General features: G+C 72.4%; 51 protein-coding genes (2 of these 51 only partly in view). 26 read left to right on the forward strand and 25 right to left on the reverse strand.

Translation table 11 applies throughout. The annotated features are described in order from the left end of the window. The 3 genes from ACIBG6_RS22180 to ACIBG6_RS22190 form a co-directional block, all read left to right on the forward strand. Positions 1-79, forward strand: the final stretch of a protein-coding gene (locus ACIBG6_RS22180) for an FG-GAP repeat domain-containing protein (protein WP_399224261.1). It extends 2132 nt beyond the left edge of the window; only the last 79 of its 2211 coding nucleotides appear in the window; its start codon lies beyond the left edge, outside the window; it ends in the stop codon at positions 77-79. Positions 80-143: 64 nt separating this feature from the next. Continuing rightward, positions 144-767, forward strand: a complete 624-nt coding sequence (locus tag ACIBG6_RS22185) for an HAD family hydrolase (protein WP_399224262.1) — start codon at positions 144-146, stop codon at positions 765-767. 799 nt (positions 768-1566) lie between these two features. Next, complete coding sequence (locus ACIBG6_RS22190) at positions 1567-2427, forward strand: FG-GAP repeat domain-containing protein (protein WP_399224263.1); 861 nt, start codon at positions 1567-1569, stop codon at positions 2425-2427. Positions 2428-3113: 686 nt separating this feature from the next. Here the strand turns inward: ACIBG6_RS22190 and ACIBG6_RS22195 are convergent. Together ACIBG6_RS22195 and ACIBG6_RS22200 are read right to left on the reverse strand one after the other, a co-directional pair. Beyond that, positions 3114-3929 (reverse strand): alpha/beta fold hydrolase, encoded by an 816-nt coding sequence (locus ACIBG6_RS22195; protein ID WP_399224264.1) that lies wholly within the window; start codon positions 3927-3929, stop codon positions 3114-3116. Positions 3930-3997: 68 nt separating this feature from the next. Then, positions 3998-4669, reverse strand: coding sequence for a DUF4097 family beta strand repeat-containing protein (locus ACIBG6_RS22200; protein WP_399224265.1), 672 nt, complete (start codon positions 4667-4669; stop codon positions 3998-4000). 267 nt (positions 4670-4936) lie between these two features. On the opposite strand from ACIBG6_RS22200, the gene ACIBG6_RS22205 reads away from it, so the two are divergent. Together ACIBG6_RS22205 and ACIBG6_RS22210 are read left to right on the forward strand one after the other, a co-directional pair. After that, positions 4937-5146 (forward strand): helix-turn-helix domain-containing protein, encoded by a 210-nt coding sequence (locus ACIBG6_RS22205; protein ID WP_317598173.1) that lies wholly within the window; start codon positions 4937-4939, stop codon positions 5144-5146. Further along, positions 5146-5706, forward strand: coding sequence for a Clp protease N-terminal domain-containing protein (locus ACIBG6_RS22210; protein ID WP_399224266.1), 561 nt, complete (start codon positions 5146-5148; stop codon positions 5704-5706). Before ACIBG6_RS22205 ends, ACIBG6_RS22210 begins: the two co-directional genes overlap by 1 nt. Positions 5707-5736: 30 nt before the next feature. Here ACIBG6_RS22210 and ACIBG6_RS22215 read toward each other — a convergent pair whose 3' ends face one another. After that, a complete protein-coding gene (locus tag ACIBG6_RS22215) occupies positions 5737-6075 on the reverse strand; it encodes a thioredoxin family protein (protein ID WP_399224267.1) in 339 nt (112 codons plus the stop codon). A gap of 160 nt (positions 6076-6235) precedes the next feature. On the opposite strand from ACIBG6_RS22215, the gene ACIBG6_RS22220 reads away from it, so the two are divergent. From ACIBG6_RS22220 to ACIBG6_RS22235, 4 genes are all read left to right on the forward strand, one after another. Further along, on the forward strand, positions 6236-7594 hold the full coding sequence (locus ACIBG6_RS22220; RefSeq protein ID WP_399224268.1) for an alpha/beta fold hydrolase: 1359 nt from the start codon (positions 6236-6238) through the stop codon (positions 7592-7594). After that, on the forward strand, positions 7584-8147 hold the full coding sequence (locus ACIBG6_RS22225; RefSeq protein ID WP_399224269.1) for an RNA polymerase sigma factor: 564 nt from the start codon (positions 7584-7586) through the stop codon (positions 8145-8147). The genes ACIBG6_RS22220 and ACIBG6_RS22225 overlap by 11 nt, the downstream gene beginning before the upstream one ends. 26 nt (positions 8148-8173) lie before the next feature. Continuing rightward, positions 8174-8794, forward strand: coding sequence for a hypothetical protein (locus ACIBG6_RS22230; protein WP_399224270.1), 621 nt, complete (start codon positions 8174-8176; stop codon positions 8792-8794). Positions 8795-8938: 144 nt separating this feature from the next. Continuing rightward, positions 8939-10924: a protein kinase gene (locus tag ACIBG6_RS22235; protein WP_399224271.1), complete on the forward strand. Its 1986-nt coding sequence runs from the start codon at positions 8939-8941 to the stop codon at positions 10922-10924. Positions 10925-10932: 8 nt separating this feature from the next. Here ACIBG6_RS22235 and ACIBG6_RS22240 read toward each other — a convergent pair whose 3' ends face one another. Further along, the gene (locus ACIBG6_RS22240) at positions 10933-11331 is read right to left on the reverse strand and encodes a Zn-ribbon domain-containing OB-fold protein (RefSeq protein ID WP_399224272.1); all 399 of its coding nucleotides are present in this window, start codon (positions 11329-11331) and stop codon (positions 10933-10935) included. After that, positions 11331-11780, reverse strand: coding sequence for a DoxX family membrane protein (locus ACIBG6_RS22245; RefSeq protein WP_399224273.1), 450 nt, complete (start codon positions 11778-11780; stop codon positions 11331-11333). Before ACIBG6_RS22245 ends, ACIBG6_RS22240 begins: the two co-directional genes overlap by 1 nt. A gap of 172 nt (positions 11781-11952) precedes the next feature. On the opposite strand from ACIBG6_RS22245, the gene ACIBG6_RS22250 reads away from it, so the two are divergent. The 5 genes from ACIBG6_RS22250 to ACIBG6_RS22270 all read left to right on the forward strand — a co-directional run bounded on the left by ACIBG6_RS22250 (position 11953) and on the right by ACIBG6_RS22270 (position 20716). Then, positions 11953-13116 carry a flavin-containing monooxygenase gene (locus ACIBG6_RS22250; RefSeq protein ID WP_399224274.1) on the forward strand — a complete coding sequence of 388 codons (1164 nt, stop codon included), beginning with the start codon at positions 11953-11955 and terminating at the stop codon, positions 13114-13116. A gap of 191 nt (positions 13117-13307) precedes the next feature. Further along, positions 13308-15530: an acetate--CoA ligase family protein gene (locus tag ACIBG6_RS22255; RefSeq protein ID WP_399224275.1), complete on the forward strand. Its 2223-nt coding sequence runs from the start codon at positions 13308-13310 to the stop codon at positions 15528-15530. Positions 15531-15539: 9 nt separating this feature from the next. After that, positions 15540-16328: an enoyl-CoA hydratase/isomerase family protein gene (locus ACIBG6_RS22260; RefSeq protein WP_399224276.1), complete on the forward strand. Its 789-nt coding sequence runs from the start codon at positions 15540-15542 to the stop codon at positions 16326-16328. A 443-nt stretch (positions 16329-16771) separates the two neighbouring features. Beyond that, entirely contained in the window at positions 16772-20017 is a 3246-nt protein-coding gene (locus ACIBG6_RS22265; protein WP_399224277.1) for a hypothetical protein, read from the forward strand. Between the two features lie 90 nt (positions 20018-20107). After that, positions 20108-20716: a flavin reductase family protein gene (locus ACIBG6_RS22270; RefSeq protein WP_399224278.1), complete on the forward strand. Its 609-nt coding sequence runs from the start codon at positions 20108-20110 to the stop codon at positions 20714-20716. Between the two features lie 7 nt (positions 20717-20723). Here ACIBG6_RS22270 and ACIBG6_RS22275 read toward each other — a convergent pair whose 3' ends face one another. From ACIBG6_RS22275 to ACIBG6_RS22285, 3 genes are all read right to left on the reverse strand, one after another. After that, on the reverse strand, positions 20724-21224 hold the full coding sequence (locus ACIBG6_RS22275; RefSeq protein WP_399224279.1) for a hypothetical protein: 501 nt from the start codon (positions 21222-21224) through the stop codon (positions 20724-20726). Between the two features lie 23 nt (positions 21225-21247). Further along, positions 21248-22567 (reverse strand): MFS transporter, encoded by a 1320-nt coding sequence (locus ACIBG6_RS22280; RefSeq protein ID WP_399224280.1) that lies wholly within the window; start codon positions 22565-22567, stop codon positions 21248-21250. A 92-nt stretch (positions 22568-22659) separates the two neighbouring features. After that, complete coding sequence (locus tag ACIBG6_RS22285; protein ID WP_399224281.1) at positions 22660-23913, reverse strand: MFS transporter; 1254 nt, start codon at positions 23911-23913, stop codon at positions 22660-22662. Between the two features lie 61 nt (positions 23914-23974). On the opposite strand from ACIBG6_RS22285, the gene ACIBG6_RS22290 reads away from it, so the two are divergent. Further along, entirely contained in the window at positions 23975-24967 is a 993-nt protein-coding gene (locus ACIBG6_RS22290; RefSeq protein ID WP_399224523.1) for a GlxA family transcriptional regulator, read from the forward strand. Here the strand turns inward: ACIBG6_RS22290 and ACIBG6_RS22295 are convergent. The 3 genes from ACIBG6_RS22295 to ACIBG6_RS22305 all read right to left on the reverse strand — a co-directional run bounded on the left by ACIBG6_RS22295 (position 24916) and on the right by ACIBG6_RS22305 (position 28234). Next, entirely contained in the window at positions 24916-26139 is a 1224-nt protein-coding gene (locus ACIBG6_RS22295; RefSeq protein ID WP_399224282.1) for an MFS transporter, read from the reverse strand. The two genes, ACIBG6_RS22290 and ACIBG6_RS22295, sit on opposite strands and share 52 nt — an antisense overlap. Positions 26140-26213: 74 nt before the next feature. Next, positions 26214-27269: a Zn-dependent alcohol dehydrogenase gene (locus ACIBG6_RS22300; protein ID WP_399224283.1), complete on the reverse strand. Its 1056-nt coding sequence runs from the start codon at positions 27267-27269 to the stop codon at positions 26214-26216. A 50-nt stretch (positions 27270-27319) separates the two neighbouring features. After that, positions 27320-28234: an SDR family oxidoreductase gene (locus tag ACIBG6_RS22305; protein ID WP_399224284.1), complete on the reverse strand. Its 915-nt coding sequence runs from the start codon at positions 28232-28234 to the stop codon at positions 27320-27322. A gap of 100 nt (positions 28235-28334) precedes the next feature. On the opposite strand from ACIBG6_RS22305, the gene ACIBG6_RS22310 reads away from it, so the two are divergent. Next, positions 28335-29261 carry a cyclase family protein gene (locus ACIBG6_RS22310; RefSeq protein WP_399224285.1) on the forward strand — a complete coding sequence of 309 codons (927 nt, stop codon included), beginning with the start codon at positions 28335-28337 and terminating at the stop codon, positions 29259-29261. Between the two features lie 166 nt (positions 29262-29427). Here ACIBG6_RS22310 and ACIBG6_RS22315 read toward each other — a convergent pair whose 3' ends face one another. The 4 genes from ACIBG6_RS22315 to ACIBG6_RS22330 all read right to left on the reverse strand — a co-directional run bounded on the left by ACIBG6_RS22315 (position 29428) and on the right by ACIBG6_RS22330 (position 33434). Further along, positions 29428-29871 (reverse strand): ATP-binding protein, encoded by a 444-nt coding sequence (locus ACIBG6_RS22315; RefSeq protein WP_399224286.1) that lies wholly within the window; start codon positions 29869-29871, stop codon positions 29428-29430. Between the two features lie 352 nt (positions 29872-30223). Further along, positions 30224-31084: an acyl-CoA dehydrogenase family protein gene (locus ACIBG6_RS22320; protein ID WP_399224287.1), complete on the reverse strand. Its 861-nt coding sequence runs from the start codon at positions 31082-31084 to the stop codon at positions 30224-30226. 8 nt (positions 31085-31092) lie between these two features. Then, positions 31093-32232, reverse strand: coding sequence for an acyl-CoA dehydrogenase family protein (locus ACIBG6_RS22325; RefSeq protein ID WP_399224288.1), 1140 nt, complete (start codon positions 32230-32232; stop codon positions 31093-31095). Next, entirely contained in the window at positions 32232-33434 is a 1203-nt protein-coding gene (locus ACIBG6_RS22330) for an amidohydrolase family protein (RefSeq protein WP_399224289.1), read from the reverse strand. Before ACIBG6_RS22330 ends, ACIBG6_RS22325 begins: the two co-directional genes overlap by 1 nt. 133 nt (positions 33435-33567) lie before the next feature. Between ACIBG6_RS22330 and ACIBG6_RS22335 the strand changes: the two genes are divergently transcribed. Then, positions 33568-35130 (forward strand): class I adenylate-forming enzyme family protein, encoded by a 1563-nt coding sequence (locus ACIBG6_RS22335; protein WP_399224290.1) that lies wholly within the window; start codon positions 33568-33570, stop codon positions 35128-35130. Here ACIBG6_RS22335 and ACIBG6_RS22340 read toward each other — a convergent pair. Continuing rightward, positions 35102-35491 carry an STAS domain-containing protein gene (locus tag ACIBG6_RS22340; RefSeq protein WP_399224291.1) on the reverse strand — a complete coding sequence of 130 codons (390 nt, stop codon included), beginning with the start codon at positions 35489-35491 and terminating at the stop codon, positions 35102-35104. The genes ACIBG6_RS22335 and ACIBG6_RS22340 overlap by 29 nt on opposite strands. 176 nt (positions 35492-35667) lie before the next feature. Between ACIBG6_RS22340 and ACIBG6_RS22345 the strand changes: the two genes are divergently transcribed. After that, the gene (locus ACIBG6_RS22345) at positions 35668-36252 is read left to right on the forward strand and encodes a sigma-70 family RNA polymerase sigma factor (RefSeq protein ID WP_329621859.1); all 585 of its coding nucleotides are present in this window, start codon (positions 35668-35670) and stop codon (positions 36250-36252) included. Continuing rightward, positions 36249-37556: a maleylpyruvate isomerase N-terminal domain-containing protein gene (locus tag ACIBG6_RS22350; RefSeq protein ID WP_399224292.1), complete on the forward strand. Its 1308-nt coding sequence runs from the start codon at positions 36249-36251 to the stop codon at positions 37554-37556. The genes ACIBG6_RS22345 and ACIBG6_RS22350 overlap by 4 nt, the downstream gene beginning before the upstream one ends. Positions 37557-37571: 15 nt before the next feature. Here ACIBG6_RS22350 and purU read toward each other — a convergent pair whose 3' ends face one another. Together purU and ACIBG6_RS22360 are read right to left on the reverse strand one after the other, a co-directional pair. After that, positions 37572-38423: a formyltetrahydrofolate deformylase gene (gene purU, locus ACIBG6_RS22355; RefSeq protein WP_399224293.1), complete on the reverse strand. Its 852-nt coding sequence runs from the start codon at positions 38421-38423 to the stop codon at positions 37572-37574. A gap of 60 nt (positions 38424-38483) precedes the next feature. After that, positions 38484-38927, reverse strand: a complete 444-nt coding sequence (locus ACIBG6_RS22360) for a hypothetical protein (RefSeq protein ID WP_399224525.1) — start codon at positions 38925-38927, stop codon at positions 38484-38486. A gap of 203 nt (positions 38928-39130) precedes the next feature. Here ACIBG6_RS22360 and ACIBG6_RS22365 point away from each other — a divergent pair, with 203 nt between their 5' ends. Beyond that, on the forward strand, positions 39131-40408 hold the full coding sequence (locus ACIBG6_RS22365) for an ABC transporter substrate-binding protein (RefSeq protein ID WP_399224294.1): 1278 nt from the start codon (positions 39131-39133) through the stop codon (positions 40406-40408). A gap of 3 nt (positions 40409-40411) precedes the next feature. Here ACIBG6_RS22365 and ACIBG6_RS22370 read toward each other — a convergent pair whose 3' ends face one another. Together ACIBG6_RS22370 and ACIBG6_RS22375 are read right to left on the reverse strand one after the other, a co-directional pair. Further along, positions 40412-41914, reverse strand: a complete 1503-nt coding sequence (locus tag ACIBG6_RS22370; RefSeq protein WP_399224295.1) for a hypothetical protein — start codon at positions 41912-41914, stop codon at positions 40412-40414. A 135-nt stretch (positions 41915-42049) separates the two neighbouring features. Continuing rightward, positions 42050-43432 (reverse strand): transcriptional regulator, encoded by a 1383-nt coding sequence (locus tag ACIBG6_RS22375; protein WP_399224296.1) that lies wholly within the window; start codon positions 43430-43432, stop codon positions 42050-42052. A gap of 301 nt (positions 43433-43733) precedes the next feature. On the opposite strand from ACIBG6_RS22375, the gene ACIBG6_RS22380 reads away from it, so the two are divergent. From ACIBG6_RS22380 to ACIBG6_RS22390, 3 genes are all read left to right on the forward strand, one after another. Beyond that, on the forward strand, positions 43734-44417 hold the full coding sequence (locus ACIBG6_RS22380; protein WP_399224297.1) for a bifunctional DNA primase/polymerase: 684 nt from the start codon (positions 43734-43736) through the stop codon (positions 44415-44417). A gap of 74 nt (positions 44418-44491) precedes the next feature. Beyond that, the gene (locus ACIBG6_RS22385; RefSeq protein ID WP_317598112.1) at positions 44492-45349 is read left to right on the forward strand and encodes an ABC transporter ATP-binding protein; all 858 of its coding nucleotides are present in this window, start codon (positions 44492-44494) and stop codon (positions 45347-45349) included. Then, the gene (locus ACIBG6_RS22390) at positions 45346-46992 is read left to right on the forward strand and encodes a transporter (protein WP_399224298.1); all 1647 of its coding nucleotides are present in this window, start codon (positions 45346-45348) and stop codon (positions 46990-46992) included. Before ACIBG6_RS22385 ends, ACIBG6_RS22390 begins: the two co-directional genes overlap by 4 nt. A gap of 82 nt (positions 46993-47074) precedes the next feature. On the opposite strand, the gene ACIBG6_RS22395 is transcribed toward ACIBG6_RS22390, so the two are convergent. After that, entirely contained in the window at positions 47075-48298 is a 1224-nt protein-coding gene (locus ACIBG6_RS22395) for an FG-GAP-like repeat-containing protein (protein ID WP_399224299.1), read from the reverse strand. Positions 48299-48403: 105 nt separating this feature from the next. Beyond that, positions 48404-49366, reverse strand: a complete 963-nt coding sequence (locus ACIBG6_RS22400) for an alpha/beta fold hydrolase (protein ID WP_399224300.1) — start codon at positions 49364-49366, stop codon at positions 48404-48406. A 510-nt stretch (positions 49367-49876) separates the two neighbouring features. Between ACIBG6_RS22400 and ACIBG6_RS22405 the strand changes: the two genes are divergently transcribed. Further along, complete coding sequence (locus tag ACIBG6_RS22405) at positions 49877-50647, forward strand: hypothetical protein (RefSeq protein ID WP_399224301.1); 771 nt, start codon at positions 49877-49879, stop codon at positions 50645-50647. A gap of 79 nt (positions 50648-50726) precedes the next feature. Here the strand turns inward: ACIBG6_RS22405 and ACIBG6_RS22410 are convergent, their stop codons facing one another. Further along, positions 50727-51416 carry a metal-dependent transcriptional regulator gene (locus ACIBG6_RS22410; RefSeq protein WP_317598091.1) on the reverse strand — a complete coding sequence of 230 codons (690 nt, stop codon included), beginning with the start codon at positions 51414-51416 and terminating at the stop codon, positions 50727-50729. Positions 51417-51566: 150 nt separating this feature from the next. Here ACIBG6_RS22410 and ACIBG6_RS22415 point away from each other — a divergent pair, with 150 nt between their 5' ends. After that, complete coding sequence (locus ACIBG6_RS22415) at positions 51567-52322, forward strand: SIS domain-containing protein (protein ID WP_399224302.1); 756 nt, start codon at positions 51567-51569, stop codon at positions 52320-52322. 46 nt (positions 52323-52368) lie between these two features. Here ACIBG6_RS22415 and ACIBG6_RS22420 read toward each other — a convergent pair whose 3' ends face one another. Continuing rightward, the gene (locus tag ACIBG6_RS22420; RefSeq protein ID WP_399224303.1) at positions 52369-53694 is read right to left on the reverse strand and encodes a PAS domain-containing protein; all 1326 of its coding nucleotides are present in this window, start codon (positions 53692-53694) and stop codon (positions 52369-52371) included. A gap of 342 nt (positions 53695-54036) precedes the next feature. Further along, on the reverse strand, positions 54037-54702 hold the full coding sequence (gene pdxH / locus ACIBG6_RS22425; protein ID WP_399224526.1) for a pyridoxamine 5'-phosphate oxidase: 666 nt from the start codon (positions 54700-54702) through the stop codon (positions 54037-54039). A gap of 263 nt (positions 54703-54965) precedes the next feature. Here pdxH and ACIBG6_RS22430 point away from each other — a divergent pair, with 263 nt between their 5' ends. Then, on the forward strand, positions 54966-55530 hold the 5' portion of the coding sequence (locus ACIBG6_RS22430) for a citrate synthase 2 (RefSeq protein ID WP_399224304.1). Its footprint extends 536 nt past the window's final position; 565 of the gene's 1101 nt are visible here — the first part of the coding sequence; its start codon is at positions 54966-54968; its stop codon lies beyond the right edge, outside the window.

Here is a 55530-nt window from a genome sequence, read left to right on the forward strand (position 1 = left end):
GTCGTGGTCGGCGCCGTTCACGAAGACGACGACCTCGCTGTACGCGGGCGAGGGAACCAAGTTCACGTCGGTGTCGTGACGGTCGCTCCTTAGGGCCGTACCAGCCGGTCGCGCCTCGGACCGCTCCTCGTAGCATCCGGGGCGTGACCTCCCGAAACTTCGTTCTCTTCGACGTCGACGGCACCCTCATGGACGCCGTCGCCAACCAGCGCCGCATGTGGCACCAGTGGGCCGCGCGGTACGGGCTCGACGGGGACGAGGTGTACGCCGTGGCCCTGCGGACGCGGCCCGTCGAGACCTTCGCGGCCGTCGCTCCGGAGCACGATCCGGACGAGTGCCTCGCCCTGCTGCACGAGCTGGAGGACGAGGACGTCCGTACGGGCACGTACACGGCCTTCGACGGCGCGGCCGAGCTGCTCGCCGGCCTTCCGGCGGACCGGTGGGCGCTGGTCACGTCGAACTACGAGCACCGGGTGCGCGGACGCTTCGAGCGGACCGGGCTGCCGCTGCCCGGGCTGATCGTGGACGCGGCCTCGGTGGCGGAGGGGAAGCCGTCCCCCGTCCCGTATCTGCTCGCAGCCGAGAAGCTGGGCGCAGACCCGGCAGAGTGCCTGGTCATCGAGGACGCCCCGTCGGGCGTACGTTCCGGGCTCGCAGCCGGGATGACGGTCTGGTCGGTCAACGGACCGGAGCCGGTGAAGGGCGCCCACCGCCACTTCGACACGCTCACGGAGGCGGGCCCGCACATCCTGGCCGCTCTGAGCTAGCAGGGGTGGGCCTGCTTCGTGGGCTTCTGGTGGGACCGCCCTCTTTCCGACAGTCGCAGCTTCCGCCACCGCGTCAAGGGCGCCTTCGGCGTCGCTGCGCGATGGGCTGCGCCCACCCTTGACCCGGCGACGGAAGCTGCGCAAAAACTCTCGGAGGGCGGTCCGGGGGCCGGGGTCGCCGGGGGCCGGGCAGTGTCGGGGGTCGGAGAGCGCCTGTCAGGTCGGTGGGTGGGGGCTGGGTTCGTAGCGGGGGCGGGTGGGCACCTGGCGGGCCGGTTCGGGGTGCGCGGTTGTTGAATGGGGCAGTTGGGCGGCGCTTAGCGGGTCACGGCCGGCGGGCGGTGGGGCTTCAAGCCCCGCTGGTCGCTGCCGGTGGGCGGTGAGCATCCCGACCGCTGGGCGAACTCCACACCGAAACCGCCCAGTTGATCGTCATGCCCTCTTGCGACTTCGCTGCCCCCTGATACCTGGATCAGCTGCGCGCTTGGCATGCCCGACCGTCCCAGGAAAGTGGTGGGGCGAGACATTGGTGCGGATCGATCTCCGAGGGAGGGGTGAATGTCCGCCTTGAGGCTTTCTCGCTACTTGTTACCCGGAGTAGCTGCGGGTTGGACGTCGCTTCTTATGGCGTGATCATTCGTTGAGCCGTGCATGACGGATCTCATCGAGCGGCCCGGCCGGATCGTGCTGACGATCTGACGGTCGGGAAGAGAAAAAAGGCGCGTGGTTTCGGACAACCCTGGGGGGCTTTCGCCGGTCGGAAGGGTGAGAACGAAACCGACGCAGGGGGAACCCGATCATGTTCGAACGACGCAGGCCCGGGCTGAGGACGGCGCTCGTCGCCACCGCCGTCGCGGTGGCGACCGCCACCGGCGCGGGCTCCGCCATCGCCGCGCCGGCCGCCGACCCGGTGGCGGTGCCCGCCTTCAACCTGTTCGCCATCCACAAGCAGACCCACGAGATGTGGCAGTGGTACCGCCAGGGCCCGCTCCTCGCCACGGGCGGGCCCGACGGGGTCGACCACTCGGACCTCGCCGACCGCATCCCCGTCTTCAACGACAACGGAGAAGGGTACGGCCACGGCGCGTGGACCCTCTACAAGGACGGCCGGCTGGACTTCGGTGGCTGGGTCGACGGCGAGTACCAATGGCCGAAGAACGTCGGCCGGGGCTGGGACATCTACCGCACGGTCCTCTCGCCCGGAAACCTCGGCGGGGCCAAGGAGGCCGACCTGATCGGCGTCGACAGGGCCGGTGTGCTGTGGAGCTACCTGGGCTACTCGGACGGCCGCCTCACCACCCGCGTGCGGGTCGGCGGCGGCTGGGGCCAGTACACCGAGCTGGCCGGCCAGGGCGATCTGACCGGTGACGGCAGGGCCGACATCACCGCCCGCGACAAGGCCGGCGTCCTCTGGCTCTACAAGGGCACGGGCGACTACAAGGCGCCGTTCGCGGGCCGTACGAAGATCGGCGGCGGGTGGAACGTCTACGACCGGCTGCTGTCCCTCGGCGACAGCGACGCCGACGGCAAGGCGGACCTGCTGGCCCGGAAGACGACGGGCGAGCTGCTCCGGTACTCGGGCACGGGTGACGCGGCGCGGCCGTTCACGGCGCCGGTGCAGATCGCGGGGACCCACATGAAGCAGTTCAACCTCCTCTAGACGTACGGCACTTCGTGCGAGGCGGCCCCGTTCCCGGCATTTCGGGTCCGGGGTCGCCCCCCTTCGGCTTCGCTGCCCGCTGATACCTGGAGTAGCTGCGTGTTTGGCATGCCCGACCGTCGCAGGAGGGTGGTGGGGCGAGTCGGCGAGTCATTGGTGCGGATCGATCTCCGAGTGCAGGGGGAATGTCCGCCTTGAGGCTTTCTCGTTGCCCGTTACCCGGAGTAGCTGCGGGTTAGTCAGCTCTCCACCCGCCGGGAGTGACCAGCGGGGCCTGAATCCCCGCCGAGGGACGGGCGTTCGCCGCTTAGCCGAGCCCGGCTGCCCCATTCCATGGCCGCGCACCCCGAACCGGCCGGGAGGGGTCGACCCACCCCCGCTACGAACCCAGCCCCCACCCACCGGCCGGTCACCCGCTTACGCGGCCTGAGCGATGCCCGGGGCTCTGGCGTGACCCCGGCCCCCGGACCGCCCTCCGAGAGTTGTTGCGCAGCTTCCGCCGCCGGGTCAAGGGTGGCCGTAGGCCATCGGCGGAGCCGACTTGCCCTTGACGCGGTGGTGGAAGCTGCGACTCTCGGAAAGAGGGCGGTCCCACCAGAAGCCCGCCGGACACGTTCACCTCTGGGGGCCCAAGAGACCTGCGCCGTTCCCTGATGCCATTCCTGATGTCGTCTGCCGCGCCACGCTCAGGCGGCCTGGCGGTCGGTGCCGGTGGCGATTTCGCGGGTGGCGTCGGCGATGGCGCGGTAGTCCTTGCGGAGGATCTTGGAGTGGTTGCTGGGGACCTTCGCGCTGATCCGGATGTTCGGATTGCGGGTCGTGACCGGGGTGAGGTCGGCGCGGATCTTTTCCATCAGGACGGGGTCGCCGCCGAGGTTGCCGCCGGTGGCCAGGACGTAGCGGGTGGGGACGGTGATGCGGTCGAAGACCGGATCGAGCGCGGCGGGTGCGCAGAGTTCGTTGACCTCGATGTTGATCTCGGCGTGCTGTTCGGCGCTCATCCGGGCCGCCATGCCAAGCCGGCGGGCGATCGGGAAGAGCGGGCTGAGGCGGCGGAAGAGTTTGCGGACCTGGGTCTTGGTGGCGTCGTCGAGCCAGGAGTGGGGCATGGCGCCGTCCACGGACACGACCCCGTGGACGCGGTCGGGGTTCTGCGCGGCCCAGTGGACCGCGAGCATCGCGCCGTAGGACCAGCCGACAAGGATGGGGCGGTCGATGCCTCGGGCGGTGAGGACGGCGTCGAGGTCGCGAAGGCAGGCGGTGAAGGTGTAGTCGGCGGAGAGCCCGGACTTGCCTCGGGCCCGCTCGTCGTAGGTGATGTGGCGGTAGTCGCCGCCGAGTTCGCCGATCACGTGCCGCCAGTGCTTCTGGTCGGCGTAGGAGCCGTTGAGGTAGACGACGGGGCGGCCGGGGCCACCGGTGTCGGTCACGGCGAGGCGGGTGTCGTCGACCGAGACCGTACCGGTCCAGGCGGCGGGGTGGGTGAGGGCGGTGACGGTCATGACGAGCCTTCTTTCCGGATGAGTGGGTGGTGGGTGGTGGGTGGTGGGTGGTGGGTGGTGGGTGGTGGTCAGAGGCTGCGGGCGGTGATGTCGCCGTGGGCGGTGGTCGCGTGGATGTTCAGCCCGGCCGTCGAACCCTCGCTGTTCTGCAGGGTGTTGGTGATGCGGCCATAGGTCGTGCCGGCGTCGAGGGTCGCGGAGACGCCGCGGGCGGCGCCGATCTCCAGGTCGCCGGACTCGGTGCGGACGGTGACCGTGCCGGTCTTCGCCTCGGTGATACGGATGTCGCCCTTCAGGGTGCGGAGTTCCGCCGGGCCGCCCAGGCGGCCGACGGTGATGTCCCCGGCCTGCAGGGTCAGGCGGGCGGAGGCCGTCTCGTCGAGCTTGACCGTGCCCTGCGCGCTGTCGTAGGTGACGTCACCCAGGCGCCCCACACCCCGCAGCTCCGCGGTCGCGGTGGTCGCCTCGACGCGGGAGCCGGCCGGGAGCTGGACGGTGACCTCGACCGCACCCGAGTTGCCCAGGATCCGGCTCTTCGGCTCCGCGGCCTCGATCCGCAGCACACCGTCGCCGTAGGCGACGGCGACCCGCTCGGCAGCCTTGATGTCGTTGCTCTTGGCGGGGTTCGCGGGGAGGACCTCGACCGTGGTGTCCGTCCGGTCGGCGGCGATGAACCGGATCCGGCCCGCCGGGACGGCCAGGACGGTGACGATCGCGGCGGGAGTGGCGAACTTCTGCATGATGCGCTCCTCGTGTTCTCGCGGCCGGCCCGGACTCCTTGCCCGCGCCGTTTCCGACAAGAGAAACGCTACGTTGCGTTCTACAGTTCGGCAACGCCCCCGTTGCGCTGGATGCGCATCATTGCAGGTCATTGGCGGGAATTCATTGCAACGGCCATGCCGTCTAACGCAACAATCCTTCCTCCTGCGTTGCAATGAAATGAACGTGAACGCGCCGCTTGTCAATCAAGGTTGACGCGAGAGGCCCTGTCAACGTAGGTTGACGCCATGACCGATGCGACCGATCTCGCCACGCGAGCGGGCGACCGTGACCCCCGGGTCGGGCTGCGGGCCGTCTCCGCCCTGCGGCGATTGCTGGAACAACTGGAAGCCGTCCAAGTGCGCAGTGCGCGCCATCAGGGCTGGTCGTGGCAGGAGATCGCGACCGAACTGGGAGTCAGTCGGCAGGCCGTCCACAAGAAGTACGGGAGGCAGTGATGTTCGAACGGTTCACGAAAGCGGCGCGTGCCGTGGTGAAGGGGGCGGTCGACCACGCGGACCGGGACGGCGCGACCGTCGTCACCAAGGAGCATCTGCTGCTGGCCCTGCTCGACCGGGAGGACACCCGGGCCTCGGCCGCGTTGCGCAGCCTGTGCCCGCCGGAGCGCCGGCCGTCCCTGACCGCCGCGCTGGCCGACGCCCGGCGTCGGGCGGGGCTGTCCCGGGCCGACGAGAAGGCTCTGGCGGACCTCGGCATCGATGTCGGCGCGATCGTGGCACGGGTGGAGGAGACCCACGGAGCGGGCGCGCTGGCCGGCGACCGCAAGGACTCCGGATGGTGGTCCGGCCGTCAGTCCTTCTCCCGGGAGGCAAAGACCGTGCTGGAGAAGTCCCTCCGGGTGGCCCTGGCGCGCAAGGACCGGGAGATCGGCGACGAGCACATCCTCCTGGCGCTCACCATGACCGGCGGTGTCGTCGCGGAGGCGCTGGCCGACCACGGCGTCACGTACGCCTCCGTCGACGCCGCCGTCGCCGTCGCCGGCCCGACGGCCCCCTGACCCACCCACCTACCCACCTACCCACCTACCTCAGAGGTGGCCTTCCAGGGACTCCCGGACCTCGGCGGTGGTCATGAGCCCCGTGCCGTGCGCCACCGCCTCGCCCTCCTTCAGCAGGACGTAGGACGGGGCTCCGGTGATCCCGTACCGCTCGGTCGCGGCCGGACAGCGCGTGATGTCGGTGCGTACGGCCGTCAGGCGGCCCGCGTACTCATCGGCGACGCCGCCCACGACGAGGTCCATGGCCCGGCAGGGCTCGATCGCCTTGGGCCATGTCCCGATGAAGTACGCGAGGACCGGGACCCCGCTCATCTTGAGGATGAAATCGAACTCCGCGTCCTCACGGGGTTGGTGGATCCGCTTCGCCATGGAAGCTCCTGACCTCGTGTTCCGTCTTTCTCCCCATCATCCCCCGCGCGCGGCGTGCGCCTGCGCGGGGCCGTAATGTGACGCGGCCCACAGGGAACGTCCTCCCTGACTGCCTCCTCCTCAGGGTGTCGGTTGTTCACCAACACTCCGGGGGAATCTCGTGGTCGACATCAGCACACGACAGCGGGCAGGCCAGGCGGTCGCCGGTCTGCTCGCCCTGGACGGGCTCGCGCACGTCTACTGGGCCACCGGCCTGACCTGGCCCGCGCCCGACCAGCGGGCGCTGTCGCTCGCCGTCATCGGCGGGGTCGTGTCCTTCGCGCCGCGCGTGGTGGTGCCGCTGGCGCTGGTGCTCTTCGGCACCGCGGCGGCCGTCCTCGCCGGCGCGTACGGCCGGGGCGGGCGGTTCACCGGGCGGCTCGCCGCGCTGGTGTCCTTCGCCGTCGCCGCCGGGCTCCTGGTCCGCGGGCTCGTCGGCCTGGTGTGGGCGCTCGGCGTCGGCGACGGGGCCGGTCCCGTCTTCTACTGGCTCAATCTGCTGCTCTACACGCCGCTCTGCCTAGGCTTCGGCTGGGTGGCCGCCACCCGCCTGGTCGCCCCGCGGGCCCGGAAGGCACTCGCGCTGCCGCTCGCCCTCGCCGCGCTCGTCGCGGGCACGGCGTACGCCTGGCAGCCCGCCGAGGCGACCGGCTACGCCGCCCCGGCCGGTGGCCGGTACGTCGAGACGCCCGTCGCCCGCTTCCACTACGTCCGCCAGGGCTCGGGCGGCTCGCCGGTGGTGCTCCTTTCGCCCGGCGCGTCGTCGACCTTCGCCTGGCGCGAGCAGCTCGCCACGCTCTCCCGGACGCACACCGTGTACGTCCTCGACCTCCCCGGCCAGGGGTTCACCGAGCTCCGCGACCGGTCCCTGACCTGGGACCTGGACGGCATGACCACGGCCATCGGCAGCTTTCTGGACGCCATGGACATCCCCCGGGCCGCCCTCGGCGGGAACTCGTGGAGCGGCGGCTTCGCCCTCGCCTACGCCCAGCGCCACCCGGACCGGGTGAGCCGGCTCGCCCTGCTCGCGCCCTCCGGTCTCGACGAACGGGACCCCGTGCTGTGGGAGGCCCTCAAACTGCCGATCGCCGGGGAGCTGCTGACGAGCCTCGGCGCGGGCCGGTCGGCCACCGAGTCGTCGCTGCGGGGGCTGTTCGTGAACCAGGGCCGGATCACCGACGAACTCGTGGACGCGGCCTGGGCTCCCGCCACCCGTGACGCCAACCGGCGTTCGGTCTACCGCCTGGAGCGCGGTCTGGACTGGCGCGAGACCGAGGCCGCGATGCCCGCGACCCGGCAGCCGGTGCTCGTCCTCTGGGGGCGCCAGGACACGGTCCTGCCCGCGGCCCAGGCCGCTCGCTTCGGGCGGCTCCTGCCCCACGCGGAGGCGACGGTCCTGGACGGCTGCGGGCACGCGCTCACCCTGGACTGCCCGGACCGGGTGAACCCGCTGCTGGAAGAGTTCCTCCGTGACCGCTGACCAGAAGGACCGCGGGGACCGGGGTGAATGGCGTGACCGGGGCGACCAGGGTGACCAGGGCGACCGGGGTGTGGCTCTGGCGCGGGCGGCGCGGGCCGGGAACACCCTCGCGCTGCACGAGCTCCTGGACCACCTCACCCCGTACATCGCCCGGATCTGCACCCCCATCGCCCTGACCGACGGCCCGGACGCCACCCAGGAGACGCTGCTCGCCGTGTTCCGGTCGCTGCGGTCCCTGAAGGATCCGCAGGCGCTGTACGGGTGGGTGCGGGCCATCGCCGTGCGGGAGGCGGTACGGATCGCCCGGCGGGCGGCGCGGGCCCACCCCGCCGAGCTGGCCGACGTACCCGAGCGTGGTGATCCGCAGCTCGCCGCGGACATCGACGACGTACTGGCCCGGCTGTCCCCCGAGCACCGGGCCGTCCTGGTGATGCGGGACGTGGAGGGCCTGGACGAGGAGGCCGCGGCCGCGCTGCTCGGCGTCCCGGCCGGCACCGCCAAGTCCCGGCTGCACCGGGCCCGGATGAGCTTCCGAAAGGCATGGTCCTCATGACGAGGCACGAGATGAGTGCGCACGAGATGACTGCGCACGAGATGACGACGTACGAGATCGACCCGGTGGAGCGGCTGCGCATCATGGCGGCCGGGGTCCGCGGCGCGCGGATCGCCGAGGAGGTGCTGCCCGTCCCGTTCGAGGAGGTGTGGGCGGTGATGGCGGACCTGGAGGGCGAGTTCGGCCGCTTCCAGCCGGACATGAGGAGGGTGCGGGTGCTGCGGGTCGCGGGCGACCGGGTCGAGGCGCTGGCCCTCAGCAAGTACGGGTTCCGCGCTCACCTGCGCGGCTTCGTCCGGCCGGGATGGTGCTGGCTGCAGAGCCGGTTCCTGATCATCGGCATGGCGGCGGCCCCGGAGCCGGGGCCGGGTACGGGGCCGGGGCCGGGTACGGGTACGGGGCCGGGGCCGGGTACGGGTACGGGTACGGGGCCGGGTACGGGTACGGGGCCGGGTACGGGTACGGGGCCGGGCCCGGGCGGCCTCACCGGCCTGGGCACCCGGGTGGCGCTGACCGGCGGTGTCCGGCTCCGCGTCCCGGGGCGGGCTCCGGCGGTCGTCCCGTTCGGCACGGCGTCCGAGCTGTCCCGCGCGATGACCCTCCTCGCGGAGCGAGTGGGCGACCGGCGGACGGGCCAGGCCGGGTGACCGGCCGGGAGACTGTTCAACCACCGTACGGAAAGAAGCACTTGGTCTCCGTACAGAGATGAATCACCCTCAGCTAATGTGTGGCCCATGCAGGGGGAACCGGAAGACCACTCTGGCGTGGGCAGTCTGAACGGCAGCGGAGCCATGCCACTCGAGGCGGGAGATCCCCGCCAGATCGGGGCGTTCCGGCTTCTCGGCGTGCTCGGCTCCGGAGGCATGGGTCGGGTCTATCTCGGCGCCGTGCCGGGGAAGTTCGCGGCGGTGAAGCGGGTCCTTCCCGTACTCGCCGAGGACACCGACTTCCTGAGCCACTTCGGGCACGAGCTCGACAACCTCGCCCGGCTGCCCGCCGGAGCCAACACGAAGCTCCTCGCGAGCGACCGCACGGCCAAACCGCCGTGGTTCGCGACCGAGTTCATCCCGGGCATCACCCTCAACGAGGCCGTCCGGCTGCACGGCGGCCCGCTGCCGTCGGCGTCCCTGTGGCGGCTCCTGCGGGACGCGGCGGCCGGACTGCGGGTCGTGCACGGCGCCGACATGGTGCACCGCGACCTCAAGCCGTCCAACGTCATGCTGACCGGCGACGGCCTCTCCCTCATCGACTTCGGCGTGGCCCGCGCCGCCGACCAGAGCCGGCTGACCAAGACCGGCATGGTCATCGGCACCCCCGCCTACATGGCTCCCGAGCAGGCCGTCGCCGACCGTCGACTCACGGGTGCAGCCGATGTGTTCGCGCTGGGGAGCCTGTTGCTGTACGCGGCGAACGGGCGTCCCCCGTTCGGCGAGGGGTCCGGACCCGACCTCCTCTACCGCGTCGTCCACGGAGAGCCCGACTTCGGGAAGCTCACCGAGACCGACCCCGAGCTCGCCGCGCTCGTCCGGACCTGCTTCGCCAAGGACCCGGCGGACCGGCCGACCGCCGCCGAGCTCGTCGACCGGGCCGACGAAGGGGCCGCCGGGGCCGCGTGGCCCGCCGCCGTCGCCGCCCGCATAGGCGAGCGCGCGGCCTTCGCCGCCGGGGCGCCCACCGCCGAGCACCTGGCGGAGCTGGAGCGGATCGAGCCGGCCCAGGACGTCGCGACCGCCTCGCTCACCCCGCAGCGCGGGAACGAGCCCGCGACCGCCTCCCCGGACGCCGTCGCGATCACCGGGGCCGCCACCGCGGAGAAGCGGACGCGGCGGAACCGGTTCGTCATGCTCGCCGTGCCCGTCGTCGTGGCGACCGGCACCACCCTGACCGTCGCCCTCGGCCCGTACGTGGTCGGCCGCGACACGGCGGCCGACGGCCCCTCCTCGTCGCCCTCCGCCGTCGCCTCGCAACCGGCGCCCGGCAACCCCGCGGCCGTACCCTCCTCGTCGTCCGCGAAGCCGAGCGCGTCGACGTCGGCCTCCGCTCCCGCCCCCTCGGGTCCGTCGTCCGCGCCTCCGGGCGGGTCCACGGCGGCACCACCGCCCGGCACCGGCGACGCGGGTGGCGGGGCCGGTTCCGGAAGCGGGTCGGGAAGCGGCTCCGGGAGTGGTTCCGGAAGCGGGTCGGGAAGCGGCTCCGGGAGTGGTTCCGGTGGCGGGTCGCAGACGACCGACCCGGGCGGCAGCGGCTCGACCACGACCAGCCCCGGCGGCGGTGGTGGCGGTTCCACGACCACCCAGCCCGCCCCGCAGCCCTCGCGGACGACCACCCAGCCCGCTCCCCCGCCGTCGACCGGCGGCGGCTCGGGGCCCTCGGGGACGTACTCCATCGAGAACGTCTCCAGCGGAGAGTGCCTGTCCGAGAGCCACCCCGGGTACGGCGGCGTCATGGTCAACACCGCCCCGTGCGGTACCCCGCCCACCAGCGGCACCATCACCTACTCCTGGACCTACTCGTCCACGGGGAACGGCACCTTCCGGCTGGTCAACAAGAAGACCGGGCTGTGCCTCCAGCCGGGCGGGACACCCGGCTTCACCGCCAAGGACTGCAACGGCTCCAGCCTCCAGTCGTGGACGATCGGCACCAAGACGTCCGCCGGTCACACCATCAAGAACGTGAACAGCGGCGACTGCATGATCCCCGGCCCGCCGTTCCTGATGATGTACACCTGCAACCCGAACGACAAGAGCCACCTCTGGCGGAACATCTCCGCCGTCTGAACCGCGCGTCAGGTCCCGGTCGTGAAGACCGGGACCGTCACGTCCCCCTCCACCCGGAAGGCGACGGTCAGCTCCATCCCGATGCGGAGCTCCACCTCCGGCACGTCCACGACCTCCGTCATCATGCGCGGGCCCTCCGCGAGGTCGACGACGGCCGCGACGTACGGGACGCGCTCGCCGAAGGGCGGGAGGTCGTTGCGGTGGACGACGGACCAGGTGTAGAGCGTGGCGCGGCCGCTCGCCGGCTCCCAGCGGACGTCCTCGCTCCAGCAGTGGGGGCAGAACTCGCGCGGGTAGTGGTGGGTCCTGTCGCAGGCCGCGCAGTGGCGCAGGAGCAGCCGGCCTTCGGCGGCGGCGTCCCAGTACGGACGGGTGAAGGCGTCGATGTCGGGGTCGGCGGCCGTCATCAGAAGAGTCCGATCGCGGAGTCGAGGGACCAGGTCTGCCAGGACATGGCGAGGAGGGCGACCAGGGAGATCAGCGCCATCATCGCGTTCTGCCCCTGCTCGGCCCAGTCGTGGATCATCAGGACGAGGTAGAGGAGGTTGAGGAGGAGGCCGCCGACGAGGGCGACCGGGGTGAGGAAACCGACGACCAGGCCGAGGCCGAGGGCGAGTTCGGCGTAGACGACGACGTACGCCATGACCTTGGGGCGGGGGGCGACGACGGTGTCGAAGCCCTTCTTCACCTGGGGCCACTTGTGGTGGGCGGCGACGTCGGCGGCCCAGGCGATGCCCGTGCCGCGTTCGAACCAGCCCTTCCTGTCCTTGTGGCGCCAGCTCTCCAGCCACCACAGGCCGAGGCCGATGCGGAGGACGGCGAGCCATTCGGCGCCGGTGAGCCAGACGGTCTGCATGCGCGCCCTCTCGACGAGTCGAATCCGGGAATCTGACGGTACGTCAGCTAGACCGTCAGTTCAGCGCAGGGCGGGCTCCTCGCGCAAGGGGCGGGCGCGCGTGACCGATTCGCAACCGAAATCCGCCCCCGTCGAGACCCACTGCGTGTACACGTCATTACGCTCAGCAGTCATGGTCACCACCCCCCAGCAATCCTCCGCTCATCCGGTGTACGTCATCGGCGGCGGCCCCGGCGGGCTCGCCGTCGCCGCCTCCCTGCGCGAGCGCGGCGTCCGGGCCGTCGTCCTGGAGAAGTCCGACGCCGTCGGCGCCTCCTGGCGGGCCCACTACGACCGGCTGCGGCTCCACACCACCCGGCGGCTCTCCGGCCTCCCCGGCCTGCGGATACCCCGCTCCTTCGGCCGCTGGGTCGCCCGCGCGGACGTGGTGCGGTACCTGGAGAAGTACGCGGAGAAGCACGAGCTGGAGATCGTGACGGGCGTCGAGGTCTTCCGTATCGAGCGGGCGGGCGAGGAGTGGCTCCTGCACGCGACCGGCGGCCGGCGGCTCACCGGGCGCGCGGTGGTCGTGGCCACCGGGTACAACCACACCCCGCGCCTGCCGGAGTGGCCGGGCCGCGACGCGTACGAGGGCGAACTGAGCCACGCCCGCGCCTACCGCAACCCCGGTCCGTACGAGGGCAAGGACGTCCTCGTCGTCGGCGCCGGGAACACCGGGGCCGAGATCGCCGCCGACCTCGCCGAGGGCGGCGCCGGGCGCGTACGGCTCGCGGTGCGGACCGTCCCGCACATCGTGCGGCGTACGACGGCCGGCTGGCCCGCTCAGCGCAGCGGCATCCTGGTGCGGCGCCTGCCGGTGGCCGTGGTCGACCGGATGGGCGAGGTGATGGGCCGCTGCTTCCTGCCGAACCTGACGGCGTACGGGCTGCCCCGACCGGAGAAGGGGCTCGCCACCCGGCAGCGGGAGGGCGCGGTGCCGGTGCAGGACGTGGGCCTGATCGACGCCGTACGGTCCGGGAAGGTCGAGGTCGTGGCCGCCGTCGACGCCTTCGAGGGCGGCGAGGTGCTCCTCGCGGACGGCACCCGGATCACCCCGGACGCGGTGATCGCGGCGACCGGCTACCGACGCGCCCTGGAGCCGCTCCTCGGACACCTGGACGGCGTGCTCGACGAGCAGGGACGGCCGGTGACCCACGGGGCGCGCTGCCCGCGCGAGGCGCCGGGGCTGTACTTCACGGGGTTCACGAATCCGATCAGCGGCATGTTCCGCGAGCTGGCGCTCGACGCGGAGAGGATCGCGCGGCGGATCGCGCGCGGGCAGAGCCGGAGCCGCTAGGGGGTACTTCCCGGACCCCGGGCCGCGGGCGGGCCCGGAGCCGCCAGGGGGCGCTTCCCGGGCCCCCGGGAACCCCTCCCTGTCCGCTTCCCGAACATCCACCCCCGCACGACCATTCCTGACTGGCCGTCAGTTCTGTAATCTGACTAGGCGTCAGGTCAGTAGTCATGGGCGGAAGGTGGAGCGGAACGATGCTTGGATCGACTCACGGCACCTTCACCACCGATCTCCGCGCCCGCGTGGTCGCCTGTGGGGAGGCGCCCACCGCCGTCGTGCACGGCGTCACCGTCGCCCCCGGCGACCGGGACGTCAGCGGGCGCCCGCTGCACGCGCCCGTGCCCGACCTCGACCGGTTCTTCCGGCCCGGGTCCGTCGCCGTCGTCGGCGCCTCCGACGCCGAGGGCCGTCCCAACACCGGGATCACCCGGCAGCTGCTCGCCTGGGCCGAGCGGGTCGGCGCCCGGCTCGTGCCCGTGCACCCGACCCGTACGAGCGTCTTCGGGATCGACTGCGTCCCGTCCGTCGGCGCGCTCACCGAGCCCGTCGACCTCGCCGTCCTCCTCGTCGCCGACCCGCTCCCCGTCATCGAGGAACTCGCCGACACCAAGGTGAAGTTCGCGGTCGCGTTCGCCTCCGGTTTCGCCGAGACCGGCGAGGCGGGCGCCGCCGCGCAGGAGCGGCTCGCCGCCGCCGTACGCCGCTCGGGCATCCGGCTCCTCGGCCCCAACACCAACCTCAACGCCTTCGAGCGCTTCCGCGACGACCTCGAAGGCCCCGCCGTCGCCCTCATCACCCAGTCCGGCCACCAGGGGCGGCCCGTCTTCACCCTCCAGGAGCTGGGCGTCCGGCTCTCCCACTGGGCCCCCACCGGCAACGAAGCCGACCTGGAGACCTCCGACTTCATCTCGTACTTCGCCGGACTGCCCGAGGTCGGGGCCATCGCCTGCTACGTCGAGGGGCTCAAGGACGGCCGCTCCTTCCTCCTCGCCGCCGACCGGGCCGCGCGCGAGGGCGTCCCCGTGGTCGCCGTGAAGGTCGGCCGCACCGAGACCGGGGCCCGCACCGCCGCCTCCCACACCGGCAAGCTGACCGGCGCCGATCAGGTCGTCGACGCGGCCATGCGCCAGTACGGGGTGATCCGGGTCGACGGGCTCGACCAGCTCCAGGACACCGCGACCCTGCTCGCCCGCGCCCGCAGGCCGCAGGCCGACGGCGTCGTCGTCTACTCGATCTCCGGCGGTACGGGAGCCCACTTCGCCGACCTGGCCACGGCGGCGGGACTCGAACTCCCCGCCCTCCCCCAGGTCAAGCAGGACGAACTGCACCAGTGGATCCCGGAGTACCTGAGCGTCTCCAACCCCGTCGACAACGGCGGGCACCCGGTGGGCGACTGGCGCGGCCGGAAGATCATCGACGCGATCCTCGCCGACCCCTCCGTCGGCGTCCTCATCTGTCCCATCACCGGCCCCTTCCCGCCCATGAGCGACAAGCTCGCGCAGGACCTCGTCGACGCCGCCGAGGCGACGGACAAACTGGTGTGCGTGGTCTGGGGCTCACCGGTGGGGACGGAGGACGCCTACCGCACGACGCTCCTCGGCTCCTCGCGCGTCGCCACCTTCCGTACCTTCGGCAACTGCATCGGGGCCGTGAAGGCCTACCTCGACCACCACCGCTTCACCACCGGCTACCGCTCCCCCCTCGACGAGGCCCCCCGCACCCCCTCCCCCTCCTTCCGCAAGGCCCAGGCCCTCATGCGGCCCGGCCGGCGGCTCAGCGAGCACGCGGCGAAGCAGCTGCTGCGGGCGTACGGGATACGGGTGCCGCGCGAGCAGCTCGTCACGAGCGCGGCGGCGGCCGTCCGGGCCGCGGGGCTCGTCGGCTACCCGGTCGTGATGAAGGCGTCGGGCGCGCAGCTCGCCCACAAGACGGAGCTGGGCCTGGTGAAGGTCGGACTCACCTCGGCCAGCCAGGTCCGGGACGCGTACCGCGAACTCACCGACATCGCCCGGTACGAGTCGATCGACCTCGACGGCATCCTCGTCTGCCAGATGGTCGGGCGCGGGGTCGAGATGGTGGTGGGCGTGACCCGCGACGACCTCTTCGGCCCGACCGTCACCGTCGGCCTCGGCGGGGTCCTGGTCGAGGTCCTGAACGACACGGCCGTCCGCGTCCCGCCGTTCGGCGAGCAGGAGGCCCGCTCCATGCTCGCCGAGCTGCGCGGCCGGGCGCTCCTGGAGGGTGTACGGGGCGCCCCGCCGGCCGACGTCGACGCGCTCGTCGAGGTGGTGCTGCGGGTGCAGCGGATGGCCCTCGAACTCGACGGCGACCTCGCCGAACTGGACATCAACCCGCTGATGGTGCTGCCGCGCGGGCAGGGGGCGGTGGCCCTGGACGCGCTCGCGGTCTGCCGATAGGAGCCTGCCGTGCCGGACCTTCTCCACGTCGTCGAGAACGGCGTCTCCTGGATCACGCTCAACCGCCCCGAGGCGATGAACGCGGTCACCTGGGACCAGCGGGAGCGGATCATCGCCCTGCTGGCGTCGGCCTCCGCCGACCCGGACGTCCGGGCGGTGGTCGTCACGGCGACGGGCCGGGGCTTCTGCGCGGGCGCGGACCTGCGGGGGTCGCCGTCCTCGTCCGGTGACCGGGTGGTCGGAGACGTGTCCCGGATGATCCGGCTCGGGGCGCAACGGTTCATCGGGTCCGTACTGGACTGCGAGAAGCCGGTGATCGCGGCGGTGAACGGCACGGCGGCGGGGATCGGGGCGCACCTCGCCTTCGCGTGCGACCTGGTGCTCGCGGCGGACTCGGCGCGCTTCATCGAGGTGTTCGTACGCCGGGGACTCGTCCCGGACGGAGGGGGCGCGTATCTCCTCCCCCGGCTGATCGGGCCGCAGCGGGCGAAGGAGCTGATGTTCTTCGGCGACGCGGTGCCGGCGGCGGAGGCGAAGGAGATGGGCCTGGTGAACCGGGTCGTCCCGGCGGAGGACCTGGAGAAGACGGCCCGCGCATGGGCGGAACGCCTGGCCCAGGGCCCGACGCGGGCCCTCGCCCTGACGAAGCAACTGGTCAACGCGTCCCTGGACACGGACCGAACGACGGCCTTCGCGACGGAGGCGACGGCCCAGGAGCTCAACATGACGACCCGGGACGCGCAGGAGGGGGTGGCGAGCTTCGTGGAGCGGCGGGAGGCACGGTACGAGGGGCGGTAGCGGAAGCTGTCGTACCGGGGCCCTATGGTGTGTCGCGCATATGCCACACACTGCCGCTCCGGGGGGAACGGAATGCCGAACTTCGCGCGTTCGCGCGGGAGATCCAGAAGATCCGCGAGAACACTGCTGCTCGTCCCTGCTCTGCTGACGGCCCTTATGGGTTCCGCGATCCCGGCGGGTACTGCTCTGGCAGCGACGCCGACGCCATCGGCCGCCTCGGCGGTACCGGCGCCCACGCCGAGCATGGAGCCGGCGCCTGCCGACGATCCGATACCGACACCGTCCGTACCCACGCCCATGGACGATGCGATACCCACACCGTCCGTGGAGCCCACCGCCACTCCCTGTCCCGACCTGCCACTCACCCCGCTCAGCGCCCCGGGCGACACGGTCGGCGCCTTCACGGTCGAGGGGGGGGTGAGACCACCTGCTTCTCGGTCACCGTGGAGAAGCCGGGTCTGCACCGGATGCTCATCGCCGGGCAGTACGAGTACCCGTCGCTGCATTCGGGCGAGACCCGGGTCGACTGCGAGGCCTACGCCTACCGGGACACCTGGTGCGAGCTCGCCGCCGGGACGTACACGCTCAAGCTCTACAACAGCCACTGGGACCCCATCGAGAGCAGCGTCTCGCTCGTTCCGCTGATGGCCGCTCCCGGCTGCCCGGCCGTACCCGGCACCGGCTACGACGCGGCCCCGGCGACCGGGGAGGGGCTCGGCCCGACGGGCGTCGTCTGCCACTCCTTCACCGCTTCCCCGGGTGAGCGGATCACCGCCGACGCCCGGCGCGGCGACTACGGCGCGGTCTCCTCATGGATCACCGACGACACCGGCAAGCGCATCTGCGCCTACTCCAACGCCGACGACAGCGACGGCTGCGTCCTGCCGGAGAGCGCTGGCGGCTACCGCGTCCTCGCTGTCGTGGGGGACACCGAGGGAGGCACCTCCTCCCCGTACACGCTCACGGTCCGCCGCCTGTCGGACCCGGTTGGCTGTGCCCCCGTGAGCGTGACCGCTTACGGCTCCGCTCCCGCCGAGGCCACCCCGGGAACAGGGTGCAGGACGTTCACCCCGGCCTCGACCGGCCGCTTCGACGTGTACGGGGTGAGCCCGGGCACATCCGTCGGCGGCATCGAGGTGTACGCCCCGGACGGCACCACCGTCTGCGAGGGCGGGCAGAACTGCGCGCTCACCGCGGGCGTCCCGTACACCCTCGTCACCGACAAGGCCGTACGCATCCTCGACCGCGCCTCCACGGAGGGCTGCGACAGCGATGTCACGCTCGCGGCCACCCACCAGGGGACGTTCGACGCACGCGCTGCGGTGGACTGCCTGCACCTGCCGGTTCCTCAGGACGCCCACATCGCCGTCCTGACCGACCGTGCCGCTGCTTTCACCGTCCTCGACGCGACCGGCACAGCCTTCTGCTCCGACAGCCTCATCATGGGCCCCTGCGAGCTGGGCGGCACCGCCCCGTACCGCCTGCTGGCGTCCAAGATCTCCCTGGACGCCCCGTCCGACGCGTACCGTCTCGTCGTCCACCGCACGGACGCCCCGAGCGCCTGCCGGACCTTCCTGGCCGGCGACTTCACCACGAACCCGACGCGGATGACCGTGCGGACCGGTGCGGGTGTCTTCGCCGACTGTCTGACCATCCCGGCCGCCGGTCACTCGGCGCGCGAGCTCACGCAGATCCAGAAGATCTCGGGCACCCCGGGCGCGGAGGTCGGCATCCTCGACGCGACCGGCAAGGACGTCTGCTCGGTCAGCACCTACTACAACACGTGGACCACGTGCGTCCTGACGCCCGGTCTCGCGCACACCGTCCTGGTCCAGGGCCATGACCAGCCCGCCGAGTTCGCGCTCACTCGCCGGGACGTCACCGCCACAGCACGCGGCTGTGTCACCACCCCGGCCGTCGCCGTCGGCGGCCCGTCCACCGGCGGCGTCCCGGCGAAGCCGGGGACCTTCCTGTGCCACCAGGTGACGACGGCGGACGCGCGGGACACCCTGCACCTGAACGCGCGTGACGCGCGGAGCTCCGCACGGTTCGCCGTGTACGACGCGGACGGCGTGGCCCACTGCGGCTACTTCACCAACGGCTGCGCGGTCACGGGCTCCACGCGCTACCAGGCTCTCGTCGTCGTCCGGGAGGGTGAGACCGCCGCGCCCGCCTACCGCCTCGACGCCCTGCGGATCGGCACAGCCGCCGGACCCGCGCCCGAGTGCGTCAAGGTGCCGAACGTCAGCTACGGCTACGGGCCGCTGGTCTCCACCCTGTCGGAGCAGAAGACGGCGATGTGCGCGGTGCTGCCGACGGCGACGCGCGACAGCTTCGACCTGAAGCTCTCGCCCACGGGGACCGTCGCGCAGATACCGACCCCGAAGCTGTACTACGGATCCCCCCTGAAGGACGGCTGCCACCAGACCTACGGCCCTGATGGCTACTCCTACACGTGCCGCCTGCAGACCGAGGAGTTCGAGCGGGTGGCCCAGACGAGCACCCTGGTGGTCGGACTGCCGGAGACCCCGGCCCAGGCCGCCACGGCGCTGCGCGTCGAGGGCAGGTGCGGCGGCTCCAGCCTGTGCGGGCCCGATGCGTGGACCGTCGGCAGTGTCGGCCCCGCCACGGTCGGCAAGGGCAAGATCACGATGAAGGTCACCGGCACCGCGCTGCACGACAAGGACCAGGTGTTCCTGATCCAGTCGGGCTCGGACTACCGGGCTCTGTCGACCGCGACCACCGTCGCTCCCGACCGGCGGAGCATGACGGTCTCCATCGACCTGACGGACGCCCCGCTGGGCCCGCTCATGACGAGGGTGTACACGCGCTACTCGCACTCCCAGGACAGCAACGCCGTCACCGTCGTCGCCGCCCTCCGCAACACCGCCGCCCCCACGTTCTCCGGCAGCGCGATCGTCGGCGCGAAGGTGACGGCGAAGCCCGGGTCGTGGTCGCTGCCGGTGGACTCGCTCGCGTACCAGTGGCGGGCGAACGGGGTCGCAATCGCGGGGGCCACGGCCTCCACGTACACGATCCCCTCCGCCGTCCAGGGCAAGCAGCTGTCGGTGGCCGTGGTCGCGCGGAAGACCGGGCACCCGACGCTCACCGCGGTCAGCGGGTCGGTGCTCGCGAAGGGCGTCGCCCCCAAGCCCACCAAGGTCCCGTACTTCACCGGCACCACCCGCGTCGGCAGCAAGGTCACCGCCGTCGTCGGCACCTGGTCGCCCGCGCCGACCTCGTACGCCTACCAGTGGCGGGCCAACGGCGTCGCGATCTCCGGGGCCACCGGGTCGGCCTACACCCCCGTCGCGGCCGTCGTCGGCAAGAAGCTGACCGTGACCGTGACCGCCCACCGGACCGGGCACCTCAGCGGGGTCTCCACCACCGCCGGGTACACCGTCGCCACCGGTCTCGCGCCGAAGGCGACCTCCGCTCCGTACACCACGGGCACGGTCCGGGTCGGGCGGACGCTCACCCTGAACCGGGGGACGTGGACGCCCGCGCCGACCTCGTACGCCTACCAGTGGTACGCGAACGGGCGGGCGATCAGCGGAGCGGCGAAGGCCTGGTTCACGCTGACGACGGCGCAGCGCGGGACGAAGATCACCGTGCGGGTGACGGCCTACCGGACCGGTCACTCCTCCGGTGTCGCGTGGACCCGGGCGACCGCGGCGGTCGTCGGCTGATCCTCGCGAGGCACGAGTGAAGGAAGCCCCTCGGGGCGGCGGACGGCCGTCGCCCCGAGGGGCTTCCTATCTGACGAACCGTCAGCTTCAATGGGTGGCGTGATGGGACACGCCGGGATGGCGGCCACCGCCGTCCGACACCTGAGAGCGGCCGGTTCGCCCACGGCCGTCGAACCACTGCCACGGCCGGTACTGCGCGCGGTACGGGAGGACGAGCGACCGCCCGTCGACCCGGCCGAATTCCGCCGCGTCCTCGGTCACTTCGCGAGCGGGGTCACGATCGTCACGGCCCTCGACGCCGACGGCCCGGCGGGCTTCGCCTGCCAGTCGTTCGCCTCGCTCTCCCTCGACCCGCCCCTGGTCGCCTTCATGGTCGCCCGTACGTCGACGACCTGGCCCCGGATCGCGGACGCCGGCACCTTCTGCGTCAACATCCTCGGGGCTGAGCAGGGCCCGCTCTGCCGGTCGTTCGCGGTGAGCGGGGCCGACAAGTTCGCGGGGGTCGACTGGGATCCGGCGCCGGCGACCGGGTCGCCGCGCCTCGCCGGCTCGCCCGCCTGGATCGACTGCACGATCACCGCCGTCCACACCGGCGGCGACCATCTGATCGTGGTCGGTCGGGTCGACTCCCTGGGGGCCGCGGAGGACGGGGCTCCGCTGCTGTTCCATCGGGGGCGGTTCGGGTCGTTCAGCGCCTAGACACCCCCTAGTCCTGCGCGTACAGGGCTATCCCGCCCGCCATGAAGACGCTCACCACGGCGAGCGAGCCCCACACCAGCAGCGAGACGAAGTAGCCCTGCCTCGCCCGCCGGGTGAGCAGCACCGCCACGGCCAGGAACGCCCAGGCCACCACCCACCCCCGCACGCCCGCGAGCGGTGCGAGGAGGGCTCCGGCGAGGCCCGCCAGGGACAGTTGCCACCAGACCGGGGCGGCGCCGAACCTGCGGCCCAGGTCCTCGCCGAGCAGCACTCCGGGCAGGACGAGCACGGCGGAGACCGCGGCCGCCCCCAGTACGCCGAACACCGCGAGGAACGGCAGGTACAGCAGGAGCAGCGGGCTGCCGCCGACGTCGTCCGGGGACTCCGGCTCCATCGACAGGCCGACCGTCATCAGCACCGCCAGGGCCACCCCGGCCTCCAGCAGCAGCGCCAGTGTCGAGACGCGCATCATCCGCGCGTACGTACGCCCCAGCTCAGGACCGCTCATGTGCGATCACCCCCTGGCGGTCATCATGCTCCCGCCAGGGACGGCGTCTTCGTCCGGGGTCGGCGGATGACCAGGGCCATCAGCGCCGCCGCCGCGCAGAGCGCGCCCGACGCGTACCAGACGAGGTCGTACCTGCCGAAGACGTCCCGGGCGACACCGCCCGCGAAGGCGACGACGGCCGCGCCGACCTGGTGGGAGGCGAGGACCCAGCCGAAGACGATCGCCGAGTCCTCGCCGTAGTGCTCGCGGCAGAGCGCGATCGTCGGCGGGACCGTGGCCACCCAGTCCAGGCCGTAGAAGACGATGAAGAACAGCATCGGCGGGTTCACGGTGGGCGCGAGCAGTATCGGCAGGAAGAGGAGGGAGATGCCGCGGAGCGCGTAGTAGACGGCGAGCAGGCGGCGGGCCTCGAAGCGGTCGGTGAACCAGCCCGAGGCGATCGTGCCGACGACGTCGAAGACGCCGATGACCGCGAGCAGTCCGGCGGCCGCCGTGACGGGCATCCCGTGGTCGTGGGCGGCGGGCACGAAGTGGGTCTTGACCAGGCCGTTCGTGGAGGCGCCGCAGATCGCGAAGGTGCCGGCGAGCAGCCAGAAGGGGCCCGTGCGGGCCGCCTTGAGGAGGACGGTGACGGCCCGGCGCGCGGCTCCCGTGACGGGGGCGGGCTTCTCGGCGTACTCGCCGCCGTACGGGGCGAGGCCCGTGTCCGCCGGGTGGTCGCGGAGCAGCAGCCAGACGAAGGGGACGACCGCGAGGGCGGCGAGCGACACGGTGACCGCGGCGGGGCGCCAGCCGTGGTCCTCGACCAGCCAGGAGAGGAGGGGCAGGAAGACGAGCTGTCCGGAGGCGCCGGCGGCGGTGAGGATGCCGGTGACCAGGCCGCGGCGGGCGACGAACCAGCGGTTGGTGACGGTCGCGGCGAACGCGAGCGCCATGGAGCCGCTGCCGAGGCCGACGAGCACGCCCCAGAAGAGGACGAGCTGCCAGGCGGCCGTCATCCACACGGTGAGGAGCGAGCCGACGGAGATGATCGTCAGCGCGACGGCGACGACCCGGCGGATGCCGAAGCGGTCCATGAGCGCGGCGGCGAAGGGGGCCGTGAGCCCGTAGAGGGCGAGGTTGACCGAGACGGCGAAGCCGATCGTGCCGCGCGACCAGTCGAACTCCTCGTGCAGCGGCTCGATCAGCAGCCCCGGGAGTGAGGCGAAGGCCGCCGCGCCGATGATCGTGACGAAGGTGACCGCCGCGACGAACCAGGCCCGGTGGACGCGGGGCGTGCGGCGGGGCGATGAGGGAGTCGGGGGCGCGGGCGCGGAAGCGGCGCTCTCGGTTGTCTGGGCCATGCCACAGAGCATCCCGTCCGCGCCCCCGCGCCGACCATTGACCCGAATGACAGGTTTCCAAAGGATCGGGCCAGCCGCCCACCATCAGGCCCCTACGCCCGCGGCAGCGTCCTGATCGGCCGTACGGCGAGCAGCGCCCCCACCACGAGCACCGCGATCCCCGCCCCCGCGAGCAGTACCTCCTCCGTGCCGACGGCCGCCGCCACCGGGCCCGACAGGGTGCGCCCGACGCCCATCATGAGGAGCGATCCGGCGACGTCGTACGCGTGCATCCGGTTGAGGGCCTCCTGCGGGACGTGGGTCTGGACGGCGGTGGACCACATGACCAGCCAGAACGCGAAGGCCGCGCCGCCGATGAACTGGCCCGCGCCGAGCACCCCCGCCGGGGCGCCCGTACCGAGCAGGACGAGGTTCACGGGGAGGCCGAGGAGGGCCACCGCGCCCGCCGCGAGGGGGCGGCGGGGCCGCAGCCGGAGGGCGAGGAGGCCGCCGACGGCGCTGCCCGCGCCGTTGATCGCCATGAGCACGCCGTACGTGGCGGAGCCGTGCTCCCCGGTGACCAGGCTCGCGGTGAGCGGCACCATCGGGCCCGCGACGGTCAGCCCGTACACCGTCCAGATGGAGATGACCCCCCACAGCCAGCTGCGGGAGCGGAACTCCCGCCAGCCGCCGACGAGTTCGGCACCGAGGGAGTCGCGGCGTGCGGTGTCGGACGGGATGGGGACGAGCCGCATGAGGGCGAGGCAGAGGGCGCTGACGGCGAAGGTCGCGCCGTTGAGGGCGAAGGCGGCGCCGGCGTTCCACACGGCGACGAGGAGGCCCGCCGCGGCCGGTCCCGCCATGATCATGAGGGCCTCGACGACCCGCAGGACGGCGTTGGCGCGCTGCACGTCGGGGGCGATGCGCGGGATCGTGGAGGCGACGCCGGGCTGGAAGAGGGCGGCGCCCATGCCGCTGAGGACGGAGAGGGCGTAGACGGACCACAGGGGTGGGCTGCCGAGAGTGAAGGAGACGGCGAGGACGGCGGCGCCGGGGAGGCGGAGCAGGTCCGCGAGGATCATCATGCGGCGGGCGGTGAACCGGTCGGCGAGGACGCCGCCGAAGAGCACGAAGAGCGCGAAGGCGGCGGTCCAGCCGCCGAGGGCGAAGCCGACGGTGGAGCCGGGGTGGCCGGCGCCGAGGAGTCCGGCGGCGTAGGCGACCGGGACCATGCCCTCGCCGAAGACGGCGACCGCGCGGGCGACGAAGAAGAGCCGGAAGCTACGGTTCCACAGTGCGGGCGGCTCGGCCGGTACGGGAATCCGTTCGGCGGCCTCAGACTTGTACGTGTTGTCCGTCACGGACACGAAGAAGTACCAGCAACTGGTCTGGACCACCACTGATTTTCCGCCCGAAGGGAGCCCCGCCGTGCCGTCCCCGCACCGCGTCGCCGTCCTCGCCCTGCCCGGACTCCTCCCCTTCGAACTCGGCATCCCGCACCGCATCTTCGGCCGCGCCCGGGACTCCGAGGGCACGCTGCTGTACGAGATCGTCACCTGCGCCCCGGTCGCGGGCCCCGTCCCCACCGACGCCGACTTCTCCGTGTACGTGGAGCACGGCCCGGAGATCCTCGCCACCGCCGACACGGTCGTCGTCCCCGCCTCGTACGAGCTCGGCCCCATCTACGACGAGGGCAGGCTCACCCCGGAACTCGCCGCCGCCCTCGCCCACATCCGGCCCGGCACCCGGCTCGTCTCCATCTGCACCGGCGGGTACGTGCTCGCCGCCGCCGGCTTCCTCGACGGGCGCCCGGCCACCACCCACTGGTCCTCCGCCGCGCACTTCCAGCGGCTCTTCCCGAGCGTGCGGGTCGACGCCGACGTCCTCTTCGTCGACGACGGCGACGTCCTCACGTCGGCGGGCGTGGCCGCCGGGATCGACCTGTGCCTGCACATCGTGCGCCGCGACCACGGCACCGCCGTCGCCAACGACGTCGCCCGCAGGACCGTCGTACCGCCCCACCGCGACGGCGGCCAGGCCCAGTACATCGAGCGGCCCCTCCCCGAGGCCGGCACCCACACCACGACCGCGGCGAGGGCGTGGGCGCTCGCCCACCTCCACGAGCCGATCCAGCTGCGGGACCTGGCGGGGAAGGAGTCGATGAGCGTACGGACGTTCACCCGCCGCTTCCGCGACGAGGTCGGGATCAGCCCCGGGCAGTGGCTCACGCAGCAGCGCGTCGAGCGCGCCCGGCACCTCCTGGAGTCCACCGGTCTGCCCGTCGACCGGGTCGCGCAGGACGCCGGCTTCGGCACGTCCCAGTCGCTGCGCGTGCATCTGATGAGCGCGATCGGGGTGACCCCGACCGCCTACCGGCGTACCTTCCGCTCCTCGGCGTCCACGACGGATCCCGTCTCCTGAGACTCCCGGGTCCGGCGGGTCAGCCGCCGCTCCCCCACTGTGCCGATCACCACGAGCAGCACGGTCAGAGCGACGCCGTAGAGGATCGCGGTCGACGGGGCCACCACCTTGAGCAGTCCGCCCGCGAGGGCGCCGCTGGCGGCGTAACCGGCGCCGACGGCCGCGTACATGACCGAGTACCCGGCGGCGAGCGCGGACGCCGGGAGGAGCCGGCGCAGGGCGAGGTTGCGGGTGAGCGCGGCGGGCGCCTGGAGGAGACCGGCGGCGATCAGGACGACGCCGATGGCGGCGGTCCAGGGCAGGAGGGCGACGAGGGCGACGCCCGCGGTCACCCCGAGCACCAGGACGACGGACTGCACGAGCAGCGGGCCCGGCCAGTGCCCCCGCAGGCCGTAGACGAACGCGCCGACGGCCGAGCCGATCGAGAAGCCGGCGAGCAGCGGACCGGCCCAGCCGATGGCGATCCCGCGCTGTTCGAGCAGCGCGGGCAGGAGCAGTTCGGCCAGGGCGAGCAGCGTGAGTCCGGCGGCCCCGAGGACGTACACGGGCCAGGCCCGCAGCAGCGCCCGCCGCGCGGAGACCCCCTTCTCCGGCGGCTCGGCGGCCCAGCCGACGGGCAGCAGCCACATCCCGGCCACCGAGAGCGCCATCAGGGCGGCCATGAGCAGCAGCGGTACGTCGGGGCCGACGCCGAGCGCGAGACCGGTGGCGAGCGCGGGCGCGGCCGCCCACACCCCGAAGGTCAGCATCGACTCCATGCTCATCGCCTGCGTGACGGCCCGCTCCGGGACCATGCTCGTGAGGAGCGCGCGCAGCCCGCCCGCCACGGCCGCCGGGCCGGCGCCCGCGAGCACCGCGAGGGCGGCGAGGACGACGGGGTGCGCGCCGGGCGCGAACCCGAGCCCGGCGAACCCGACGGCGCCGACGGCGAGTCCGGCGACGAGCTGGGGCCGCGCCCGCTCGGCGTTCATGCGGAGGCCGAGGACGGGGGCGGCGACGATCTCCCCGATGACGTACGCGGCGGCGAGCGCGGCCCCGAGGGAGTACCCGCCGGGCCGCTCGCGCACGAGGAAGACGAGCGCGAGCGGCGCCATGGCGACGGGCAGCCGCCCGGCGGCGGTGACGGCGCACCAGGCGAGGACGGGTCGGGTGGCGAGCTCGCGGTAGGACATGGCCACGACCGTAACCCTCAGGCGGTCCTGTCACCCAGGGGAATTTCGGGTGGCTCCCTGCCCTCTCGTACGGCTCAGAAGGTGAGCACCCCGCGTGCCACCTTCCCCTGTTCCGCGTCCTCGACGGCCCGCGCGAACTCCTCCACGGGGTACGTCCGCGTCACCAGTTCGTCGAGGAGGAGGGTGCCGGAGCGGTACAGCTCCGCGTAGAGGGCGATGTCCTTCTGGGGGCGGGAGGAGCCGTAGCGGCAGCCCAGGATCGACTTGTCGAGGAACATCGCGGCGGGCGGGAAGCTCGCCTCCGCCGTGGGGGCGGTCATGCCGAGGAGGATCGCCTGGCCGTGCCGGTCGAGGAGCTCGATCGCGGTACGGACGAGGCCGGTGTGCCCGACGCACTCGAAGACGTGGTCGGCGCCGGTGGGCAGGATCTCCCGTACGCCGTCGGTGGAGGCGAGGAAGTGCGTGGCGCCGAACCGCCGGGCCACGGCCTCCTTGTCCGGGTTGGTGTCGACGGCGACGATCGTCGGGGCGCCCGCGATCCGGGCGCCCTGGATGACGTTGAGGCCGATGCCGCCGGTGCCGATGACGACGACGGTCTCGCCGCGGTCGACCTTCGCGCGGTTGAGCACGGCCCCGACGCCGGTGAGGACGCCGCAGCCCATGAGGGCGGCGGAGGTCAGCGGGATGTCCTTCGGGATCTTCACGGCCTGGACGGCCTTGACGACGGTCCGCTCGGCGAAGGAGGAGTTGGACGCGAACTGGAAGAGCGCCTGCCCGGTCGACGCCCGCGAGAACGGCTGCCCCGGCATGCCGATCGCCTTGCGGCACATGGTGGGCCGGCCGCGGTCGCAGTCGGCGCAGGCGCCGCAGTTCGCGAGCGTGGAGAGGGCGACGTGGTCGCCGGGGACGACGTGGGTCACGCCGGGGCCGACGGCCTCGACGACACCGGCGCCCTCGTGGCCGAGGACGACGGGCGGCGGGAACGGAATGGTCCCGTCGACGACGGACAGGTCGCTGTGGCACAGCCCGGCGGCGGCGATCCCGACGAGCACCTCCCCGGGCCCGGGCGCCCGTACCTCCAGATCGTCGACGACCTGCACGGACTTCCCGTCGAACACGACACCACGCATGAGCTGACTCCTCGTCTCGGGGGCGAATCTGTACGTGCCGCACGGGGGTGTCACGCGTTCGGCCGGGAGCCGTCCGCCGCCGCCCGGGCCATCTCCTCGAGCAGCGCCAGCATCGGCATCGGGTCGACTCCCACCGTCCCCGGCAGGAAGTCCGCGATCCGCTCCGGCGTCCACGCTCCGCCCTCCGCGTACCCGGCCCGCAGCTCCCTGGGCTGCGCCCACACCGCGATCTTCGGGCCGGCGATCGTGTACACCTGGCCGGTGATCTTCTCCGCCCTGGCCCGCTCCGAGAGCAGGTAGACGACGAGCGCGGCCACGTCCTCCGGCTCCCCGATCTCCTTGAGCTCCATCGGGACGTTCGCGGACATCCGCGTCCTGGCCACGGGGGCGACCGCGTTCGCGGTGACCCCGTACTTGTGGAGCCCGAGGGCGGCGCTGCGCACGAGCGAGATGATGCCGCCCTTCGCCGCCGAGTAGTTGGCCTGCGCCACGGAGCCCTGGTGGTTGCCGCTGGTGAAGCCGATCAGCGTCCCCGTGCCCTGCTTGCGCATCACCGCCGACGCGGCACGGAAGACCGTGAACGTGCCCTTGAGGTGGGTGGCGACGACCGGGTCCCACTCCTCCTCGGACATGTTGAAGAGCATCCGCTCGCGCAGGATGCCCGCCACGCACACGACGCCGTCGATCCGCCCGTACTCCGCGAGGGCGACGTCCACGATCCGCTGCCCGCCCTCCATCGTCGAGATGTCGTCGGCGACGGCGACGGCCGAGCCGCCGGCGGCCTCGATCTCCTTCACGACGGAGAGGGCGATCTCCGAGGTCGGTTCGCCGCCCTCGATCGACACCCCGTAGTCGTTCACGACGACCTTCGCGCCCTCCGCCGCGCACGCGAGGGCGACCGCGCGGCCGATGCCCCGCCCCGCGCCCGTGACGGCCACGACCTTGCCAGTCAAGAAGTTCCCCATGCCCGGCCCCTCCCGCAGTTTCTGACGGTCCGTTAGATTCATTCGTCGTCAGGATTCTACGGTCCGTCAGATACCGGAAAACAAGACCCCGGAGGCCCCGATGTCTCTGCCCGCCGCTTTTCACGAGATCGCCAAACGCGTCAACAACTGGGGCCGTTGGGGCCAGGACGACGAGATCGGCACGCTCAACCTCGTCACCGACGAGGTCGTACGCGAGGCCGTCGCCACCGTCCGCACCGGCCGCCGCGTCCCCCTCGCCGTCGACCTCAAGCAGGACGGCGTCCAGACCGGCATGATCCCCGGCCGCGTCAATCCGCTCCACGTCATGGTCCAGGTCAACCAGGAGCTGTTCGGCCCCGGCACGGTCGCCACCAGCGACGACGCCGTGACCTTCGGCCTCCAGGCCGGCACCCACTGGGACGCGCTGACGCACGCCTCGCACTCCGGGCGGATCTACAACGGCCGCCCCGCCGACACCATCACCGCGCACGGCCGCGCCGAGTTCAGCGGCATCCACACCGCCCGCCAGGTCGTCTCGCGCGGCGTCCTGCTCGACGTGGCCGCCGCCAAGGGCGTCGACCGGCTGCCCGGCGACCACGCCGTCACCCCCGAAGACCTCGACGAGGCCGCCGAGTTCGGCGGGGTCACGGTCCGGTCCGGCGACATCGTCCTCGTACGGACGGGACAGATGCAGGTGTATCTGGCCGGGGACAAGCACGGGTACGCGTTCCCGTCACCGGGGCTCTCGGTCCGGACGCCGGAGTGGTTCCACGCCCGGGACGTCGCGGCCGTCGCCAACGACACCCTCACCTTCGAGATCTTCCCGCCGGAGATCGACGACCTCTGGTTGCCCGTGCACGCCCTCGACCTCGTCGAGATGGGGATGCTCCAGGGGCAGAACTGGAATCTCGAAGAACTGTCCACAGCCTGTGCACAAGAGCGGCGCTACGCCTTCCTGCTCTCCGCGATGCCGGAGCCCTTCGTCGGCGGCACGGGCACACCGGTGGCCCCGATAGCGATCCTCTGACGCTGAGGCTCACCGATTCACGGGCGGCGGCGCGCTCGCGCGCACCCCGAGCACGGCACGGCCGCGCCGCCACCCGGCCACGACCCGCACACGCCGAGGACTCACGGCCCTCGGCTCCCCTCGCCACGAATCGCTCACACCAGAGTGGGCAAAACGGAACGAACCGTCAACAGCGCACCCGGCCGGGCGACACCGCGCCCTGACCGTGGACGGGGGCCATCGGCGCCCGGTCCACCTCGCACCAGATGCTCTTGCCGGCGCCTTCCGGCTGCCACCCCCACCGGTCCGCGAGACCGTCCACCAGCTCCAGGCCACGCCCGTTGGTGTCCTCGCCCTCCGCGTGCCGGGGCTGCGGCGGCCGGTCGCTCGCGTCCGCCACCTCGACGCGCACCCCGCCTTCCGCCGCGAACAGCATCCGCAGCACCGCCGGGCAACCCGTGTGCACCACGGCGTTGGTCACGAGCTCGGAGATGATCAGCACCAGCGTCTCCGCCAGCGGCTCGTCGTCCCCTATGCCCGAACCGGCGAGCCGCGACCGCGCCCACCTCCGGGCTCGTCCCACTTCCGCCGGGTCGGGCCCGACCTCCAACTGCACCTGAAGCACCTGCACCGCTCACACCATCCGAACCGGCGGACACACCTTCACGGAACGTGATTCCCTTGTGGGACAGCATGGTTGACGTACAGTCACCGCAACAAGCGCTTCGGGCATATTCCAGCGCGAAGGAGTACGCATAGCCCATACTGTGCGACGCACTCTGCGGGTAGTCGAACGCCGGGCGCGAGCGGCGGGCATTCCCGGGCCCGGAGTCACCACAGGGGCGACACCGGGACGATCCGGGCCAACGAGCACGCGCATCCCACGGAGAGTACCGGAGCCGGAGACCGACTCCGGGCCGTGACGGCCCCGCCGAAGGACACAACCCGATATCAACATTCCGTGACGTGGCGAACGCGGAGCGCTACAGATTCGCCGCCACCACCTCCTCGGCCCGCGCGGCGGGCAGCCGCAGCCTCGCCCGCACCCAGGCCCGCTTGAGATGCAGGTGCACGTCCGCCTCCCAGGTGAACCCCATGCCGCCGTACACCTGGAGACAGTCCCGGGCGTTCCCGGTGGCGGCCTCGTCGGCGAGCAGCTTGGCCCCGGCGATCTCGACGGGATCGCCGGTCACGGCGGCCCCCCGCACGGCGACCCGAGCCAACTCGCTCCGCACGAGCATCCCGGCGCAGAGATGCTTGACGGCCTGAAACCCCCCGATGACCTGCCCGAACTGCTCCCGCTCCCGCGCGTACGAAACAGCCGTCTCGGTAGTCCGCCCGGCACTCCCGACCTGCTCGGCAGCGGTGAGCAGGACGGCGACGAGATCGGCGCGGTGCTCCCGCCCCGGCACCCTGTGCAGGGGCGTCAGCGGATCGACCGATCGCAACCGGACGGCGCCCTCCACCTCTCCCAGCACCACGTCCGCCTCGTCCAGCCAGGGCACCAGCCCTTCCGAGGCGTCGGTCACCACGACGGCCCCCTCCGCCGCCCCCGGCACGGACCCAGCCGCCACGTGCGTCGCGACCAACGGCCCCGGCAGCAACACCCGCCCCGCCTCCTCGAAGAGAAGCACCGCCTCCGGCAGCCCGAGCCCCACCCCGCCCTCCTCCTCCGGCAGCCGCAGCGCGAAGAAGCCGGCCGCACCGAGCTCCCGCCACAGCTCCCGGTCCAGGGAAGGCGCGTCCACCGCGGCCCGCAGGGCCTCCCGGTCGAAGAGCCGCGCGAGGAGCTCGCGTACACCCTTCCGCAGCGCCCGCTGGTCCTCGGTGAGTCGGAAGTCCATGGCCGGGGTCACCGTCCTTTCGGGAGGCCGAGGATGCGCTCGGCGACGATGTTGCGCTGGATCTGGGAGGTGCCGGCGGCGATCGTGTACGAGAGCGAGGACAGCCGGTCGAGGGTCCAGTCGTGGCCGAGGTCGAGCGCGTCGGGCCCCAGCACGCCGGCAGCGGCCTCGTACAGCTCCTGACGGGCGTGCGAGTAGTGCAGCTTGAAGACGGAGCCGCCGGCCCCCGGCACCCCACCCGTCGCCTGCGCCTCGCTGACGTTCGCCTGGGTGAGCCGCCACAGCGCCTGGAACTCGGCGGAGAGCCTGCCGAGCCGCCGCCGCAGGGCGGGGTCGTCCCAGGTGCCGTTCTCCCGTGCGGCACGGGCGAGTTCGCCGAGGAGGCGGCGGCAGGCGACGACCTCGCCGACGAACGCGGTGCCGCGTTCGAACGACAGCGTGACCATGGTGACGCGCCAGCCGTCGTTCTCCTCCCCGACCCGGTTCTCGACGGGCACCCGCACCTCGTCGAGGAACACCTCGGCGAACTCCGTCGAGCCCGCGAGCGTCCGCAGCGGCCGTACGGTGACGCCGGGCGCGTCCATGGGCATGGCGAGCCAGCTGATCCCCCGGTGCTTGGACACCCCCGGCCCCGCGTCCGTACGGACGAGAAGCTCGCACCAGTCGGCGACCTCGGCGTGCGAGGTCCAGATCTTCTGCCCGCTGACGACGTACGCGTCGCCGTCCCGGACCGCCCGGGTGCGCAGGGAGGCCAGGTCGGAGCCGGCGTCTGGTTCGCTGAAGCCCTGGCACCAGACCTCGTCGCCGCGCAGGACCGGCGGCAGCCAGCGGTCGCGCTGCTCCGGTGTCCCCTCGGCGGCGATCGTCGGCCCGGCGTGCAGCAGCCCGACGAAGTTGGCGCCGACATAGGGCGCGCCTGCGAGTTCGGTCTCCTCCAGGAAGATCAGCCGCTGGGTGGGTGACGCGTCCCAGTGGACGTCCGCGTACCCGGCGTCGTACAGCCGGCGCTGCCAGCCGCAGTCGTACGCGCGCCGGGCGGGCCAGTCGAGCGGATCGGGCCGGCCGGGGAGCGTGGGCAGGGTGGCGGCCAGCCATTCCCGCAGCCGGGCGCGGAACTCCTCCTCCTCGTCGGTGTGGGTGAGGTCCATCAGCGGGCGCCCCGGTCGAAGTCCAGGTCCAGCATGCGGATGGCGTTGCCGCGCATGAGCTTGTAGATCGTCTCGTCGTCGAGGCCCTGGACGTGGTCGAGGGCGACCTCCTTGGTGTGCGGGAAGGTCGAGTCGACGTGCGGGTAGTCGGTCTCGAAGGTGGCGTTGTCCCTCCCCACGACGTCCAGGGACGCGATCCCGTGCTTGTCGCGGAAGAAGCAGCAGAAGATCTGCCGGTAGTAGTACGTGGACGGCGGCTCGGGGATGAGGTCGCGGACGCCGCCCCAGGCGCGGTGCTCCTCCCACACGTCGTCGGCGCGTTCGAGGGCGTACGGGATCCAGCCCATCTGGCCCTCGCTGTAGGCGAGCTTGAGCCTCGGGAACTTCACGAGCACGCCGCTGAAGAGGAAGTCCATCATCGAGGCCATGGCGTTGTTGAAGCTGAGGGAGGCCTGGACGGCGGGCGGGGCGTCGGGGGAGGCGGCGGGCATCTGGGAGCTCGACCCGATGTGCATGTTGACCACCGTCCCGGTCTCCTGGCAGACGGCGAAGAAGGGGTCCCAGTAGCCGGAGTGGATCGAGGGGAGTCCGAGGTGGGTGGGGATCTCGGAGAAGGTGACGGCCTTGACGCCGCGGGCGGCGTTGCGCCGGATCTCGGCGACGGCGAGGTCGATGTCCCAGAGCGGGATGATGCACAGCGGGATGAGCCGGCCGGCGCTGCCGCCGCACCATTCCTCGACCATCCAGTCGTTGTAGGCGCGGACGCAGGCGAGGGCGACTTCCTTGTCGTGGGCCTCGGCGAAGGTCTGGCCGCAGAAGCGCGGGAAGGTGGGGAAGCAGAGGGAGGCCTCGACGTGGTTGAGGTCCATGTCCTTCAGGCGGGCGGCCGGGTCCCAGCAGCCGCGCCGCATCTCCTCCCGGGTGATCCCCTCCAGGGTCATGTCGTCGCGGTCGAAGCCGACGGCGGCGATGTTGCGCTTGTACGGGAACTTGAGGTCCTCGTAGATCCACCAGTCGGTGGGCGGCCCTTCGGGGTCCATCGTGATCTGGTACTTGCCGGCGACGTAGGCGAGCTCGCCGATGCCGGCCGTGAGGGGCTGGGGACCGCGGTCGCGGTACTTCTTGGGGAGCCAGGTCTCGAAGAGATGGGCCGGCTCGATCACGTGGTCGTCGACGCTGATGATGCGGGGCAGTTCCGTCATGACCCCTCCAGGTTTCTGATGGACCGTCAGATCTGACGGGATCAGGCTAGGCCCCGCACCCCTGGACCGACAAGCAGGGGACCTCTACGCTCGCCGAAGAATCTGACGGCACGTCAGCAAAGAGGGGTAACGGATGACCGAGACCGCACACGCCCTGGGTGATTCCCGCACGCTCTGGGAGCTCGTCGAACGCCGCGCCGCCCTCACCCCCGACCGGCCCGTCCTGCTCCAGGGCGACCGCGTCCTCACCTTCGGCGGCCTGCGCGACCGCGCCGAGCGCTGCGCCGCCGGGCTGTACGGGATGGGCGTGCGGCCGGGCACGGTCGTCGCCTGGCAGCTGCCCACCCGGATCGAGACAGCGGTGCTCTCCTTCGCGCTCGCCCGCATCGGCGCCGTACAGACACCGGTCATCCCCTTCTACCGGGACAAGGAGGTCGGCTTCGCGCTGCGCGAGTCCAAGGCCGAGTACTTCGCCGTCCCCGGGGTGTGGCGCGGATTCGACCACACGGAGATGGCCCGGCGGCTCGGCGCGCGCGGGATCTTCGAGGCGTACGGCCCCGAATCCCTCCCGGACGGCGACCCGGGGATCCTGCCGCCGCCGCCCTCCTCGGGGACGGACGTCCGCTGGATCTACTGGACCTCCGGCACGACCTCCGACCCCAAGGGCGTCCTGCACACCGACCGCTCGCTCCTCGCGGGCGGCTCCTGCCTCGCCCACGCCCTACGACTGACGGCCGAGGACGTCGGCTCGATGGCCTTCCCGTACGCGCACATCGCCGGGCCCGACTACACGGTGATGCTCCTGCTGTACGGATTCCCCGCCGTCATGTTCGAACACTTCGCCCTGCCGGAGGCGCTCGACGAGTACCGCGCGCACGGCGTGACCGTCGCCGGCGGCTCGACCGCCTTCTACGCGATGTTCCTCGCCGAACAGCGCAAGCAGCCCGGCGAATCGATCATCCCCACCCTGCGGCTGCTCGCGGGCGGCGGGGCGCCGAAGCCGCCGGAGGTCTACCACGCGGTACGGAAGGAGCTGGGCTGCCAGCTCACCCACGGGTACGGCATGACCGAGGTCCCGATGATCACGATGGGCGACCCCGGCGACACCGTCGAGAACCTCGCGACCACCGAGGGCCGCCCGCCCGCCGGCATGGAGATCCGGATCGTCGGCGACAGCATCGGCACCGGATCCGGCACCGGCACCGGCTCAGGTACCGGCGACGGCGAGGTCCGGCTCCGCGGCGAGGCCGTCTGCCAGGGCTACCTGGACCCGGCGCAGACCGCGGCCGCCTTCGACGAGGACGGCTTCCTCATCACGGGGGACGTGGGGCACCTGACCCCGAGCGGCCACCTCGTCCTCACGGGCCGGATCAAGGACATCATCATCCGGAAGGGAGAGAACATCTCGGCCAAGGAGATCGAGGACCTCCTCCACGGCCACCCGGACGTCGGCGACGCGGCCGTCATAGGCCTCCCGGACCCCGAGCGCGGCGAACGCGTCTGCGCGGTCGTCGAGCAGCCCCCGGGCGCCGCCCCGCTGACCCTGCCCGCGGTGACGGCCTTCCTCCGCGAGGCCGGCCTCTCCGTCCACAAGCTCCCGGAACAACTGGAGGTCGTGGACGCCCTCCCCCGCAACGAGACCCTGCGCAAGGTGCTCAAGTACCGGCTCAGGGAGCGGTTCGGCCCGACCCTGTGACCGCCGCCGGGACGTCCCCGTACACGTCGAAGAGACGCCGGACGCCGAGCGCGGACAGCACCCGGTCGACATGACCGTCGCCGCCGCCGATTCCGCCGCCGATGCCCGCTTCGGGCAGGATCAGGCGGAGGCGGCCGCCGCAGGAGCGGAGGAGGCGGCGGGCGGCGATGAGGACGCCGACGCCGCTGGAGTCGCAGAAGCGCACGGCGGACAGGTCTATCACCAGGTCGTGGCGGCCCCCCGCGACCGCGTCGTGGACGCGTCGGCGTATGCGGGGGGAGGTGACCAGGTCCAGTTCCCCCCGGATGCTCAGCACCGTCCAGGGACCCTGCTCGTCCTCGTCGACCTCGATCGTCGTCACGGTCGCCGCCTGCCCCGACACCACCGGCCGAAACCCCTTCACCGAGGTATGGCGCTTTCCATACCATCCAGACCCGCGCCAAGGGCGCACTTGTGGCAAACAGGCGTGCGTTGTCGGCACCGCGCATTACTTTGGAGTACGAGGACCCAAGGGCCGGCAGGGGACGGAGGATTCGCATGGCGATGGAGACACCACCGCGCTGGGACCGCAAGATGCAGCAGCGGCTCGCCGCCGGGGAGGCCGCCGCGCTCGGCGAGTTCTACGACCGGTTCGCCTCGCTCGTGCACAGCCTCGCCCACCGGGTGCTCGACGACGACGCCGCGGCCGACCAGGTCACCCGCGAGGTCTTCGGCTACATCTGGGAGAACCCCGACGACTACGACCCCAAGCAGGGGAACATGCGGTCGTGGGTCGCCCGGCTGACCCAGCGGCAGGCCGTCCACCGGCTGCGGCAGGCCGAGGCGACGGCCTACGCGGAGACCGGGCAGGGCTCCGCCGAGGAGCTGGAGCAGAAGGTGCGGCGGGCCTCCGTCGCGGCCCGCGCGGACTACATCGTGACCTCCATGCCGGCGCCGCTGCGGGCCGCGCTCGAACTGGCCTACTTCCAGCGGCGGGACTACCGCCAGACCGCGGCCGACCTCGGGGTCACGGAGGACGAGGCGCGGCGGCGCCTCCGGCTCGGGCTCCAGCTGCTCTCCTCGGCGAACACCCGCTCCCTTGAAGGCTCCTCACCTCCCGGCGGCTACGGGCGGACGCTGTGACGGGGGCGAACGACGACGCGGACGACGTCGCACGCGCCCCGTGGATACCGGGACCGCGCCGGTCGGCGGACGACCACGCGGACCTCACGGCGGACCCGACGACGGACGCGGCGACGGCCTTCGAGGCTCTGGAGCGCCCGGAGGTCCCGGCGGCCCCCGAGGCCCCGGCGGTCGAGGCGGAACCGGCCGAGCCGGACGTGCCGCAGCTGACCCACCGCGTGCTCAAGTCGCTCCTCGGGGCCTGGGCGCTCTCTGCGTGCTCCGCCGGGGAGACGAAGGCCGTCGAGGACCACCTCACCGAGTGCGCGCCCTGCGCCGAGGAGGCCCTGCGGCTGCGGGACGCCGTCGCCCTGCTCCACGAGGACCGCGACCTGGACCTCGACCCGCTGCTGCGCTCCCGCGTCCTGGAGAACTGCCTGGGCCGCCGCCCCGCCCGCGTACCGGTGCCGGAGTGGGTCACCCCGTACGACGCGGAGACCGCCCGGCTCGACGCGCTGCTGCGGGACATCGGCGAGTCGGAATGGCACGCCCCGGTGCGGCTCAAGTGGTTCGAGGACGAGCACATCGTGCGCCGCAAGACCACCGTCGCCGGGGTCATCGGCCACCTCCTGGCCGTGGACGGTCTGGTGACCTCGGCGCTCGGCATCAAGGACCCGCTGGGCGCGGGAGTGCCCGAGCTCTCGCCGACGGAGCGGACCGAGGCCTTCTGGTCGGCGCTCGACCGGCCGCCGAACCGCGCGCTGCGCGGGCCCTGGCGTGACCAGTCGCACGCCCTGATCCGTACGGTCTCGTTCGCGGGCCGCGGCGTGGGCGACCTCGCGGTCACCTACAAGGACTTCGCGCTGCCGCTGCGGGACTCGCTCCTGGAGCGGGCCTTCGAGTGCTGGGTGCACGCGGACGACATCGCCAACGCGGTGGCGTACCCGTACGCCCCGCCGAGCGGCGCCCATCTCCACGGCATGATCGACCTGGCGGTCCGGCTGCTCCCCGTGGCCCTCGCCGGACGCCGCCGCAGCGGCCTCGCGGCCCCGGCCCGGCACCTCGTCGCGGCGGGCGCGCCCGGCCGCTCGCTCCATCTGGAGGTCGAGGGGGCGGGCGGCGGCCACTGGTACATCGCGCTGGACTCCCCGGCGGCGGTCGCCTCGCCGGACCGGGCGGTGGCGCAGGTGGCGATGGACGGGGTGGAGTTCTGCCAGCTGGTGGCCGGCCACATCTCGCCGGAGGAGGCCGCGGCCGGCCAGGACGGCGACCGGGAGGCCATCCGCGACGTCCTGTCGGCGGCGGCGTCCCTCAGTCGCCTGTAGCGCCCTGCGGAGCTCCTACGCGAAGACGACCGTGCGGCGGCCGTTCAGGAGGATGCGGCGCTCCGCGTGCCACTTCACCGCGCGGGCCAGCGCCTGGCACTCCACGTCGCGGCCCACGGCGACCAGCTGGTCCGGGGTCACCTCGTGGCCGACGCGCTCGACCTCCTGCTCGATGATCGGGCCCTCGTCGAGGTCGGCCGTCACGTAGTGCGCGGTCGCGCCGATCAGCTTCACACCGCGCGCGTGCGCCTGGTGGTAGGGCTTGGCGCCCTTGAAGCTCGGCAGGAAGGAGTGGTGGATGTTGATGATGCGGCCGGAGAGCTGCTTGCACAGGTCGTCGGAGAGCACCTGCATGTAGCGGGCGAGGACGACCAGCTCGACGTTCTCCTCGCGGACCAGGTCGAGGAGTTCCGCCTCGGCCTCGGCCTTGGTGTCCTTGGTGACCGGAATGTGGCGGAACGGGACACCGTACGAGCCGACGAGTTCCTCGAAGTCCGTGTGGTTGGAGACGACGGCGACGATCTCCACCGGCAGCGCGCCGATCCGCGAGCGGAACAGCAGGTCGTTCAGGCAGTGCCCGAACTTGGAGACCATGAGCACGACCCGCATGCGCTGCTCGGCGAGGTGGATCTGCCAGTCCATGCCGTAGGAGTCCCCGACCGCCGTGAAGCTCGCGCGCAGCTTCTCCACGTTCACCGGGGCCTCGGCCGAGAAGTGGACCCGCATGAAGAAGAGACCGGTGTCGCGGTCCCCGAACTGCTGGCTGTCCTCGATGTTGCACCCGGTGATGAACAGGTAGCTCGACACGGCGTGCACGATGCCCTTTTTGTCCGGGCACGAGAGGGTGAGGACGTACTGGTCGGTCATCCCGTCAGCCTGCCATACCGGGGAGGCCCGCGAGAGCCACCGTCCGGCAGGCGGAACGGCTCAGGACCGCGTCATGACATCGAGCACGTCGAGGGAGCGCGGTGGCGTGTCGGGGTCCTCCCCGTCGGCCCGCGCCATCCGTACGTGTGCCTCGCGGGCGGCCCGTACGGCCTCGGGCCAGCCCTGGTGCTCCAGGTACGCGGAGACGGGCGCGTCCGGGCCCACCTGGTGCATGATCCGCAGCACGCGGAGCACGGCGACGTCGACGAGGGCGGCCTCGCCGCTGTCGCGGAAGACCGCGCCCACGTACTTCTCGGCGGACCAGTTGTCGAGCCAGGTGTCCTCGACGAGGCGGTAGACGGCGTCGGTGACGTCGCCGTATCCCTCCTGGCCGGCCAGCCAGGTCGTCTCGTGGAACCCGGGGTCGGAAAGCATGTGCAGCGCGGAACGCACGTTGATGCGCCAGCGCCACCACGGCATGTCGTTGAGCGGCATGCCGCCCATGGTGGAGGAGCGACGGCCGCGACGGGAAGAGTTAACCGAACCGGAGACTGGACTGGACACGTTTCGATCGTACGTTCCCTTGCCAAATAAGCGGACTCGCCCCCTCCTCATCGCCGCCCGGCCCCCGTAATTCACCTTTACGTCACCCTTCGTTGAACCGCGCTCACTCCCGCGTTACCCGTGAGGCGGAAATGTGCATGCCCATGACCGGTAGGCGACTGACCAAACTCCTCGCGTACGTCACCACCGCGGCGGCCGGAGCGTCGCTGCTCACCGGGTGTGGCGTGCTCCCTGGGGCCACGGGGGGCTCCAGGGAGCCCGTCACGGTGATGACCTGGGCACCCGACCAGACCCAAGCGACCAACATGCCCGGAATGCCTGCGATGGCGCAGGCCTATGCCCGCTGGGTCAACTCCCAGGGCGGCATCGACGGCCACGAACTCCGCGTCCTCACCTGCAACGAACAGAACACCAGCGCCGGCGCCGCCGCCTGCGCCCGCCGGGCCGTCCGCGAGAACGCGGTCGCGGTCGTCGGCTCGTACAGCCAGAACGGCAGCTCGTTCATGGCCCCGCTCGAAGCCGCCGGCGTCCCGTACATCGGCGGCTACGGCATCTCGGAGGACGAGTTCACCAGCTCGCTCTCCTACCCCGTCAACGGCGGCCAGGCCTCGCTCATCGCCGGACACGGCATGCAGCTCGCCGAGTCCTGCCGCAAGGTCTCCCTCGTCCGTCCCGACACCGTCGCCGGCGACCGGCTCCCCGACCTCCTCAACTCCGGCCTCCGCAAGGCGAGTCACCGCAGCGCCGTCGACATCCCGGCGGTCGAGGACGCCGCCGAGTACACCGAGCAGGCCGGCCGGGCCCGCGACAAGGCCGGCGACGAGAACGGCTGCGTCACCGCCGTGCTCGGCGAGCGGACCCAGACGTTCTTCGACTCCTTCCGGCGCCTGCCGGAGGACGGGAAGAACGGCGGCTCCGGCAAGAAGGGCGACCCCGTCCGCATCTCCTCCGTGCTCGGCAGCGTCGCCCAGCCCGTCATCGACCGCACCGGCGGCGCCCACAGCCCCTTCGAGGGCGCGTACGTCACCGGCTGGTACCCGGAGGCGGCCGACAAGAGCTGGGCGCCGATGCGCAAGGTCATCCAGGAGCACGCCTTCGCCGACAACCGGGTCGACCCGGCCGACGCCGGCGTCCAGACCACGTGGATCGCCTACACGGTCCTCAAGTCGGTCGTCGAGACCCTCGACAAGGACAAGATCACCGCCGAGCAGATCACCCAGGCCCTCGACCGGGGCGCGCGCATCGACACCGGCGGCCTCACCCCCAGCCTGCGCTGGAGGTACGAGGACCTGCTCGGCGCCCCCGGCCTCATCCGGGTCGTCAACCGCGACGTGACGTTCCAGGTGGTCCGCCAGGGGCGGCTCGTGGCGCAGAAGCCCGGCTTCGTCGACGTCGGCGAAACCGTCCTCAGCGCCCCTTAGCAGCTAGAGCTGGGTGGGCGTCCGCTTGTCCAGTCCGTACTTCGTGGCGGTCGGGTTCCACAACCCGGCCGCCTGCTTCTTCGCGGTGGTGGCCTCGCCGCTCTTCTTGTTGGCCTCGACCAGGTGGCTGGTGCTCTTGGCCTTGCCGCCCTTGCAGGCCTTCTTGGCCTTCATCTGGACCGCCCAGGCCGCGTAGTGGTCGTCCGCCGAGGCCGAGGCCTGCCAGGCCTTGGTCAGCGCGGCCGTCAGCGCGGGGCTGTTCGGGAGCTTGTCCACCGAGAGCGTCTTGAGCTGCGTCACCAGGCCCCGGCGCTGGTCGGCGGCGCCCCGCAGGTCCTTCGCCGCCTGGTCGAGGTCCTTGCACTGCTGGATCTTCGCGACCGAGCTGATCACCGTGTCACGGCTGCTGTTGCTGGTCGCGAGGAGCTTGTCCAGCTCCTTGGCCTGCGGCTCCGCCGGGTCGGCCGGCTTCTCCGCGGGCGCCTCGGTGGTGGCGGAGGGCGCCGCGGAGCTCGCCGCGACGTTCTGCCCGGGCGTCTTGGGGTCCTTCGGGTCGTCCTCGCCGCTGAGCAGCATCCCGGCACCGAGACCGACGACCGCGCAGCCGACGACGACGGCGGCGATCAGCGCGACCGGCGACTTGCGGCGCGGCGGCTCGGGCTCGTCGTCGTAGTAGGCGTCCTGGTAGGCGTACTGCTGCGGGGGCTGCGGCGGCTGGTAGCCGTGCTGCTGCGGGGGCCCCTGGTGCTGCTGGTGCTGCTGGTGCTGCTGGTACGGAGGCGGGGCGGGCTGCTGGTGCTGCTGCTGCGGCGGCTGGTAGGCCTGCGGCGGCTGCGGGGCCCGCGGCGCCTCCGTACGGAAGAGGTTGTCGAACTCGGCGGGCGGCTGCCGCTCACCGGGCGGCTGAGCCTGCGCCTGAGGCGGTACGGGCGCGATGTACTGGGTCGCGTCCGAGGCGCCTCCCGGCTGCCCGGGCACCTGGCCCGGCAGCGGCCCCGTCCCCAGGAACTGGGTGTTGGCGCCCGCTCCCGGGAGCGGCGGCACCGCGCCGATGTGCTGCGTCGCCTGCATGTCCCCCGCGGCCTGAGCGGCCGGCGGCGGGTAGCCGTACCCCGGCTGCTGCGCCTGCACCGGCGGCATCGCACCGGGGACGGGCGCGATGTGCTGGGTCGCCTGCATGTCAGCGGCGGCCTGGGCGGCCGGCGGCGGGTAGCCGTACCCGGGCTGCGGCGGGCCCTGCTGCGGTATCGGCGGCGCCTGAGGCGCGGCCTGCGGCGGGATCTGCTGCTGCGGGACCGGCGGCAGGTACTGCGTGGACTGCATGTCGGCGGCGCCCGGCGTCGCCTCAGGGGGCAGCGGCTGCGCGGGCGGCAGCGGCTGCCCGCCCGGCTGACCACCGGCGGGACCCCAGGCGCCGTCCCACGGCTGAGCTCCCCCGTGGGCACCGTCGTGCGCGGGGGGCACCGCCGGGTACTGCGGCTCCGGACCCTGTCCGTTCTGCGTCACCGGGACTCCTACTGATGGACCTACGGAATCGTCGGCTCACGCTACCGGGTGCGCGCGGGGCTCCGCACACACGTGTGAGGCCGGTTACACAACCTTCCTGCGCCGCGACCCCGGCCATGATCCGCCGGACAGGCCCTAAGCCGCCGACAGGTCCATCCGCGCACTGAACTCCCGCACCACCGCCTCCCCCGCGTACGGCTCCAGGCTCTCCCTCAGATCGTCCAGGTACTCCGCGCCCCGCGACGACCGCAGCGTGCCCAGGAGTTCGAGCGCCCGCGTCCCCGTCCGGCAGGCCTGCTCCACCTCCCGCTGCTGCACCTGCGCCGACGCCAGCAGGGCCAGGCCGATCGCCCGGCGCCGCGCCCGCGTCTCCGGGTGGCCCGCGATCGCCTCCCGCGCCGCCCGCGCCGCCTCGTCCGCCTGCCCCAGGTCCCGGTGGCAGTGCGCCAGTTCGTCCGCGAGGTAGGCGTGGTCGAAGTGCGCGATCCACACCGGGTCGTCACCCGCCTCCGGATCGGCCTGCCCCAGCGCCCGTACAGCCCGGCCCGCCGCCGTCTCGAAGGAGCTGATGTCCCCCATCAGCGCGTGCCCGCGCGCCTCGGCCGCCAGGAACATCGCCTCCGCCCGCGGCGGCACCTTGCCCCGCGCCCCCTCCTGCGCCGCCCGCGCCAACTGGGCGATCTCCCGGGGGTTCCCGAGCTGCGCGGCGAGGTGGCTCATCGACGCGGCCAGGACGTACCCGCCGTAGCCCCGGTCCCCCGCCGCCTGCGCGAGCCGCAGCGCCTGGATGTAGTAACGCTGCGCGAGCCCCGGTTCGCCCGTGTCCACCGCCATGTACCCGGCCAGTTCGGTCAGCCGCGCGGCCGCCGCGAAGAGCTGCCGGCCCACGGCCTCCCGGTACGAGCCCGAAAGCATCCCCGACACCACACTGTTGAGGTAGTGCACCACCACCGGCCGGACGTGACCGCTGCCGAACCGCCGGTCGAGGTCGACCAGCGCGCTCGTCATCTCCCGTACCGCCGCGACGTCCGCGACCCCGACGCGCGCGCCCGCGAGCCGCGCCACGTGCGCGTCGGGACCGGTGATCAGCCAGTCCCTGCTGGGCTCGACGAGCGCGGAGGACGCCACCGTGGAGCCCGTCAGGAAGTCCCGCCTGCCCACGTCGCTGCGCCACAGCTCGCAGACCTGCTCGATCGCGCCGAGCACGGTCGGCGCGAACTGGAGGCCCACCCCGGCGGCGAGGTTCCGGCCGTTCGCCATCCCGACCTCGTCGATCGTGACCGTCCGGCCCAGCTTGCGGCCCAGCGCCTCCGCGATGATGCCCGGCGCCCGGCCGCGCGGCTGCTGCCCGCGCAGCCACCGCGCCACCGACGTCTTGTCGTACCGCAGGTCGAGGCCGCGCTCCGCGCCGACCATGTTGACCCTGCGGGCGAGGCCGGCGTGCGAGCAGGCCGCCTCCTGGATGAGCGCCTGGAGCCGTTCGTTCGGCTGACGCGCGACGAGTGGCCTGGCTGCCATGAGTTACCCCCTGAGGCCGAGCGGTGATCACAGGTGCAGTGATCACGAGAAGTGATCACTGCCCGGTGGATATCCGGTCAATGCCGATGTGAACACGCGAAACCGGACAGGCCGGCCGCGACGCTGCCGCCGACGCCCCCACAGGTGCGTGCCCCTTGATGCGTGCCCCTTGGTGCGTACCCATCCCCGCTCCCCGGCCCCCCCGCGCGCCCCCGCCGGTGCACCCGTGCGCCCCGTATGCAGGATCGATGCGTCACACCGCTCTCCCCCGAGCCCGTAACCCCAGGTGACGGGGGCAGTTGTGTTCACCGTGGAAGAGACCATCGGAGTCACGGAAGCCGCACAGATCCCCCAGCAGCGAGGCGAGCAACTGCTGGACAGCGCCGTGCGGTACGCGGAAGAGCGGCACTGGGACGTGTTCCCCGGGACCTGGCTTGAGGCCGTCGAGGGCAGGGAGCGATGCTCCTGCGGCGCGGAGTGCGCCGTCCCCGGCGCGCACGCGGTCAAGCCCGACTGGTCGACCCAGGCCACCGGGAGCGGCGTCGGGGCGCGGCGCATGTGGTCGAAGACGCCGAAGGCGTCGATCCTGCTGCCGACGGGCCGGACGTTCGACGCGATCGAGGTGTCGGAGTCGTCCGGTTTCCTCGCGCTGGCCCGCATGGAGCGCATGGACCTGACGCTCGGCCCCGTGACCTGCACGCCGGACCGCCGGATGTTCTTCTTCGTCCTGCCGGGCGCCGCCGCCAAGGTGCCCGACCTCGTACGGAAGCTGGGCTGGGTCCCGGGCGCGATCGATCTCGCCACGCGCGGCGAGGGGCACTACGTGGCGGCCCCGCCCACCCGGATCGGCGGCGTCGGCGCGGTGCAGTGGGCGCGGCGCCCCACCCCGGCGAACCGCTGGCTCCCCGACGCGGAGGAGCTGATCAGCCCCCTCGCGTACGCGTGTGGCCGGGAAGCTGCGGAGGCGCGCGTCCGGGCGCAGTGATCCCTGGGCCCGGCCAGGCCTCACCCGTATGGTGGTGCCCGTATACACGGGGACAACCGAAGGGTTGACGGGACATGCCTGACCAGGCATTTGACGGAGTATTCGACAAGGCGGGCGCCGCAGCGGGCACCGCACCGGGTGCCGGTGCGGTGCCCGCGGTGCGTGTCGAGGGGCTATGGAAGCGTTTCGGCCAGCAGATCGCGGTGAACGGGATCGATCTCGTCCTGCCCGCGGGGAAGTTCATCGGGCTCGTCGGGCCCAACGGAGCGGGCAAGACGACCACGCTCTCCATGATCACGGGGCTGCTCCGGCCCGACCAGGGGCGGATCCTGGTCGCCGGACACGACGTCTGGGCCGACCCCGAGTCGGTCGCCGAGGTCAAGGCGCGGATCGGCATCCTGCCGGAGGGGCTGCGGCTCTTCGAGCGGCTCTCCGGCCGTGAGCTCCTCGCGTACAGCGGCCGGCTGCGGGGGCTGCCGGGCGCCGAGGTCGACAAGCGGGCCGCGCAGCTCCTCGACGTCCTCGACCTGACCGGCTCGCAGAACAAGCTGGTCGTCGACTACTCGACGGGCATGCGGAAGAAGATCGGCCTCGCGGCCGCCCTCCTCCACAACCCCGAGGTCCTGTTCCTGGACGAGCCGTTCGAGGGCGTCGACCCGGTCTCGGCGCAGACGATCCGCGGGGTCCTGGAGCGGTACACGCAGTCCGGTGCGACGGTCGTCTTCTCCAGCCACGTCATGGAGCTGGTCGAGTCGCTCTGCGACTGGGTCGCCGTGATGGCGGCGGGCCGGATCCGCGCGCAGGGCCCGCTCGCGGAGGTCCGCGGCGACCGGCCCTCGCTCCAGGCGGCGTTCCTGGAGCTGGTCGGCGCGAGCGGGCGCGAGACGGCCGGGGAGTCCCTGGACTGGCTGGGCGGCGGGGCGCAGCGATGAGCACGACGACCGCCGTCACCACGACCACCACCGCCGCCTCCCCCGTACCGTCCCTCACGTCCACGTTCGTACGGCTCAAGCTGTCGCTGCTGAAGAACGGGCTGCGGCAGTCGGGCGGGCGGACCGCCGCGTACATCGTCTCGATCGTCTTCGGCGTCCTGTTCGCCGCGGGCATGGTGCTGTCGTCCGTCCTGCTGCGGGGCAGCGCCTCGGCCGACACGGTCGCGGTCCTCCTCATCGGGACGCTCGCGCTGTCCTGGACGGTCATGCCGCTGTTCGTGCCGAGCGGGGACGAGACCCTCGACCCGTCGCGGCTCGTGATGCTGCCGCTGCGGCCCCGGCCGCTGGTCCGGGCCCTGCTCGTGGCGTCCCTGGTGGGCGTCGGGCCCGTCCTCACCCTCGTCCTGGCGCTGGGCGCGGCCCTCTCGGTCGCGCGGGGCACGGCGGGCGTCGTCGTCGCCGTCCTCGCCGTCCCGCTCGTGACGGCCGTGTGCGTCGCGCTGTCCCGGGCGGTGGCCGCCGCCAACGTCCGGCTCCTGACCTCCCGCAAGGGCCGTGACCTGGCGCTGCTCAGCGGCCTGGTGATCGCGGTCGGCATGCAGCTGGTCAACTTCGGCGCCCAGCGCCTCGGCCAGGCCGGCGGTCTGGGTCCGCTCGAACCGGCGGCGGCGGTCGTCGGCTGGCTGCCGCCGGCCGCCGCGATCGGCGCGGTCGACGCGGCGAGCAGCGGCGACTACGCGGTGGCGGTGGCCCGGCTGCTGCTCACGGCGGCGGCGCTCGTGGCGCTGGTGTACTGGTGGCAGCGGAGCCTGGTGCGGCTGATGGTCGAGCCGGACGGCTCGACGATCGGCGCGTCGTCCGGGTCGGGTGCCGCCGAGAAGTCCGGGGGTACGGGGCTGCTCGGCCGGATCCTGCCGGGCGGGCGCACGGGCGCGGTCATGGAGCGCAGCCTGCGCTACATCTGGCGCGACCCGAAGACGAAGGCCGCGTGGGTGACGTCGCTGGCCATGGGCCTGATCGTGCCGCTCTTCAACGCCTTCCAGGGCACGGGCACGATCTACTGGGCGTGCTTCGCCTCGGGCATGCTCGGCGTCCAGATGTACAACCAGTTCGGCCAGGACACGTCGGCGTTCTGGATGGTCGCGCAGACCATCTCGACGACGGCCGACGCGTACGCCGAACTCCGGGCCCGGGCCCTGGCCCTGCTGTACGTCACGCTGCCGTTCACCGCGCTGGTGACGGTGGCGACGGCGGCCGTCCTCGGCGACTGGTCGGCCCTCCCGGAGGCGCTCGGCCTGTCGTTCGCCCTGCTCGGCGCGCTGGTGGGTTCGGGCGCGGTGGCGTCCTCGGTCTTCCCGTACTCGATCCCGCAGGACAGCGGCTACAAGAACGTGGCGCCGGGACAGGGCGGCCTGGCCTGGATGTCGATCCTGGGCGGCATGCTCGGCTCCGTGGTGCTGTGCGCCCCGCCCATCGGCGCGACGATCTACCTCCACCTGTCCGACCAGCAGTCCGCGCTGTGGCTCATCCTCCCGGTAGGCGTCCTCTACGGCGCGCTGCTCCTCTGGGCGGGCCTCAAGCTGGCGGCCCCGCGCACGGCGAGGCGACTCCCGGAGATCCTGACGGCGGTCAGCAAGGGCTGACCGCTCTTCGCCGGTCACCCGGTGCGTGAAGGCCTCCGCCCTGGTGGGTGGAGGCCTTCACGTCAGGTGGATCGGAGCCGGGTCAGAAGGCGCCGTTCAGCTGCCACCAGGTGTCGGTCTCCGGGAAGCCCGCTTCGAGCTTGCCCGTGCCGGTGCCCGGGTAGAGGATCAGGGCGCCGTCGCCGCGGAACACGTTGGACGAGTAGCTGCTGTTGGTGAGGGCGGCCAGGTCGTGGTGGCCGTCGCCGTCGTAGTCGCCGATGGCGAGGAGCTGGTCCATGACGTTCCAGCCGCTGCCCAGGAGCACGCGGGTGCCGAGCGTGCCGCCGGCCTTGCCCGGGTACATCCAGAGCTTGCCCGTGGCCTTCTCGCGGGCGACCAGGTCGGGGCGGCTGTCGCCGTTCAGGTCGCCGGTGCCGGCGAAGGCGTTCATGGCGCTCCAGCCGCCGCTGCCCAGGAGCACGCGGGCGCCGAGGGTGCCGGTGGTGGTGCCCGGGTAGAGCCACAGCTTGCCCGAGGCCATCTCGACCGCGACCAGGTCGGAGCGGGTGTCGCCGTTCAGGTCGCCGACGCCGACGAGCCGGCTCATGTCGTTCCAGCCGCCGGTGCCGATGAGCGTGCGGGCGCCGAGGGAGCCCGTACCCGTGCCCGGGTACAGCCACAGCTTGCCCGTGGCCGCCTCGCGGGCGATGACGTCCTCCTTGCCGTCACGGCTGAAGTCGCCGTGGCGCACGAGGGCGTTGAAGGCGTTCCAGCCGCCGGAGCCGACGAGCTTGCCGCTGCCGTCGCCGGGCAGGAACCAGAGCCGGCCCGCCTTGTCGCGAACGAGGACGTCCGCCGTCCGGTTGGCGTCGAGGTCACCGAAACCGGCCGCCTTGGGGGCCTCGGCAGCGTGCCAGACCGGGTACGGGTCCATGGCGCACTCGCGCTCGGTGACGACGAACTTGAGCGAGCTGACGGAGTTGCTGCCGGGGCCGCCCCACTCGGTGCCCGAGGGGTCGGGGTACACCGAGTAGACGGCGCCGTCGGTGCCGTGGTTCGGGTCGTCGTACAGGCAGACGAACTTGTTCGTGCGGTTGACGACCGAGCGGAACGTGTTGTCCCAGGTCCCGAGCGTCGCCGCGTTCGCGTTCGTCTTGTACATCGTGCCAGTGCCGTCGTCGGTCTTCCAGGCGCAGAAGTAGCCCGACGGGCAGTCGGCGATCGCGGCCTGTGCGGGCGAGGCGCCCGCGCCCAGCAGACCGGCCGAGGTGAGCCCCAGCGTCGCGGCCACCGTGGCCAGGCGCTTCAGCAGTGATGTGCGCAAAGTCGTTTCCTCCCTGAGGTGGCGCGGAGAGACCTCGACGCGCCACGGGGGGCACCGTACCTTGTCATGCGACGATCACGGCAAAGGGGTTTCGGCGGCTCGCCTTCAGGGTGTGAGCACGCCGTTCAGGAAGGGTTCGACCGCCTCGCTCCAGGCCTCCGGGTGCTCGTAGTGGAGGAGATGGCCCGCGTCGGGGATCTCCGCGTACGCCCCGTGGGGCAGGACCCTGACCATCTCCTGGGCCTCGGCGCGGCCCAGCTCGCCGTCGAGGCCGCGGACGACGAGCGTCGGGCAGCGGACCTGGGCGAGCGACTCCCAGTGGGCGTCGTGGACCCACGTCTCGCGGGAGGTCAGCATCTGCGCCGGGTCGAAGACCGGGCGCCAGCCGTCCGGGTGCTCGGCCATGACCTCGGCGAAGAAGGCGCCCCGCGCGGGGTTCGGGCGCTCCACCCACGGGTCGTCCTCGCCGAACCAGCGGCGGACGGCGTCCAGCGACGGGAAGGGCGCGGGCCAGCCCCGGAACCAGTCCTGCCACGCGCGCTGCGAGGCGGCCCCGAGGGCCGAGGCCCGCATGTCGCAGATGACGAGGGCGCGGACGAGATCGGGGCGCTCGGCGGCCAGTTGCCAGGCGGTGAGGGCGCCCATGGAGTGGCCGACGAGGGTGACCGGGCCGAGGCCCAGCTGCTCGACGGCCGCGGCCGCGTCCGCCACGTACGCCTCGCGGGTGAAGGGGCCGGCGGGCGGCTTCTGGCTGTGTCCGTGGCCGCGCTGGTCGAGGGCGACGACGCGGTGGCGGCCGGTGAGGCGGCGGACGGCGGGGGCCCAGTGAGCGGCGTGGCCCATGAGGCCGTGGAGCAGTAAGACGCCGGGGGTGGGCGTGAGTGGGGTGAGTGGAGTGACCGGCGTGGGCGGGGTGGGTGGTGTGGCGCGTGCCGGTTCGGACCGGGGGGCCGGCGGGCGCGGTCCCGGCTGCGGGCCGGCGCTCCGGTCGTCGCCGGTCAGTGTCGTGTAGTCCCAGGCGGCCAGGCGTACGCCGTCGGCCCCGGTGACGTCGAGTCGTCGCGCCATGTCCCTGGCACCCCCTCTTTCCCGTCGAACCGCATCAGAGTATCGAACTCGCATTCGAAAATGCGCTTCTGCCACCCAACACCCCTCGTTCGAGTGACAGGCCTCAAGGATTGACTCCCGCTGCCGAGGGGAGATCTTGAACGGGAGGCGGACCGCTCGGGGAAAAACGGTCCGACGGGACTGACCTTGAGAGCTCGGGGCTCCAGGTCAGCACAGGGGAGGACAGGCCCCGGCGCCCAAGGGCGCCGGGGCCCTCTGTCGTCCGTCGTCCTCGGTCCCGCGTCGTCCTCATGGGCCACTCCTCACGGCAGCACACGGCTCGTAAGCACACGGCTCGTACCAGCGTGGCACGCCGAGGGGGCGGGCGTGGCCATTCCGGCGTAAACCGGGGCGCGCGACGGGCGTTGACCCGGATCGGGTCCGATCCGATCCGCTTCCGATCCGCTTCCGATCCGCTCTCGTGACCCCTTCGCGTACAACCAACTCCCCCGGCCGCGGGTCCATCCGGTCATGCTCAGTCCTCAAGTCCTCAGCAAGGGGGACCACTACACGGTCCTCCGGCCCGACCGTCTGACCACGACGGAGGGTCGGCAGATCACACACATCCCCCTGGCCGCCGTCCAAGAGGTCCGGCCGGACGGCGACAAGGCCCTGCTGGTCGTCCTGACCGACGGGGCGACCCGCCGCCTCCCGGGCGGCAACGCCTACGCCACCTCCGCCTTCCTCACCGCCCTGACCGCCGCCCTGCCCGAGCAGCGGGACCCGGCCGGGAGCGCCCTCGTCACGACCGAGGAAAGCGGCGGCATCATCAAGGTGTGGCAGGTGTGGACCGGCGGCGCGGCCTTCCTCGCGGCCTGTGTCGCCTACGTCTGGTGGACCGGCTCCGCCCACGGCGAGGTGATGGGCCTGGCCGCCTTCGGCGGGCTGTTCGGGGTGATCATCGGAGGCCCGTGCACCCTCGCCGTCTTCCTCAGCATCAAGAACCGGGTGATCCTCCGCCGGCGTGGCATCACCGTCGCCGCCGCCCGGCACTACCACCCGAACGGCAAGCGGGCGAGCTGGTACAAGTTCACCGACACCCACGGCAACGAGCACAGCACCGGCTACGGATCCAACCGCCTCACGGAAGAGATCCACGTCGTCTACGACGCGGAGAACACCCGGCTCAACGCCGCCGTGGAGCCGCTCTTCTCGACCGTCCTGAAGCACTCCTTCGGCGGGGCGGTCTCGCTCGCGATCCTCGCGCTCGGCCTGTGGGGCGTCCTCGCGCCCTACCTCTGACCCGGAGCACGAAGTGAGGGGTGCCCCGCCGACCGGCGGGGCACCCCTCACTTCGTGCTCCGAAGTACTCCGTAACGCCTCAGCGCTTCGCGACGAAGACGTGCGCCGCGACCTCCGCGACCAGCTCGGCGGCCTCGCCGCTGCTGCCCACCAGGACACCGCCCGGCGACTCCGTCACCGACACCACGGAACCGGGCTGCACGCCCGCCCTCCGCAGCGTGTACATCAGCTGGGCGTCCGTCTGGATCGGCTCGCCGATCCGGCGCACGACCACCGTCTTGCCGCCGCTCGCGTCCAGGTCGGCGAGGGAGACCATCGAGTCGTCGAGGAAGGCCTCGGCCTCCGCCTTCTCGCCCAGCTCCTCGAGACCCGGGATCGGGTTCCCGTACGGCGACTCCGTCGGGTGACGCAGCAGCTCCAGGACCCGCCGCTCCACGGCCTCGCTCATCACGTGCTCCCAGCGGCACGCCTCCGCGTGGACCTGCTCCCACTCCAGGCCGATCACGTCGACGAGCAGGCACTCCGCGAGGCGGTGCTTGCGCATGACGCGGGTGGCGAGGCGACGGCCCTCGTCCGTCAGCTCCAGATGGCGGTCACTCGCCACGGCCACCAGGCCGTCGCGCTCCATCCGGGCCACCGTCTGGCTCACCGTGGGGCCGCTCTGGTCGAGCCGCTCGGCGATCCGGGCGCGCATAGGGACCACACCTTCCTCCTCAAGCTCGAGGATGGTGCGGAGATACATCTCCGTTGTGTCGATCAGTCCGGACATACGTGCCCCTCGATGAGTCGTGCGCTGGCCCTGCCCCAATTCTGACGCATCACGCCGACAACCGGGCCGCACTGGGGTGAGGCGGTATTGACAGAGCAATGGTCCAGACCGCACCGTGAGCCGCGACCACGACGAGAAGGAGCCGCCGCGATGGGCGAGAGCAAGCTGGCCGGACAGTTCTTCGACGCCGCGATCGGCCTGCTCCAGCAGGTCCGCGACGGGGACTCCGAAGAGATCGCCGCCGCCGGTGCCGCGATCGCCGAAGCCGTCGCGAACGGCAACCGGCTCTTCGCCTTCGGCGCGGGCCACTCCTCGCTCGCCGCCCAGGACGTCGTCTACCGGGCGGGCGGCCTCGCCCTGATGAACCTGCTCGCCGTCCCCGGCGTCGTCGGCGTGGACGTCATGCCCGCCACGCTCGGCTCGGCCCTGGAGCGGGTCGACGGCCTCGCCGGGGCGGTCCTGGACTCCTCCCCCGCCAAGGCCGGGGACGTCCTGATCATCATCTCCCTCTCCGGGCGCAACGCCCTGCCCGTCGAGATGGCGATGAACGCCCGCGCCCTCGGCCTCACCGTCATCGGCGTCACCTCCGTGGCGTACGCGACGGAGACGAAGTCGCGGCACGTCTCGGGGTCGTACCTCAAGGACCACTGCGACATCGTCCTCGACTCGAAGATCGCCATCGGGGACGCGGAGCTCACCCACGAGGGCATCGAGGCGCCGTTCGCCCCCGCGTCGACCGTCGTGACCAGCGCGCTCATGCAGGCCACGATGGCCGCAGCCGCCGAGGAACTCGTACGCCGGGGCATCGAGCCGCCGCTGCTGCGCTCCGGGAACGTGGACGGCGGGCACGAGTGGAACGGCCGCGTGATGACGGAGTACGGCGACCGGATCTTCTTCCGGCACTGAGCGGGTACGGGGCGGGGCGGCCCGCCGCCGCCCCCTCACTCCCCCCTCACTCCCCCGGCGGTACGCCGAGCTCCGCCGCGATCCTGGACGCCACCGTCTCCGCGAAGACGACGTCCTCCCGCTCGAAGCCCGGGCGGCACGCGGCGCGCAGGAACGTCAGCACGCCCAGCGTCCGGCCCCGGGTGCGCAGGACCACGCACAGGGCGTGCGCCGCGCCCCCGGGCCACTGGTGGGCCTCCGCCCACACCTCGGCGGTGCGGCCCGCGCTCGCCCGCACGGTGCCCGCGCGGTCCAAGGCCTGGAGCGCCGGATGCCTCGGCCCGTACCGCAGCGGGATGTCGCCGCCCACGACCGGCGAGGACGGGCCGGGGGCGCTCGGCGGAGTGGCCAGGGCACGGGTCAGCCGGCGCTCCCCGACGACCCGGTCGACGAGGGCGTGGTCCGCGAAACCGGCCAGGGCGAAGTCGAGGAGGACCGTCGCCGCCTCCTCCGGGTCCTCGCACTCCGCGGCCGCCGCGCCCGCCCGGTGCAGCTGGCTCCACCGGAACCGCAGCCGGTCCGCCTCGCGCACCGCGAGCCGCTCCTCCGTCACGTCCTGGAACAGCCACGCCACGCCCAGCGGCACCGGCTCCTCCGCCATCGGCGACGACAGCCGCAGAAAGCCGCTGCGCCAGCACCGGCGCTGCTCGCCCGACGACGTCCGCAGCGTCACCCACACCTCGGCGGGCGCGGGCGGCGTGCCCGCCGCCAGGACGTGCTGGAGGGCGGCCTCCAGTTCCTCGGCGCCGTGCACGACGACGTCGCCGAGCGGGCGCCCGAGCAGGGACGTACGACCCGTACCGAAGGCGCGGGCGGCGTGGCCGTTGACGACGGCGGGGCGCAGGTCGGCGTCGACGAGGACGACACCCCAGGAGGCGTCCTCGAAGAGGGCCTCGCTCAGGGCGACCGAACGCTCCAGATCGAGCTGTACGTGGACCTCGCTGAACGCGCAGTAGACGCCCGCCGGGCTGCCGTCGGCGCCCCGCACCCCGGCGGCCTGGCTCCGCACGAGCACCCGCCCGCCGTCCTTGCGCAGCAGCGCCAGCTCGTGGACCTGCCGGCCGGGGCCCTTCATGGCCCCCATCAGCCGCCCGAGGGTCTCCTCGGCGTCCGCGCCGCGCGCCGCCCACCCCCCGAACCCGCGCCGCCCGACGGCCTCCCCGGCGGACCAGCCGAGGATCCGCTCGGCCTCGCGGTTCCAGTGCGTGATCGTCCCGTCGGCGTCCAGGGCGCAGAGCGCCGCGTCCATCCCGTCGAGCAACGCGGCCAACAGATCGGCCCCGGCCCCCGGAACGGAGGCGGTCTCGCTCGCGGCCCCCGTGAAAGCACTCATCCCGGTACCCCCCATGCTGCGCCCATTCAACTGGAACGTGACGCAGAGCACACCCCGCTTCCGCGAATTGAATAAATGGGTTGAGGGGCGCGGGGGGCGCTTCCTAGGGTGTGGGTACACGCGAAAGGAGGTGATCCGAAGACATGGTTTCTTTTCGGACTCGTGAGGTGACTGCGGGCTAAGGCCTGCCGTCGCACGCACTCTGTGCACCTCGGCAGGCCAGTCTGCCGAACACCACCGCAGTCACCCGACCCGTGAGTCGCCGGTCAGTCCGACCGGCTCCTGTCCGAACCTAGGCGGACGGGACCAAGGCTCACGGGTCGTCTGCGTTTTCGCGAGCGGTCAGGGTGCCAGGCGCTCCACGCGCCAGGTCTCGCCGCCGTTGTGCCCGCCGCCGTTGGCCCCGCCGTCGGTGTCCTCGCGGACGTAGCGGAGGCGGTCGTGGAGGCGGTTCTCGTGGCCCTGCCAGAACTCGATCGTGTCCGGGACGACTCGGATGCCGCCCCATTCGGGCGGGACCGGGACCTGTTCGCCCTCGGGGTAGCGGGTCTCCAGTTCCTCGTAGCGGGTGAGGAGTTCCTCGCGGGAGGCGATCACCGAGGACTGGTGGCTCGCCCAGGCGCCGAGCTGGGAGCCGTGCGGGCGGGTGCGGAAGTAGGCGACGGTCTCGTCGCGGCCCGTGCGGACCGCGCGGCCCGTGACGATGACCTGGCGGGCCAGCGGGTGCCAGGGGAAGAGCAGCGAGATCTGCGGGTTGGCCGCCAGCTCCTCGCCTTTGCGCGAGCTGTAGTTGGTGAAGAAGACGAAGCCGGCCGCGTCGTAGTGCTTCAGCAGGACCGTCCGGGAGGACGGGCGCCCGTCGGGGGTCGCCGTGGAGACGACCATCGCGTTCGGCTCGTGGATCGCCGGGTTCTCCACGGTCTCCTTGAACCAGCGGGAGAACTGCGCGATCGGCTCGGGCGCGAGGTCGGACACGGACAGCTCCGTGGTGCGGTACTGCTCGCGCATGTCGGCGGGATCCAGGGCGTCAGGATCCAGGGCGTCGGTCACAGGATCGGTCACGGGATCGGTCACGGGGCCATCCTGCCGCAGCACCCCAGTCTGCCCGGCACCGCACGGCGCTAATCCTCTCTCGCCGGATCGGCGCAGTGTGCCGGATGTCACGCTTCCCCGCATCATCGGAACCGTACAGACTCTTGGGCTGGATGACTGTTGATTCCCCACCATCGACCACCGCACGGTTGATCGATCATCGATAGAGGAGCCGCCTGATGTCCGACTTCGTACCCGGGCTCGAGGGAGTCGTCGCGTTCGAGACGGAGATCGCCGAACCCGACAAGGAGGGCGGCGCCCTCCGCTACCGAGGCGTCGACATCGAGGACCTCGTCGGCAACGTCTCGTTCGGCAACGTCTGGGGCCTGCTGGTCGACGGCGCCTTCAACCCGGGTCTGCCGGCGGCCGAGCCCTTCCCGATCCCCGTGCACTCCGGGGACATCCGGGTCGACGTCCAGTCCGCGCTCGCGATGCTCGCGCCCGTGTGGGGCCTCAAGCCCCTTCTCGACATCTCCGTCGAGGAAGCCCGCGACGACCTCGCCCGCGCCGCCGTCATGGCCCTCTCGTACGTCGCCCAGTCCGCGCGCGGCCAGGGCATGCCGATGGTCCCGCAGAGCGAGATCGACAAGGCGCAGTCCGTCGTCGAGCGGTTCATGATCCGCTGGCGCGGCGAGCCGGACCCGAAGCACGTCAAGGCCGTCGACGCCTACTGGACCTCCGCCGCCGAGCACGGCATGAACGCGTCGACGTTCACCGCGCGTGTCATCGCCTCCACCGGTGCGG

Source organism: Streptomyces sp. NPDC050842 (assembly GCF_044456565.1).
Classification (GTDB): domain Bacteria; phylum Actinomycetota; class Actinomycetes; order Streptomycetales; family Streptomycetaceae; genus Streptomyces.

What these genes read in the sequence shown, in the direction of transcription:
- ACIBG6_RS22190 (WP_399224263.1), top strand. Translation starts at nt 1,567, where the DNA reads ATGTTCGAACGACGCAGGCCCGGGCTGAGGACGGCGCTCGTCGCCACC.
- ACIBG6_RS22195 (WP_399224264.1), bottom strand. Translation starts at nt 3,929, where the DNA reads ATGACCGTCACCGCCCTCACCCACCCCGCCGCCTGGACCGGTACGGTC.
- ACIBG6_RS22200 (WP_399224265.1), bottom strand. Translation starts at nt 4,669, where the DNA reads ATGCAGAAGTTCGCCACTCCCGCCGCGATCGTCACCGTCCTGGCCGTC.
- ACIBG6_RS22205 (WP_317598173.1), top strand. Translation starts at nt 4,937, where the DNA reads ATGACCGATGCGACCGATCTCGCCACGCGAGCGGGCGACCGTGACCCC.
- ACIBG6_RS22210 (WP_399224266.1), top strand. Translation starts at nt 5,146, where the DNA reads ATGTTCGAACGGTTCACGAAAGCGGCGCGTGCCGTGGTGAAGGGGGCG.
- ACIBG6_RS22215 (WP_399224267.1), bottom strand. Translation starts at nt 6,075, where the DNA reads ATGGCGAAGCGGATCCACCAACCCCGTGAGGACGCGGAGTTCGATTTC.
- ACIBG6_RS22230 (WP_399224270.1), top strand. Translation starts at nt 8,174, where the DNA reads ATGACTGCGCACGAGATGACGACGTACGAGATCGACCCGGTGGAGCGG.
- ACIBG6_RS22235 (WP_399224271.1), top strand. Translation starts at nt 8,939, where the DNA reads ATGCCACTCGAGGCGGGAGATCCCCGCCAGATCGGGGCGTTCCGGCTT.
- ACIBG6_RS22240 (WP_399224272.1), bottom strand. Translation starts at nt 11,331, where the DNA reads ATGACGGCCGCCGACCCCGACATCGACGCCTTCACCCGTCCGTACTGG.
- ACIBG6_RS22245 (WP_399224273.1), bottom strand. Translation starts at nt 11,780, where the DNA reads ATGCAGACCGTCTGGCTCACCGGCGCCGAATGGCTCGCCGTCCTCCGC.
- ACIBG6_RS22250 (WP_399224274.1), top strand. Translation starts at nt 11,953, where the DNA reads ATGGTCACCACCCCCCAGCAATCCTCCGCTCATCCGGTGTACGTCATC.
- ACIBG6_RS22255 (WP_399224275.1), top strand. Translation starts at nt 13,308, where the DNA reads ATGCTTGGATCGACTCACGGCACCTTCACCACCGATCTCCGCGCCCGC.
- ACIBG6_RS22270 (WP_399224278.1), top strand. Translation starts at nt 20,108, where the DNA reads ATGGGTGGCGTGATGGGACACGCCGGGATGGCGGCCACCGCCGTCCGA.
- ACIBG6_RS22275 (WP_399224279.1), bottom strand. Translation starts at nt 21,224, where the DNA reads ATGAGCGGTCCTGAGCTGGGGCGTACGTACGCGCGGATGATGCGCGTC.
- ACIBG6_RS22280 (WP_399224280.1), bottom strand. Translation starts at nt 22,567, where the DNA reads ATGGCCCAGACAACCGAGAGCGCCGCTTCCGCGCCCGCGCCCCCGACT.
- ACIBG6_RS22295 (WP_399224282.1), bottom strand. Translation starts at nt 26,139, where the DNA reads ATGTCCTACCGCGAGCTCGCCACCCGACCCGTCCTCGCCTGGTGCGCC.
- ACIBG6_RS22300 (WP_399224283.1), bottom strand. Translation starts at nt 27,269, where the DNA reads ATGCGTGGTGTCGTGTTCGACGGGAAGTCCGTGCAGGTCGTCGACGAT.
- ACIBG6_RS22305 (WP_399224284.1), bottom strand. Translation starts at nt 28,234, where the DNA reads ATGGGGAACTTCTTGACTGGCAAGGTCGTGGCCGTCACGGGCGCGGGG.
- ACIBG6_RS22310 (WP_399224285.1), top strand. Translation starts at nt 28,335, where the DNA reads ATGTCTCTGCCCGCCGCTTTTCACGAGATCGCCAAACGCGTCAACAAC.
- ACIBG6_RS22320 (WP_399224287.1), bottom strand. Translation starts at nt 31,084, where the DNA reads ATGGACTTCCGACTCACCGAGGACCAGCGGGCGCTGCGGAAGGGTGTA.
- ACIBG6_RS22325 (WP_399224288.1), bottom strand. Translation starts at nt 32,232, where the DNA reads ATGGACCTCACCCACACCGACGAGGAGGAGGAGTTCCGCGCCCGGCTG.
- ACIBG6_RS22330 (WP_399224289.1), bottom strand. Translation starts at nt 33,434, where the DNA reads ATGACGGAACTGCCCCGCATCATCAGCGTCGACGACCACGTGATCGAG.
- ACIBG6_RS22335 (WP_399224290.1), top strand. Translation starts at nt 33,568, where the DNA reads ATGACCGAGACCGCACACGCCCTGGGTGATTCCCGCACGCTCTGGGAG.
- ACIBG6_RS22345 (WP_329621859.1), top strand. Translation starts at nt 35,668, where the DNA reads ATGGCGATGGAGACACCACCGCGCTGGGACCGCAAGATGCAGCAGCGG.
- purU (WP_399224293.1), bottom strand. Translation starts at nt 38,423, where the DNA reads ATGACCGACCAGTACGTCCTCACCCTCTCGTGCCCGGACAAAAAGGGC.
- ACIBG6_RS22360 (WP_399224525.1), bottom strand. Translation starts at nt 38,927, where the DNA reads ATGGGCGGCATGCCGCTCAACGACATGCCGTGGTGGCGCTGGCGCATC.
- ACIBG6_RS22365 (WP_399224294.1), top strand. Translation starts at nt 39,131, where the DNA reads ATGACCGGTAGGCGACTGACCAAACTCCTCGCGTACGTCACCACCGCG.
- ACIBG6_RS22375 (WP_399224296.1), bottom strand. Translation starts at nt 43,432, where the DNA reads ATGGCAGCCAGGCCACTCGTCGCGCGTCAGCCGAACGAACGGCTCCAG.
- ACIBG6_RS22385 (WP_317598112.1), top strand. Translation starts at nt 44,492, where the DNA reads ATGCCTGACCAGGCATTTGACGGAGTATTCGACAAGGCGGGCGCCGCA.
- ACIBG6_RS22390 (WP_399224298.1), top strand. Translation starts at nt 45,346, where the DNA reads ATGAGCACGACGACCGCCGTCACCACGACCACCACCGCCGCCTCCCCC.
- ACIBG6_RS22400 (WP_399224300.1), bottom strand. Translation starts at nt 49,366, where the DNA reads ATGGCGCGACGACTCGACGTCACCGGGGCCGACGGCGTACGCCTGGCC.
- ACIBG6_RS22405 (WP_399224301.1), top strand. Translation starts at nt 49,877, where the DNA reads ATGCTCAGTCCTCAAGTCCTCAGCAAGGGGGACCACTACACGGTCCTC.
- ACIBG6_RS22410 (WP_317598091.1), bottom strand. Translation starts at nt 51,416, where the DNA reads ATGTCCGGACTGATCGACACAACGGAGATGTATCTCCGCACCATCCTC.
- ACIBG6_RS22415 (WP_399224302.1), top strand. Translation starts at nt 51,567, where the DNA reads ATGGGCGAGAGCAAGCTGGCCGGACAGTTCTTCGACGCCGCGATCGGC.
- ACIBG6_RS22420 (WP_399224303.1), bottom strand. Translation starts at nt 53,694, where the DNA reads ATGAGTGCTTTCACGGGGGCCGCGAGCGAGACCGCCTCCGTTCCGGGG.
- pdxH (WP_399224526.1), bottom strand. Translation starts at nt 54,702, where the DNA reads ATGCGCGAGCAGTACCGCACCACGGAGCTGTCCGTGTCCGACCTCGCG.